Genomic DNA, 57,671 nt, shown 5'->3' on the forward strand with positions numbered 1-57,671 from the left:
TAATCCTGGGATATTCATGTTAAAATTCATTTGCACAGTTCACCTTTCTATTACTTGTTTCTCGACAATTCAAGTATATATAAATCGGTGAATCTGTGCTTTTTTTATGCGTGGAATTGTGTGAATACCCCAACAAATATTATAGAACCGTTTTTATTAGCTAACAAAATATTCATTAACAATGGTTTCTACTGGTAATGGCTTGTTATATAAAAAGCCTTGGCCTTTTTGGCAACAATGGCGTTTTAGGAAATCAACCTGGGATGGTTCCTCGATCCCTTCAGCAATGACCTCTAATCCCAAGTTATGGGACATTGAAATAATGGCCTTAATAATTGCCTCATTTTTATCATCTTTCGTAATATCAGCTATAAATGATTGATCAATTTTTATGATGTCTATCGGATAACGCTTTAAATAGCTTAAAGATGAATAGCCAGTTCCAAAATCATCAACTGAAACATAAACACCTAGTTGCTTCAATTCAGTTAAAATTGAAAATGTTTCATGGACATTAGTCATGGAGCTTTCGGTAATTTCCACCTCTAATAATTCAGGTGGCACATTATACTTTTTCAAGGCAGTTTTAATTTTTCGAGCAAAGTTTTCTTTTCTAAATTGTTTTGGTGATATATTGATAGCAATACGGACTGGTCGATAGCCCTTCATCTGCCACTCTTTTTGATAGCGACACACCTCGTCAATAATCCAATCACCTATTTCAATTATCAAGCCTGATGCCTCCGCAATAGGTATAAACTGTGCAGGAGACACAAAGCCAAATTTCCGATTATTCCATCGTAATAACGCCTCAAAGCTATTGATGCTGTTATTCGTTAAATCCATTTGCGGCTGTAAATGAATACTTAGCTCATTAAATTCGATAGCACGACGTAAATGGGCCTCCATTAGCGCTTCATTTGGAAAAATAGTTGTCATATCTTCACGATAGTAACGGTAGTGTGAACGCCCATGCTCTTTTACAGAAAACAATGCTTTATCTGCTTTACGTACAAGTGTTTCTAAATCCTTGCCATCTGCTGGACTGAGTGAAATACCAATCGACACGCTAATAAAATATTCCTGCCCATCAATCATGAATGGCTGTTTTAATGCGTCTAAAATAGCATTAGCGGTATGTTCAATTTTGTTGATGGTTGCATCTTTTAGAACAAAAATAAATTCATCGCTATTATAACGATAAAGCGAGCATTTGGAGTAACAGAGCTCGCGAAGTCTATGACTAAACATTCGCATAAGTTCATCACCCTTACTTTCACCAAGGGATTCATTAAACTTTTTAAAGCGATCAATATCCACTAAAATAATAGCCGCTTGCTTATTATGCTTTTTACCATTTAAATGCTGAAGCCAATGCTCCTTAAAAGCCTTACGATTCCAAATACCCGTTAATTCATCCATTAATGCTAGGTAATAAAAGGCCTCATTATCATTCATAAATGAAGTGGCATCTTTCACAAATAAATGTACACCTATAATTTCACCATTAAAGTACGTTGGATGCGTTCTTAAATAAAAAGGTTCTTTACTTAGCAATTGACCTTTAAACATACATTGGGGCATACCAAATGCTGAGCCCTCAATAGTTTTTGCGAATAATAATTTAAATTCGTTGATATACTTACTCTCTAATAATGAAAAAATATTTTGACCTATCAAGCTTTGATGTTCTTTTGACAATAGAGAAGTGGCAACAACGTTTTGGTGAATAATGCGACCTTGTAAATCAGTTGTTAGTACCGGACTTACGTGTTGTTCCACAAATTGCAAATACGGTTCTACCTCATTCTGTTTCTCCCGTAGAATAACTGCTATAACTGACTTTTCTAAGGGTTGTACACGAACAACAAATGTTTTTACTGTGTGCTCCGTACTTTCCTTTAAACTTTGGTCTATATTGAATTCCTGTTGTAATATATTTGATAATTGCAGCCAACATTGCTCCGTAAAAAATTGTTCTGCGTTGGTGGCTTTCACATCTTGTAGCTTAATAAATGACGGTAGCTTTTCGTTAAAATGAACGACTTCAATCGATTTTGTATCTACTTTTCTCAAACATACGACAGCATCAAATGGGTTGAGTTGTATGAATTGATGATAGTCTGCAAATTGCGCTACACTCTCTTTATATTTTTTCATTATATCCCTCACTAAGTAGCGTGTTTGCTTTATTCTTCGTCTAGCGTAGGTTTTAGTGCATCCTTTAGGAAAATTTCCTGACTATTAATCGGATCTTCACCACGGTCAAACTCTTTATAATGATATTTTCCATTGGAGTCTTGAATACGAGCTTTTGCTGTATCCTCAAGTTGTGTGTTCATAATGTCAATAATACGAGCTTTTGCTTCGCTTGCATATACAGGGAATAAAATTTCTACGCGTTTAATCATATTACGAGTCATCATATCTGCAGAAGATAAGTATACTTTATTTTCTCCATTATGATGGAACCAATAAATACGAGAATGCTCAAGGAAACGACCAACAATACTTGTTACTGTTATGTTTTCACTAATTCCAGGGATACCTGGTCTAATGCAACAAATACCACGAATGATAAGTTCTACTTTCACACCTGCAATGGACGCCTCGTACAGTTTCATCATTAAGTCTTTGTCCGTTAGTGAATTCATTTTAGCTCGAATAAAACCATTCCCATGCTTCTTATGACAAGCAATTTCCTCATCCATTAATCGGATAAATTCATCTCGAATATCAAACGGCGCCACGACCAAATGATTAAAAGTTGGCTTTTCTGTATAACCGCTTAAATAGTTAAAGAAGTTAGTAGCATCAATGCCAAATTCCTTGTCTGTCGTTATTATACCCATGTCTGTATAAATTTTTGCAGTTGCATCATTATAATTCCCTGTTCCAAGATGTACAAAACGTTCAATTTTTCCATTTCGACGACTTACTACAAGCGTTATTTTCGAGTGTGTTTTTAAGTTATTCATACCGTAAATGACCAGGCAGCCAGCTTGCTCAAGTTGCTTTGCCCAAAGGACATTATTCTCTTCATCAAAACGTGCTTTCAATTCAACTAAAACTGTTACCTGCTTACCATTTTCTGCTGCAAACTTTAATGCTTGTATAATAGGTGAATTACCACTTACACGATATAACGTTTGTTTGATTGCTAAAACATTCGGATTGACCGCCGCTTCTGAGATAAAATCTACGATTGGCGCAAACGACTCATATGGGTGATGGAAAAAAATATCTTGTTGCAAAGCTTTTTCAAAAATATTTTCATCCGATTGCAAATCTAATGGTGGCTGTGGAATAAAGCTTTCATATTCTAAATGTTCTCGACCAACAGATATGCCTTTTACAAATGAGAACATAAATGTTAAATCTAGTGGTCCATCTATATGAAAAACATCTGTTTCTTCAATTTCAAATTCATCTAGTAAGTATGTAAGAACTTCCTCGCTCATCTCGCCCTCACGAACTTCTAGACGGCTGCCTACACCCCATTTACGTTTTTTCAGCTCTTTTTCAATTTCTACAAGTAAATCCCTTGCACCTTCCTCATGAATCGTTAAATCAGCATTACGTGTCAAACGGAAAGCCTGTGCTGATTTGACACTGTACCCATAAAAGAGCTTTTCGATATGCGCTACAATCACGTCTTCTAATAAGACAATAACTGTCTCTCCATCTGCTGATGGTACTTTAATATACCGGCCTAAGACAGATGGAACTTGTACAATGGCTACCTTTTCACGATTTTCTAAGTCGGCTTCATCTTGCTCTAATAAAACAAGTAAGTTTAATGTTTTACCAAGCAAAGTTGGGAAAGGACGATATGCATCTACAGCTACGGGTGTTAAAACAGGGAAAATGGTTTCTGCAAACATTTCATTGACGAATGCTTTCTGTGTACTATTTAAGTCTTTCATGTCTGCAATATGTACATTATGTTGTGGTAATAAATCATATATTAAATGTCTATAAACTTCAGTTTGTCGGCGCACTAATGCCTGAGTTCGCTCTGCAATTTTTGCTAATTGCTCTTTTGGCGTTAAGCCTGACTTATTTTCAGGCTTATGAAAACCTGCACGTACTTGATCCTGTAGACCCGCAACACGCACCATAAAAAATTCATCTAAATTCGAACTAAATATTGCCAAAAATTTCAATCGTTCTAGCAGAGGATTATTGACATCCTCTGCTTCCTCTAAAACTCGTTCATTGAAGGCTAGCCAGCTTAATTCACGATTATTATAGTATTGCGGTTTAGCGATTTCCTCTAGTAAACGACCTTGTGTTTCTGTTAAATCCCCTTCGCTTAACTGATTCTTCGTAACTTCAGTTGTCATAATTGTTCAACCCTTCTTCAATAAAGTTTATTTTAATAGGTATTTTTAGTGCGCGTTCTAGATGTTTTTTATGTCGGTCTGCTTGATATTTTTCAGCGGCCGCATTGTGTCTCACATAGATGTTGAGCTGAACGTAATCCTCTTTTGTTTGCATCTTAATGGTACGTACAATCTTTCTTTTAGATACATTTAACGCATAGACAAATTTTAAAAGTGCGCCAAAGTCTCGTATTTTACGATACTCCTCACGACTCATCCATTCTGTAAAAGGAGCTGCGAATCGCTGATAATAATCTTTATTTTTATATGAGGCCAAGAGTGCTAATTTCACACGTTCCTTATGATTTAGCCCATCGATAGATTGGTTCGCAATTAAATAAAAGGTATGCTGGCTTGCCGAACTTAACTCAATATACTCCCCTATATTAAAAACCTTCGCCGCTTTCGCCAATAAATGCAAATCTTTTGGATTATGTTGTAAATAACCAAGGTGGCAGCATTCACGGTACAATTGATCCGTTAAACGCGTCAAATAGTCCACTTCTTTTTCAGTTCGACCATACTGACGAGCCAATCTTTTAGCGTTTCCCTCAAACACATTGTACTTATCAAACGCACTTTTATCTGTTTGCAAAATACGCTGTATAATAAGTCCTTCGCGCAAACCTTTCTTTGTTATCTGGAACAATTTACTGCCGACAACCTCCATTAACACATTGAAAACCTCTAGTGCAGGAGCGATAATATCCGCACGATCTGCCGAAAGCCCATCTAACTGTTTCAATTCATTAAAACTTAAATTACCTAAAAACACACTGAGCTCATCTAAATTTTCCTTAGTCATTTCGTAGCCATGTACACTTGCTATTGGATATGCATGTTTTTGCTGATGAATTTGGGCAATATTTCGAGCACTACCACCAATGGCGATAATCGGTAAACCGATATCCTGAATCCACGGAAGTGATTTGAACTGTTCTCTAACAAACGCAATAAGTTCCTTTTTTTCACTGCCATTCATAATCTCGCCCTTTACAAAACGTTGCTTTAAAGAAACTGTACCAAAAGGAAAACTGTAAGATTTCTGTAGTTCTTTATTTTCAAAAAGCGTTATTTCCGTACTACCACCACCAATATCGATAGTTACAGCGGACCTCGTGCCTATTGAATGTGCTACAGCAACAAAGCCATAATATGCCTCTTCTTCTTCAGATAAAAGCTCTATTTGAATGCCTGTCTGTTCTTTCATTAAGGTAATAATTTTTGCTCTATTTGTTGCCTGACGGATTGCAGCTGTTGCAGCAGCTTTAACATCAGTCACTTCAAAATCATCGAGCATTGCTTTAAAAGTCAATAATGTTTCTGTTAATACTTGTATACCTTCTTCAGACATTTCACCAGAGGGCAGTAAATATGTACGTAAACGTGCAACCGTTTTAATATTTCCAATCTCACGAAGTCCCTCTTCTTTATCGTATTGATACAATACTAATCGAACAGTGTTGGAGCCAATATCGATGATAGCCGTTTTTAATTCATTCAAATTATCACTTCCTTAACGCGTACATTCATACTATTTACTGATCGTTTAGCCCCCTCGGTTTGTAGGTACAAACCTGTGGGATCTTAGCTTGCCAGTGTCAAGATACTCACGTCAAAGTTGTATAGCACCCCGACAAATTGGCCCTTATTATTTTGTTCCTAGCATCATTTATCTATACAAAAAAGCCGGAGCCTAAAAGCGGCATCCGACTTTCTTTAACTTCTTTCAGCAGGAGCCTCCCACCTCTATAGATGGTGAGATGAATGCGAATTTAAGTTACTTTTCAGTGGGTATCCAAACATCCGCTGAAATTGAGGAACTCAGTCTAAGAACGCCACGTCCTGTGGCAACGACTGAGTGACCAACTTCGTGCTGTGTTGCTGTCGCTTCGATTTCGCACAGACAAAACAAGTTGCTACCGCTGCGTTAGCACTACGCTTTCGCGCAATAAACATCTGTTGCTGCCGCTGACGCTACGCTTTCGCGCAAAAAACATTTGCAGGCCTAAGCACAAAGCCGATTCCGGACGCAATTATGCCGAGGCACAATTGATAGTATTAATATACTTTCAGGATACCCATTATTAATATTGTGAAGTACCTTTATCTCTATTATTAAACCCTGTTAAAGCTTAATTTTATAGGATAAGTTGATCTATTCTTAAAATAAGCTCCGCAATTTCAGGCTTACTAATTTGATCCTCTGCACCTACTTGATCACCTTTATGACGAAGATCATCCGTAATTAAGCTTGAGAAAATAATAACAGGAAGCTTTTGGAGGTCTGGATGCTCTTTTATTTTACGTGTTAAATGATGCCCATCCATTTGTGGCATTTCAATGTCCGTCACAACTAATTGAATATGCTCGGCTACTTCGTTACCACCTTTGACGATAGATTCGAGATATTCATAAGCATCACGGCCATTTTCAAAGAATTCAACATTCGCATAACCTGCCTCATTCATAGTATCGAATAAGAGCTTACGTAGTAATGGTGAATCTTCAGCAATTAAAATTCGTTTTTCAGAGCGCTCACGTTTACCGAGCTTTTTAACGGATTCTACACTAATACCAGAATCTGGATTTATATCCACCATAATTCTTTCGAAATCAAGCAATAAAATCATCTGTTCATTTTGCTTAATAACACCAATTACTTGTGATGTCCCTCCTTGATACATATCAGAAGGTTTCTCGATTTGATTCCATGAAATACGATGGATCTGCGTTACATTATCTACATGGAATACTACGCGCTGTTTATTAAACTCAGCTACAATATATTTTTGCTGAGGACTACGCTCTGCATTTTGAATACCTAATACTCGGAGCATATCAACTACTGGTAAAACCTCACCTCGTAATTGAATGATCCCTTCTACATGCGGGTGCGCGTGTGGAATAAATGTTACTGGAATCGGTTGAATAATTTCCTTTACTTTAATAACGTTAATACCAAATTTATTGTTCGCTACTTCAAATTCAACAATTTCTAGCTCATTTGTGCCACTTTCTAACAATATACCTTTATGTTCCAAAGCAACCCCGCTCCTTTCTCCTCAACTTCGATTTAATTCTATTTATAATTCAATTGTATCATAGGCAATACATTTCTCCTACTTGCTTTTTCCAATTTTATCATGAACATGGCTTGTTATCATAACATTGGGTTGATTTCCATTCCGACAGGGCGCTTGCCTTGGCGTGCATACGTTTTTTCAAATGTCATCTCCAACTTTTGAGCCATTAACTTTCAGATGTACCAATAGGCCAATTATCGTCATCACAATTAATGTCGATAATGCAACACGACTTGCTAGCGTTCCATAATCTTTCATCCATAATGTGACCGTTCCGTAGACTGCCGGCCCAATAATGGAGGATACTTTACCCGAAAATGCAAATAAGCCAAAAAACTGACCCCGTTTTTCTTCTGGAGACAATTCAATAATATATGTTCTAGATGTTACCCACATGGATCCTAGTGATACGCCAAACATACTACCTGCAAGCCAGAACATCCATTGCTCTGTCGCAAAGACAGCAAATGTTAAAGCAACAATCATTAATAGCGCCACCACGGTAATCGCACGTTTGGCTCCAATTGCTTTTGTAATATAACCAAATGCAAAAGAGCCAATAATAGTTGAAACCGTAGACACTAAATAAAGCACGATAAATTGACCCGATGTAAAGCCGACAATCGTCGTTGCATATACAGCCATCATTGCAATGGTTGTTGCAATGGCATCATTTAAAAAGAAATAAGCAATCATAAAGGTGAAAATAGTTTTATATTGCTTCATGTCTTTAAAAGTTTGAACAATTTCCTTATAGCCATCTAGAAATTTAGTAGGCTTGCGCTGAGACCTTGGAATTGGTTTATCTTTATTAATAAAAAATAATGGCAAAGAAAATAACAAATATAAAATTGCAGTTGGAATAAATGCTCGATGGAATCCACTATTTCCCACATACAAATAAACAAGTAGTCCAAGAATTGTACCAAGATAACCAATCGCTACCCCATAGCCAGAAATAAGGGGCATTTCTTCTTTTGTCCCTAAATCACTCATCATTGAATCATAGAACACTAGACTTGAATTAAAGAAAAACTTTGCGACGATAAAACTAACTACAACTAAAAATAAACTAAGTGGCACACCTGAATAATTTGTTGTCGTCTGTAGATTCGCAAAAACACCCATCATAAAGGTGAAGAAGATGGAGATAGTTGCAAACCACACTATAAATCTCTTTTTATAGCCCGTATTATCGATCCATACACCAAAGAGTGGCGAAAAAACGACGAGGAAAAAGCTAGCAATGGCATTCGCATAAGAAATAAACGTGCTTGCCACCTGCTGCATTACCTCATTCGTCCCTAAAACTTCATCCATATAAAACGGGAAAAATATAGTATTAATATTTGAAGAAAATATTGTATTCGCAAAATCATAAAATGCCCACGATAAGATTGGCAGTGATAAATAAAGTGCTAACTGACTCCGATGCTGTGCGTCTACTACAGAATTCTTCTTCATAAAACCCTCCTCCCCATTCTCTATTATATGATCAATTATGCCTCGGCATAATTGCGTCCGGAATCGGCTTTGTGCTCGCACAAAGAACTCTTTTCCGATTCCGTGACATCCGCCGGGGGCTTTAACTTCTTTCAGCGGATGTTTGGACACCCACTGAAAAGTAACTTAAAACTGCATTCATCTCACCACCCATAGAGGTGGGAGACTTCTGCTGAAAGAAGTTAAATAAATTCCCCCATATAATAAAAAATACCTTTTATTTAAAGAAAATTAACACTATTTACAATATACAATTATTTTCATTTAGCTAACACTCTAAAATAATTAGCCTTAGCTGTGCACAACTAAAACTTGATAAGAAAAATCTTCAAAGTAAAAAAAGATATCCAAGCCCCCTCGCTTGGATATCCTTATGTTATTGAAAAAACATTGTCCAAAAATAAAATGTCTATCCATGCTACTCGCTTTCCTGCGAGGAGAGTCGAGCCGTATACTCCACTTTGTGGCTGATATCGCTAAGTTAGCACTGCGCTTTCGCACATAAAAAACATTGCTGAAGTATTGTCTTATCATTATTAATTAGTGTTTATACTAGAGGATACATGCTTCGTGAAGTGGTTGGTTGGAGTGTAGACTGGGCGACTCCTCGGGGATTAGCGTCACAGATGAGACCCTGGAGCGAGCATCGCGAGTGAAGCGGCTCATCGGACGCCCCCAGGAAAGCGACCAGTCGGAACGGAAACCAACCCCTCGTTGTGCAGAAGAGAGCCATACTTTCTTAACGGAAACCTTAACCATTTTTTAACACTCTAAAGATATCCAAGCCCCCTCGCTTGGATATCTTTTTTACTATTCTTCTATATTCACCCACATAGAAGACCATTGTTCAATTGCTTTTAGGACCGGCGCAAGTGCATGTCCTTTTTCTGTCAGCTCGTATTCAATCACTACTGGTGTCGATGGAATAACAGTGCGTTTCACAATGTTCTCAATCTCTAATTCTTTTAATCTCTCTGTTAACACACGACTGCTAATACCCACCTGATTTTTAATTGTTGAGTATCGTTGAGGACCTTCTAATAACTGATAAATAAGCAGGGTGTTCCAGCTATGATTTAATATTTTTAGCGCCTTTTCAAATCGTGGACAAATTTTTTTTTGATCCAATTTACCTGCCTCCTAAGTACTTCGTTCTTATATAAGAGTATATCATTTTTTCGAAAATTAGTTAAAAAAATAAAATTTAGTTACTTGACAAAAGTTGTTTTTAAAAATAAACTAGGTTACGAAATGTAAGTACAAAAACAAAAGGAGTTTATTAAACTATGCAAAATATCGGTTCAACTATTTTACGTGTGGTGCTTGGCTTTATTTTTGCAGCTCACGGATTTCAAAAGTTTCAAGGTGGTATCGGCTTCACAGCTGATTATTTTGATGCCATTGGTATTCCAGGCTTTATGGCTTATATTGTTGCCATTATAGAATTAGTCGGTGGTGTAGCAATTATTCTAGGCTTAGGCACAAGACTTTTTGGCGCTTTATTGACAGTGACAATGATTGTTGCCATTTTTACAGCTAAGCTTAGTGTTGGCTTTATCGGCGAGAACGGCTTAGCTGGATATGAATTCGATTTAGCTTTAGCTGCAATTGCTTTATACTTTGCACTTGCAGGGGCATCTAGTTTTTCTTTAGACGCAAAACTTTTTAATAAAGAGTAATGCTTCCGTAGTTTACAATTTTTCTGTGTGTTAGTGAGCTGCTTTATATATGAAAACCCGAAGTATCATTTTATAAGATGATACTTCGGGCTTCCTAAAATTTTTTCTATAGTCAGTGTTATTTTTACCTTTATTGATAAGCCTTTAAAAGGGCCTGTGTACCGTTATCACCGTAGCCCTCTTCTATTAACTTCTCATACATATCATAAGCAAGTGCTAGACCTGGTAATGTAATCCCCATTTGTTTAGATTCGTCTAATGCAATTTTCATATCCTTCACAAAATGTTTTATATAAAAACCTGGTGCGTAATCTTCTTTGATCATACGGGGTGCTAAATTACTTAACGACCAAGAGCCTGCTGCACCAGACGAAATGGATTGCAATACTGTTGGTAAATAAAGTCCAGCCTTTAAACCGTAAGCAAGTGACTCACACACACCAATCATCCCAGAAGCAATAACGATTTGATTACACATCTTAGCATGCTGTCCTGCACCAGCTTCACCCTGATAAACAATATTTTCACCAAAATGTTTCATGACTGATAAAACTTTATTAAATGTAGCTTGGCTACCTCCAACCATAATTGATAATGTCCCATTTTGAGCACCGATATCTCCTCCAGAAACAGGTGCATCTAGCGCTTCTACTCCAAGCTTTTGGGCATGCTCAAAAATTTTCTTCGCCAATGTTGGCTCGGAAGTGGTCATATCAATAACGATATTGCCGGATTCAGCTGTTTGAAATAACCCGTTATCTCCAAAATAAATTTCCTCTACATCTGCAGGGTATCCAACCATCGTAAAGGCAATTTCCTTATTTTTAAATGCTTCTGCTGGCGTACTTGCCCAAGCTGCACCTAACGCCAAAAGCGGCTCAGCTTTCTCCTTTGTGCGTGTATAAACTGTTACCTCATGACCATTTTTTAATAAATGCTTGATAATACTAGCACCCATAACGCCAGTGCCAATAAATGCAATACTTTCTTTTCCCATATGTACATACTCCTTTGTATCAAGGCTATCGATTATTAATCAACCATTAGCACTTATTTTTATCTTTCAGTGTAGTTGAACAAGTGAGATAATTCAAACTCTTCTTATTTAACTTGTACTAAAAGCCTTATGTGCTGCATATATACGATTAAATCAATTCCGCCTAGAATAAAGATAAAAAAAAAGAGAGCAGGTGATGGGGTATCACTGCTCTAAAGGGGGAAATGAGAATGTTGCTGTGTTCATAATAAGTATTCCCTACCAAATGCTTTTTAAACATTTATTAAAAAAGTTTACACTCTGAATACTGGAACATTCTTTCAATCTTCTTGATCTTCTTCTTCTTCAAATGCTGTCTGTCTATAATAAGTATTCATTAACTGATCTAATCTGCGACTCAGTTGAATGGTTTTCGCATTTTGTAATCCGTTCTCTACACCTGAGCGAATCATCATCTCACGAGTTTGCTCCATTTGTTTCAAGAGTAGATTGACCATTCATACAACCCTCCACACACAAATAATTCATACCATTATTATACATTTATATTTCATTTCTTACAGCATTAACTTACGACAATGTTCGACAAATTAGCTTCTTGCAACTTCTTGATAAGTATAGATTACGCGTCCATTTTGTTTGGCCTCACCTCTAAAATGTTTAAATAAAGGATGTTTTACAAGTACTTCTCGAAACTCATAAAATTGTTCCTTTTCTATCTCTATACTTTTCATTTCCCCATTTTGTAATTGTTTAAGCATATTTTCGTATTTTTCCATTTTTTATTCCTCACTTCTTATATTTTGTGTAATAAATTATGAATTATTCAAAAAGGGCTTTACGTTTCCCATTTTTTCATGCAAACTGTATATTATTAGTCGATGAAGGAGCTGACTGTCTGTGAAAATAGCCGAAGTTGGAAATATTATCGAGTTTAAAGATGGCTTACAAGGTATAGTAGAAAAAGTAAATGAAAATTCGGTGATCGTTGATTTAACATACATGGAGAATTTCGATTCCCTTGAAATTGAAGAGAAAACGGTCGTCAACCATAAACGTTACAAAATTTTATATACAAACGAGGCTTAATAGTCTGAATAGTCCCTATTTGTCTTTATAGATGATAAGGGACTTTTTTTTTGATAAAATTAAAAGCATGGAGGTCGAATAATGCTTACAAATTCGAAACAAACAATAATATTGCTCCTTTCTTTATTATTCGTTTATGGCATGCTTGCTTTTACCTTTGCTAACCAAGCTGTATTTTGGTACCTATATGCATTTACTTTACTTGTATGTATTGCCATTGCAATTTTGGCTGGTAAAATTGAAGATCAGTTACCTACCTGGAAATTTTTACTTTTCGGTATTGGATACGGTACAATAACATACGGTATTATACGCTTTGGCTATTGGCTTGCACCATACATTAATGATTCATTAGTACAATCAGTACAAAAATTTTTAGCAAATTATGGCCCGCAAAATATTTGGCACTATATTTTACTCGTATTCATTGTTGCAATTGGTGAAGAGATCTTTTGGCGTGGCTATGTTCAACAACAGCTGAAACGCTTCATGCGTCCTACTTTTGCTGTTATTGTAACTGCGATTTTATGTGCAATCTCTATTGCATTAAGCGGCTTTATGCTTGGTATGATCGCAGCACTTGTAACCGGCATTATTTGGGGCTTGTTATATGAATGGCGTAAAAGTATGCCACTTGTTATTGTAACTCATGTAGTTTTTGTACTACTATTATTTTTAGTGTTACCATTAACATGATAACACATTAAAATTTGGAAACATTTTATCTTTACCAACGTTTTATTAAGAAAGGGAGGGCTTTTCATGCAAAAAAAATTATTTTCTGTACCCGCATTATTACTAACAGCCGTTTTAGTCGTAGGATGTAATACTTCTGATAAAACAGAGGATTCTGATGCTCAAAAAAATGAGCCATCAAATACACCGACTGAACAGCAGCAACCATCATCTAAGGATACAACTGTAGATGATTCGCAAGAAACGCCTACATCAACTGAAACAAATAAAGACAATACAGACAAAGAAACTAAAAAAGAACAAGAAGTTAAATATGTACAAAAAGGTGTAGACAAAACTGAAAAAGCAACGGAATCTAAAAGTGCTGATCAAGACTATAAAGTGCAACAACTACCTGGATTTACACTTTCTCAAGAAGAACCAGGTAAAGACATGCTAGTTTCTAATGACAATGCTGACGTATTTATGCGTATCGAAAGTATTGATGCATCACAATCAAGCTATGAAGATGTTAAAACATCTATGCAAGATTATATGAATGCTGTTGGTGACACATCATCTTTATCTTCTGAAGATTTAGCTGCATTCAAGGATGTTAAAAACATTGAGGGTTATGTTGTACATTTTGAAGCAGAAAAAGAAAAAGTAATCGGCGTTGTTTTTGAAAAAGACGGTTTAATTACAAAACTAACAATTCACGATAACGACGAATTAGATTTAACAGATGCTATGCTTAAAATGGCAGCAACTATTTCTAAAAAATAATGATTCAAAAAAGACTGTAGACAACTTGTTTGCTCTACAGTCTTTTTTTTATTTTGACATCCGCCGGAGGCTTTAACTTCTTACAGCAGGTGTCCAAACATCCGCTGTAAGAAGTTAAAGGGGTTTATAGCATAATGTGAGGTTGATTTTAATTCCGGCTGGGCGATTGTCCTATGAGCGGCTAAGAGCGGTCACGAGGGCGTTAACACAGTTTAGGATACGTAGTAGCGTAGTCCTTCGACTCCGCTTGCTCCTGCCTTATCAATGACGCTATTGCTTCAGGGGGGCTTTCTAGAATTATTTGTTGGAGTACAATTTAAGATTCATCTTGTTTTTTTGCATTCCATAAAAAAAGTTGCCTCAAAAATCATTGAGACAACTCTTTTTAATAAGACAAATCTTTAATAGACAGGCCTAATTTTTTTAATAAAGTGATCGCTTGGTCTTTTTCTTCAACAGATAACACACTCATTAATTCATGTAAATGTTGTTCATGTTTTGGAAAAAGTTCTCCCATAAATGCTTCACCTTTGTCCGTAATTTCTGCATAGGTAACACGGCGATCTGATGGACAAGAGACACGCAATAAATACCCTCTTTTTTCAAGTTTGTCAATGACATACGTAATAGACCCACTAGCTAGCAAAATTTTATTGCCAATTTGCTGTAATGGCTGTCTTCCTTTATGATAGAGAAGCTCTAATACAGCAAATTCAGTAGGGTTTAATCCATTCTCTTGAAAAAATTGATGGGTCGTCTCATTAATCGCTTTATGGGCACGTGATAATACAATATATAATTTTAAAGATTGCTTTATATCTTCTGACGTCATATCCTTTTCCTCTCAATTCGCTTTTTATACATGCCATTATAGCGATATTAGAAAAGCATTGTCAAAAGCAATATTTGATTTTAAGCCTTTCATGGTAGTTTATGTTACCATTTTGACTCTTTTTATGTTAATAAATAAGCAGGATCTTTCTTGGAAACATCCATTGTATCCATCTGATTAAATGTGTAAATCGGGAATTGTAAGTGGAAGCATGTCCCCTTCTGTAATTCACTATTCACACCTATTACACCTTCATGCTCTTCAATCACCTTTTTCACGAAAGCAAGGCCTAGTCCTGTCCCTGTTGATTTTGTCGTGTAAAAAGGTTGGAATAAGTTTTGAAGGGTAGCACTGTCCATACCAGCACCTTCGTCTTTAATCAGTAATTCTACAATCGCACAGTCAATAACATTCATTTCTACTGTAATCGTTCCACCATTATTCATGGATTCCATCGCATTTTTAATAAGATTCATGAATACTTGCTTTAAGCGATTCTCATTGCCACCAATGTATACTTGTGTAGAAGGAGAAATGTATTGAATCATGATATTTTTCATAAGTGCATCTGGAAGCATAAACTCAATCACTTGCTTCACAATATGATTTAGTTCTAATAATTCCACTTTCATACTTGTTGGCTTGGACAATACTAAAAGCTCGGATAAAATTTGTTCCATCCGTTGGAGTTCACTATCGATGACAGATAAATACATGCGTGACTCTTCATCAGCATTGAGCTTTAACAATTCAGTAAAGCCCTTTAAAGAAGTTAATGGATTTCGAATCTCATGGGCGATACTTGCGGCCATTTGACCGACAACATTTAAAGCTTGCTGATGTTCAACTTTATGTTGAAGTTCCTTCTTTTCTGTTTCATCATTAATGACTGTAACAATAATATTGTTATATTCATCAAAGATACTTGAGATTTCATAATAGCAAGGGGTCATAACTTGCGTTTCATCAATTACATGAATACTTGCATGCTTTTCACCCATCAGTTTAGAAAGGTATGTTGTAATTTGACCTTTCTTTAATGTAAATACATCAAATATGTGCTGATGTGCCTTATGAAGAAGCTGGGATTTTTCTATTTTTAAATACATTTCAGCATACTTATTTAGCCCAAGAATTATCCCGCTAGCGTCACTTATAATAACAGCGTATGGTAAGTGATCATAAGCATTGAAAGATTGTGATCTCTCATGCTCTTGACTAACATATAATTCATGAGCTATGTCATTATTTAACGTTGAAATTTGCGCAACAATTTCTTCTGTGCTTGGATCATAAAAACATTTAAAGGACATCATTTCAAACTCATTACCAGCTGTTTGAATATTGAAGATCTCTTCTGATCTTAAATCGCTTTCTAATTGTTTAACGAACTTCGCCCAATTTAAATTAGATGGCTCGTCCATAGTTAAATAGCCAAAATACGTTGAATTGAGGTTAAAAAGTTTAACAGCAGCCTCATTCACGTTCAAAATTTTTCCTGCTTTATTAAGAATAAGTGTTGGTGACGAAGTACTTGTCATAAGATTTTCAAAACATTGATTAATATCATTTTGCTTCAACTTTCTCACCGAACCTTTCAATAGAGTAAATAACCCCTTATTCGAATTTTGAGCCTTTACTATACTTTATGACTGCACGATTCTATTATTACAAAATTTAGTAAATTTAAGTATTTAAAATTATTTCACGAACTGTTCACAAAATAAATAGGCAAAAAGGATTATATTGTATGACAGCTACTTGACTGTTACAATTAGAAATTGAAAGGAAGATTATTGCATGAATACTATTTTAACTACTTTAAACGCAAAGTATATTCACACAAATTTAGCACTGCGTTATTTAAAAGGTGCTGCTTTACCAGAATTTAATCCAATAATTGCAGAATATACAATTAAAGATCCTGCTTTTAATATTGTATCAGATTTGTTTCAAAAAAAACCTGATATTGTAGGATTTAGTTGCTATATTTGGAATATTGAAGAAACCATTCACGTCATCAAGATGTTAAAAACTGTTTGTCCAAATGTTAAAATTTTGCTCGGGGGACCTGAAGTTTCTTACGATGCTCACCATTGGTTACGTAGAATTGAAGAGGTTGATTTCATTGTTATGGGTGAAGGAGAAACTTCCTTCAAACAGTTACTACGCCATTTACATGGTGAAATCGCATTGGAGGATGTTCCAGGGATTTGCTACTTAGAGGACGGTAAAGTACGGATTCACGCACAAGCACCAAAAATAGATTTACGTGAATTGCCAAGTCCATTTCGTTTTGAGGAGGACCTCCCTCATCTAAGCAAACGAATTCAATATATTGAAACAAGTCGAGGCTGTCCATTTAGCTGTCAATTTTGTTTATCTTCTATTGAAGTAGGGGTTCGATATTTTAACCGAGAAAAAATAAAAGAAGATATTCGATTCTTGATGGACAATGGTGCACGTACTATTAAATTTGTTGACCGCACATTTAATATAAGTCGTAGCTACGCCATGGAAATGTTCCAGTTTTTAATCGATGAACATAAGCCTGGGGTCGTATTCCAATTTGAAATTACCGCAGATATTATGCGTCCTGAGGTTATTCAGTTTTTAAATGATAACGCACCAAAAGGTCTTTTCCGTTTTGAAATTGGTGTTCAGTCAACGAATGATTTAACAAATACTCTTGTGAAGCGCCGTCAAAACTTTGAAAAACTAACGCGCACGGTGACGATGGTCAAAGAAGGTGGAAAGATTGATCAGCATTTAGATTTAATCGCTGGTTTACCAGAGGAGGATTATGCAAGCTTCCGTCAAACCTTTAATGATGTTTTTGCAATGCGACCAGAAGAATTACAGCTAGGATTCCTTAAACTTTTACGCGGTACAGGCCTTCGTCTAGAGGCTGAAAAATTCGGCTATACGTATGTGGACCTATCCCCTTACGAGATTTTCTCAAACAATGTCTTAACATTTGATGATATAGTACGCATTAAACATGCAGAGGATGTACTCGAGAAATATTGGAACGATCACCGTATGGACCATACGATTGAATACTTAGTAACTGAAGTGTTTGAAACACCATTTGATTTCTTCCAAAATTTCGGTACTTATTGGGAAACAAAAGGTTGGTCGCGTATCGGTCATCAGCTCGAGGATTTATTCCGTCGTTTATTGATGTTTTTAGAGACTGTAGAAGGTGCTAATTTAAATATCATTCAAAGCCTAATGCAAATGGATTATTTAATGATACAGCAGTTCCAGCCACGTAAATTATGGTGGAAAGAGCGCCCTACAGAGGAGCAACAAAAAGCACTTTATAATGCTTTACGTGAAAACCCTGCAATTGCAGGTGAAGAATTCGCTAGCTTCAATCTATCTGAAAAAGAGTTGTTTAAACATACGCTCATTATTCCACATCATATAGATTACCAAAATTTCTCAAATGGCAAAATTGTACAAAAAAACAGCTATCTATTAACTTACTTCCGTCACGGTCAAGCACCATACTTTGCAACAATCCATTCTATATAATAAGAAACGCTAGTCCTTTAATAAAATTGAGGACTAGCGTTTTTTTCATACATCAAGAATTCATAAATTTTTCTGTAACCTAAAACAAAACCAAAAAATTACATTTTTAATTGAACCCATTGTCAGTAAAAGCCATAACTTTATAACGATCAACAGATGTTCTATAAGGCATTACAATTATCCCAAAAAAGTTTAGTACGAAATTCTCAATCCACCAACACCCTAATATTGTAAATATTACCTACCAATCAACCGCAATAACCAGGAAAAACAATTTAAAATTTTTTGACAATTGTGTGGCAACACCAGTTTTTTAGTCAATTAATCAAGCCAGGCTCTTTTTTATGGGCAGATTTTCTACTGAGGTAATCTCTAAATCCCTCATTTTTTAACCGGAAAATATAAAGGAAATTAAAAAAGAGCCACATTAGCTCTTTTTTAATCTCCTAGTAATTTACCCAATAATTACACGTTCTTTAGGATAGTGATAATTAGATTTTTTGCCTCTACCTCCACCACCTAAAGTGTAAAGGAAGGAAATTAAACCGACACGACCAACAAACATTAATATCATAATGATAATTTTGCCAACTACTGATAGGTCGGAGGTGATTCCTAAAGACATCCCACACGTTCCGAACGCTGATGTAATTTCAAAGATTATTTGAATCAGTGATGCGTGTGGCTCAGTAATGAGTAAAATAATTGTCGCAACTAATACCATAAAGAATGCCAATAAAATAACAACAAACGAGCGGAATACATCAATTAAATGTATTTCACGTCCGAATACTTGAATATCCTCTCTTCCTCGTGAAAAGGTAATTAGGAATAAAATAGCCATAGCGAATGTTGTTGTACGTATACCACCACCAACTGAACTCGGTGAGGCACCAATAAACATTAAAAAGCTCATAAAAAGATCTGTCGCTTCACTAAAGGTTGTTACATCATACGTCGTAAGTCCAGCTGATCGTGTTGAAACAGAATGGAACATCGCAGAAAACAAAGCCTCATGCCAAGACATTCCCTTAAAGGAATGGAATGATTCAAGCAATAAAATAACGACAGCCCCTACCACAAATAAAATTGCATATGTGGAGGTTGTTATTTTTGTAAATAAACTAAAGCGGAAATTTGTATGGCGATTAAGTAAAAAGGTTTTCACTTCAATTAATACTGGGAAGCCTATCGCACCAAGTACAATTAGCACCATCGTTATCAATTGAACAAAGTAATCTTTATGAAACGGAAGCAAACTCATGCCTGTAATATCAAAGCCACCATTTGTAGTAGCTGAAATGGAGGCAAAGACACCATGAAGTAAGGCTTCTTCAAAAGTGTCGAAATAGTTTGTAAAGTGCAAAGTTAAAATTAACGCACCCATCAATTCGATACCAATTAAGATTTTCAATATTTCCCGAATTAATTGAACTACCCCTGACAAATTGTATTGATTATGATCGATCATAATCAATTGACGCTCACGCATACCTATTTTTTTCCCAACTAGTAACCACACAAAGGTACCAAGTGACATAATGCCAATTGCGCCAAGCTGTAAAATGACAAGTACCATCGCAATCCCAAATGTTGTATAGCTTTCAGATATATTGAATGTTGTTAAACCTGTTACACTAACTGCACTAACTGCAGTAAACAAGCTATCTAATAATGAAACATTAACACCTTCTTGATGAACGCCTGGAAGCCGTAGTAACAGGAAGGAAATCGCTATAGCTATAAAATAATAAGAAACAAGTACCTGAAAAGGTGTTACAAGTCTATTTTTTGATCTTTTCCAGAGCACTTTGACAACCCCTTCCTTATATGATGCCAACTCGATAAATATTAGTATAGAAAAAATACATCAAAAAAGAAAGAGGAATAGATACGACTATTCCTCTAAAAGATCATTAATCATGTTTTTTATGACGAACTCCTACTAAATAGCCTACTAACGCGATGCCCACTAATACAATCCAGAAAGTTAACTCCCACACAGTCGAATGCGGAAACTCTGCAGGTAATATACCCACCTTCTCATGTGACAAAGTCAATACAACAAGCTTCACGCCTACCCAACCTACAATTAAAAATGCAGCTGTCTCAAGTGAGGGATAGTCATTTAATATTTTTACAAACCATTGTGCCGCAAATCGCATCATTATAACTCCGATAAACCCTCCAAGTAACATGACAATAAATTGTCCACCGTTAATGCCGCCTACATCGAAATTCCCTAAATGCGGTAAAGTTACAGCAATAGCAACTGCAGCAAGCATAGAATCAATTGCAAATGCAATATCTGCTGCCTCTACCTTAACCACTGTCATCCAAAAACCAGAGCCCTTTTTCCCCGCTTCATCGTTAGATTCTTCGTTCGAATCCCCTTTATGACGCAAATCATATATATTTTTGGCAGACATGAATAGTAAATAAGCTGCTCCCAACGCTTGAATTTGCCAATAATTCACTAATATTGTAATGACAAAAAGTGCTGAGAATCGGAAAATTAACGCGCCGAATAATCCATAAAATAATGCCTTTTTTTGTTGCTCTCGTGGTAAGTGCTTCACCATCACAGCCATCACAACTGCATTATCTGCTGCTAATAATCCTTCTAATACTATAAGTACAATAAGTACCCAGCCGTATTGTAATAAAATTGATTCCATTCAAGTGCCTCCTCTAAAGCTCTGTATACCCAAAATAGTCATTATTATACGAGTACAAAAGAAAAGACCTCTGCCTTTATAAAAAGGCAAAGGTCTCGCTAAGCAAATAAATTCATTTGCTAGTAGCTAAATACCGCTAGCATAGAGTTATTCGCCTATCACATCCGATGGTAAAAACCATGTCATGACGAATGTGAATCCAGATACATCGCTCGTGTCTGTTAGCTACTCCCCTTTGACAAAACGTCGAAGGATATTCTTCTGTATACTTATTATAGCACTATCATATATGAGTGGCAAAATAATCCCCCTCCTAATCAATTATGCCTCGGCATTATTGATTAGGAGGCTTTGAGCCAACAATAACTTCAATCTGGTAAACGCCGCTTGCTTCAACTCTATATCTACGTGCTTCACTTTATTTGAATTTGATAGCGTTTATCTTCTTTATGCGCTAAATAAAAATCAATCATCCTAGGCATAGTCTGTATAAAATCGGGGCATGCAATACTACCCTTTTTCAAAATAGTAACTGCTTCGGATGTATCGAACTTAGCATTCCAAGTTAAGTAGTCTAAACTTTCTTGCTCAACACCTAGATATTTTCGGATAAGTAGCACTTGTAAAGATAATCTTGCTAGTATTAACGGTAATCGCCCCTTAGGATAATGGTTAGTTAATAATTTTACCATCGTACGATACACTTCTTGCACAGGGTGCGGATGCGGGTCCGTTAGGTGCAAGGTTTTCCCTTCAGCACATTTTTCATCAACGAGATAAGTCGAGGCGTTTATAATATAATCCACTGGCACCACGTTTATTGTTGATGTCGATTGACCAATATACGGGATAAAAGGAAGGCGTTTTAATTTATCCACCATATTTAAAAAGAAATAAGGCCCATCGAATTTAATAGTTTCTCCTGTTTCTGAATGTCCACGTACTATGCCCGGCCGAATAATTGTCAGTGGTATTTCTGATTTCAAATCCTCTACTCGATGCTCAGCTTCATATTTTGTTTCCTCATAATAGTTTTTAAATGCCTGCGGGCGAATTAGTTCATTTTCACGCAAAACACCTTCACGTGTTCCTGCTACATACGCTGTACTAAAATACATATAGCGTCTTAAGTTCGGCAGTGTTCGAACAAAATCATTGACCATAGTCGTACCATGTACATTTACCTTCCATGCTAGATCGCGGGGTACTGCTAAATCATAAATAGCAGCTAAATGCCAGAGCACCTCAATTTGAGGTACAATGTTCTGTACAACTTGGTTTTCTAAACCGAGATTCGGTAATGTTATATCTCCCTCTACAATATGAATAGAACAGTTAGGAAACTCTGCTACTATATTTTCTCTTTCTAAATTTGCTTTTACTAATTCACCAGCTAAAACAATAGCGATGACTTCCTGCAATTGATTTTTTCGAAATAACTCTCGTATTAATTGACTTGAAATAAAACCCGGAAAACCTGTAAAAAAATGAACCCCCATCTCTCATCCCCCCTGAACTTACCGCCTCTTCCTAGTTTCTTTATCCAATCAATTATGCCTCGGCATAATTGCCGCTACACTTTCGCGCAGATAAACAATGCGTCCGGAATCGGCTTTGTGCCTAGGCCTGCAGATGTTTTTTGTGCGAAAGCGAAGCGACAGCAACAGATGTTTTTTGTGCGAAAGCGAAGCGACAGCAACAGATGTTTTTTGTGCGAAAGCGAAGCGACAGCAACACGGTTTTATCTGTGCGAAAGCGAAGCGACAGCAACAACAACACGATGCAGATCAGCTAGCCGTTATCGCATGGATGCGATGATTTTAGGCTAACATCCTTTATAAACTCCTTTCCGATTCCGTGACATCCGCCGGAGGCTTTAACTTCTATCAGTAGAAATTAAGCTATAAACAATCGGAACAATATATAATGTCAACAAAGTTGATGTCACAAGTCCTCCGATGACTACAATCCCCATCGGCTGATTCATCTCTGTTCCTTCACCAATGCCAAGTGCAAGTGGTAGTAATCCTAAGATTGTTGTTAGTGCAGTCATTAATATTGGTCGAAGTCGATCTTGTGTAGCCAGTAAAATCGCATCATACGTCGCCATTCCCCTAGCTTTTTGTTGATTAATGTAATCTACAAGTACAATCCCGTTATTCACGACAATTCCAACTAGTACTAAGATGCCTATAACAGATGTCACACCAACTAGCGTGTTCGTAACAAACATTGCAACTGCAACACCAATAATCATTAATGGTACTGTGAACATGATAACGAACGGATATTTGAATGATTCAAATTGTGCAGCCATTACGATATATACAAGGACTACTGCTAATGCAACGGCTAAAAGCATATCATTAATCGCACTATCATAAAGTTCACGATCTCCACTAAAGACAACTTGAGTTTCAGATGGTAAATCTGCTTTTTCCAATGCTTTGTCCACTTTTGCTGAGATGCCCCCTAGCGATTCCTTCGTTTCATACTCGACAAAAAATGCAACCGCAGCCGCCTGATCAGAACGTCGTATCGATACTGGTCCTTCCTGTACAGAAACAGTCGCAATGTCCTCTAGCTTTACAAACAAACCAGCAGGTGAACGAAGCTGCATCGATTTTAATGATTCGATACTATCATTAAACACTTGTCCAAACCCTGTATAAACAGGCAATACTGCACCATCCTCTGCCATTATTTGCGTAGTTAGCTGCCCCTTCGTCATTTGATTAACCGTTTGAGCAATTTGTGCAGGTACAAATCCGTAGTCCTTCGCCTTTTCTCGGTCTACTTCGACTTGAATTTCTTTGACAGTGATATCTAGATCCGTTGATACCTTTGTGATGGCCTTTACTTTTGATAGCTCCTGCTGCACTTTATCAACAGAGCTATGAAGTCTTTGCTCATCAGAGTCTGTTAACCTAAACGTTAATGTATTTGGTGACGAACCTGTTGTCGTTGAGACATTGAAGTTAATTTCAACTTTCTCACCTAGCTCTGCATGCAAATCTCGCTCAACCTCTTCTACAAACTCAAAAATCGAACGGTCTCTATCCGCTAAAGGGACAAGCTTTACATATAGCTCTGCTTGGTTTGAACTTGTTTGTCCCCGTGCTTGTGCCTGTTGCGTGCCACCGATTAAGCTAACATATACGTCAACATCTTTCTCCTGTTTTAAGCGTTCTTCAATTTTCGCAACAACTTTTTCTGTTTCTGATACCGCTACCCCTTTTTCAAGATTTACACTTATGGATGCAAATCCTTCATCAGTTGGCGGTAAAAACTCTGTGCCAATTTTCATAAGTCCAAACAATGCCAGTCCAAAACAGACAATTGCTGAGATTAGTACAAGCATACGATGACGCAATACCCAAATAATTGATGTTTTGTAGCTTTTGTAAAAAGATGACTCATTACGTTTTTCATAAATATTCGTTGATTTCATTTTTAACAGACGACTTGCAAGCATTGGAACAACTGTTAACGCAACGACTAAAGAAGCAATTAAGCTAAAGGAAATAGTTAATGCAAATTCGGTAAAAATTTGTCCTATTAAACCTTCAATAAACATGACAGGAATGAATACTGCAATAGTTGTAAGCGTGGAAGCAGTAATCGCAAGTGCCACTTCCTTTGTCCCTTCTTTAGCTGCTGTTATCGGGTCCTTACCAAGTCCTAAATGTCGTTCAATGTTTTCAATAACAACGATAGCATTATCAACTAACATACCGATACCAAGTGCTAACGCACCTAATGTCATAATATTGAGCGAGAAATTGGCAAAAAACATTAAAACAAATGTAACAATAACTGAATATGGTATCGCAATGCCAATAATAATAGGGCTTTTCACACTACGTAAAAAGACGAATAATATGAACATTGCGAATAATCCACCTAAAAGTAAAGAAGATCCGATATTACTAATCGCTAAATCCACGTAGTTTCCTTGGTCCACTAACACGTCTGCAACGATTCCTTGATATTGCTTCTTCGTCAATAATTCATTTAAAGCTTCTTTAAAAGCTTTTGATACCTCTGCCGTATTAGCACCTGATTCCTGTAATACAGACATTAATACTGCAGGATGCTCATTTGCTCGTGTTGTAGTTATGGATTTTTGCTCCACACGTTCAACAGTCGCTACTTCTCCTACTGTTAATGCTTTACCATCTAGTGGATTTACTGAAATGATTAAATCAGCAATGCTTTCTGGCGAATTTATAGTGCTTAAAATACGTGTAGTTAACATCTTCCCATCTGCTGTTAACACTGGTTCACCAGGAAGAGAAACATTGTTCGATTGAATAATTTGAACAATATCTGCTTGGGTTAATCCCTTTTCAACTAGCTTCGATTCATCTAAAGTTATTTGAACTTCTTCTACCAGCTTACCGGAAATATTAACACTTGCGACACCAGCTGTCCGACGAAGTTCTTTTTCCAAGGTTTCCGCCAATAAACGCACATCTACATTGTCATTTTCCGCCCGTAGTGAAAGTTGTATTATAGGAAATTGTGATGGATCAAATTTTAAAAAGCTAGGTTTCTCAGCATCATTCGGTAAAGGGGTCATATCGATGCGTTGTAAAATATCGAGCTGTGCATCTTCAATATTGGTTGACCAATCAAACTCGAGAATAATTAAATTGGATCCTTCTTGAGAGGTAGACTGTAGTTTTTTTATCCCTGGTAAAGTGGCGAGTGTTGTTTCTAAGGGCTTCGTTATTTTCTCATTAACCTCTGTTGGACTTGCACCAGGATAATTGGTAACAACGATGCCTATTGGTGGACGTAATTCAGGAATAAGCGTAATCGGTATTTTTAATAATGAAACACCACCTAATATAATGACTAATATCATCGTAACTATTGTAAAAACGGGCCTTTTAATAGAAAAATTAATAATGTTCATTATTACAAGCTCCTTTTAATCTCTTCCTTTCTATAATACCCGAAAAGCAGAATATTTTATAAATTTGGCAACTTCTCCATGTTTTATAGGTTTAAAATATAACTCAACACCAAAATTAGGAGATGCAAATCGATCAATAATGCCTCGGCATTATTGCGTCCAGAATCGACTTTGCACAAAGAACTCCTTGCCGATTCCGTGACATCCTGAAAGATGTTAAAGCCTATGCCATATGTAAGTTGATTGGAGTGGAGACTGGGCGACTCCCTTGGGGATTAGCGTCACAGATGAGACCCTGGAGCGAGCACATAGGGGAACGAAGGCTAAAATCATCACGTCATGTGATAACGCCTTCGTGACCAACATCGTGCTGTTGCCGCTACGCTTTCGCGCAAAAAACATCTGTTGGCCCGAGACCCTGGTGCGAAAGCGTAGCGACAGCAACAACAAATGTTTTCTGTAGCGAAAGCGAAGCGGCAGCTACAAAGCGCCCAGTCGGAACGGAAATCAACCCCACGTTTTGGTGCCGAATTTTATATTTCCCAATACTGTATATATTCTACATATAGCTCCAATTTTCCTTGTAAAAAAACACGAATCGCAACATGTCGATTCGTGTTTTTTATTATAGAAGGCTATACAGTTTAATGTTTTCGTTTTTATCATTGAACCAACGCATAGCAAACTCATTTTCAAATAGGAAAACAAGATTATCAAAACGGTCTTTTACAAGCATTGAACGACCTGAAGACATCGATTCTTTAACATCTTCTTCGTTTTCAATCCATCTTGCAATTTTCGAACCAATTGGCTCCATCCTCACTTCAACATTATATTCGTTTTTCATACGATGCTCAAAAACTTCAAATTGTAATTGACCAACTGCTCCAAGAATAACTTCTTCTGTATGCAACGTTTTATAATATTGAATAGCGCCTTCTTGCACTAATTGTAAAATCCCTTTATGGAATTGCTTAGATTTCATAACATTTTTCGCAGTTACACGAACAAATAACTCTGGCGTAAACTGTGGCAATTTTTCAAATTGGAATGTCTTTTTACCACCTACAACTGTGTCACCAATCTGATAAGTACCTGTGTCATATAAACCGATAATATCACCAGCAACTGCTTCATCTACTGTTTCACGATCATCAGCTAAGAATTGTGTAGATTGTGTCACTTTGAATGATTTACCTGTACGAGATAAAGTCATGTTCATGCCACGTTCAAATTTACCCGATACGATACGCACAAAGGCAATACGGTCACGGTGAGCAGGATTCATGTTTGCTTGGATTTTGAAAATGAAGCCCGAAAACTCATCATGCTCAACTGGATCAATAAATTGTTCATCCTCAGTAATTCGAGGCTGTGGTGTCGGTGCAAATTGTAAATATGTTTCAAGGAATGTTTGTACACCAAAATTTGTTAAGGCTGAACCAAAGAAAACAGGTGTTAATTCACCACGACGAATTTTTTCTTCAGAATACTCATTACCCGCTTCATCAAGCAACATGATGTCGTCCATTGCTTGTGAATAATAAGAAGTCACCTTCATCGGATGCTCGACTGCAAGTTCCCCATTTTCATCAATTGGCAAGAAACGTCCTTCTTCTTCAGTACGGAATTGCTCGATACGTTTATTATAACGATCATAAATACCTAAAAACTCTTTACCCATACCAATCGGCCAGTTCATTGGGTAAGCGTTAATGCCAAGTACCTCCTCAAGCTCTTCAATCAGCTCAAGTGGCTCCTTCCCTTGACGGTCTAGTTTATTGATAAAAGTAAAAATCGGAATACCACGCATTTTACAAACTTTGAACAACTTTAAAGTTTGTGCTTCAATACCTTTGGCAGCATCTACAACCATGACAGCACTATCCACCGCCATTAATGTACGATACGTATCCTCCGAGAAATCTTGGTGACCTGGAGTATCCAAAATATTAACACGTGAGCCGTTATAATCGAATTGCATAACTGAAGAAGTTACAGAAATCCCACGTTGCTTTTCAATTTCCATCCAGTCAGATGTTGCAAACTTACCTGTTTTCTTCCCTTTTACCGTACCAGCATCGCGAATCGCACCACCAAATAGTAAAAGCTTTTCTGTAATCGTCGTTTTACCAGCATCAGGGTGACTGATAATGGCAAAAGTTCGACGTGATAATATATCTTTTTCTAAATTTGAATTCATCTCGTCATTCTCCTTTTTTCATACTTAATAATAATAAAAGAATACTTGCCTTTCTTACAACCTTTTTACATGAATTCCCCAAAAAAGAAGTCTATAGAGGAGGAGACTTCTGTACCTGACGCTACAAAAAATAATTGTAGCTGACGCTTTGCTTTCGCTACAAAAAATAATTGCTGAAAGATGTGTAAAAACCCAAAAAGAAAACCCCTTAGTACTAACTAAAGGGGTTCTCTAAGTAGGGTGAACGTATCGCATTATTGCATGCATTGCGTTCACAAAATCAAGTCCGCTCTAACTTTTTTATTGGAGATCATATATTATACAAATTTTAAGTGACCAGCTTCTATTGCAATATCTGCATCACTATGCGGATATTTAGTATTCTCAATAATTTGATAATCTTCATGGCCTTTACCAGCAAAAATAATCATATCTCCTGGTTCAGCAACTTCAATCGCATGACGCACCGCCTCAGCACGGTCACCTATACATGCATAATTTTCATGAAGCATCCCTTTGGCAAGATCACCTGTAATACTATCGTAGTCCTCATAGCGTGGGTCATCTGTCGTTAAAATAACGTAATCAGCGGCTGATGCCTTTTCTGCCATTGCTGGACGTTTCGATTTATCACGATTGCCCCCTGTGCCAACTAGGAAAATAAGCTTGCCTTTTTTATATGGTTGGGCTGAAGAAATCGCCTTTTCAATTGCATCAGGTGTATGTGCATAATCAACAAAAATCTGCACAGGTAAATCTGAACAAACTTTCTCCATGCGGCCCTTCACAGGTGGTAATTGCTCAATTTGCTCAATGATTGTTTCCATTGAATAACCACGACCATAAAAAGCAACTATAGCTGCAAGCACATTATATATATTAAATTCCCCGAGCAAATGCATTTTTACATGGTATATTCCCTCTGGCATTTCAACGTCAAAAGATGTCATGAAATCATGATACTCACAGTTAATAGCTCGGAAATCAGCTGTTTCATTTTTTAAACCGTATGTCCATACTGGAAATGGTGTCATCGCTGCATAGCGCTCTGACCAAGCATCATCAGCATTTAACACTACAAATTTATTCTTTTCTAAGTCTTGTCCAAGTTGAGAGAATAATAAGCCCTTCGCATGACCATATTCCTCCATCGTACCATGGAAATCAAGATGATCATGTGTAAGATTTGTAAAAATAGCTACATCATATTCTACGCCAGCTAGACGTCCAAGTGCTAAACCGTGTGAAGATACCTCCATAGTCATTAATCGGCAGCCTTCCATTTTTGCACGGAATATCATTTGTTGAGTCGATAATGCATCGCTCGTAGTATTTGCAGATTCATATAAAATGCCATTTAAATTAAAGCCAATTGTTCCTGATAGTGCAGATTTCTCGCCCATCCCATGCATTATATTTTGAATAATACCCGTTACTGATGTTTTTCCATTTGTCCCTGTTACGCCAATCATAGCCATATCTTTCGACGGATAGTCAAAAAACTTTGCAGCTAACAAGCCAACTGCACGATCCGTATCTTTCACAATGACCTGTGCAATATTTTCTCCTAATGGCAATTTTCGTTCTGTTACAACAATTGTTGCGCCACCTTCAACAGCTTTCTGTGCATAGTCATGACCATCTACTGTATAACCGTTTATACAAACAAACATACTATTTGGTTGCACACTTCGTGAATCAATTACAATATCACTTACTTGGTCAGGTAGCACTCCAATTATTTTTTTCAAAGGTAATGCATTCAACAATTCCTCTGCATACATTTCATAGTCCTCCAATCAATCTCTACATCCATTTTATCATTTATTGTTTATTCGACAAGAAATGACAAAACGAATACCCCCACATTCTATTGAATTTATTTTACTACTTATTCGCTCATAAATAAAATGTCTCTTAAGACGTTTTTTCAATGAAAACGCTATCATTTTAATATATCTTTAATATTTCAATAAAATTTGGCTCATCACTACATCGTGGGGGTGATTTCCGTTCCAATTATTGGCGTCCGATGAGCCGCTACGTTAGCACTACGCTTTCGCACAGAAAACATCAGCTTGTGCTCCAGAGTCGTTGATTCCCAAGGAGTTGCCCATTTTCCACTCCAATCATCCTTTTACAAATGGTAGATGTTTTAACAAATGGCATCTCCTACTTGTAGTCTAAGAACCTACAGTTTACCTAACTTATCAAAAATCAACATTTATCGACAATCTAAATCCATGTATGTTAGAAAATATACTTTGGAGAGCTGGTAAAAAAGTGAGGTGTCACTAATCTGACACCTCACTTTAACTATTTCATAATAGTTCTAACAAGCTTAACCTTTTGTTTATATGGTGGAAAGAGAACATTCGTCTCTAACTTCGACGATTTTTTTAAGATAGATTTTGGATGGGTAAAGTTTTCAAAACTTGCCTTCCCATGGTATGCTTTTACCCCCGATGGTCCGACACCGCCAAATGGCAAATGTAAATTTCCTACATGTGTAATCGTATCATTTATACATCCGCCACCGAATGGTAATTCCTCTAAAAAGTACTGGGTAGCCTTTTCATGCTCTGAGAAAAAATAAGCCGCTAAAGGTTTTGGTAACTGACGAATCTGGTGAATGGCCAGCGGTAAATCATCGTACATCATCACAGGTAAAATCGGACCGAATAGTTCATCCTGCATCGAAGGACTTGACCATTTCACATATCCAATAATTGTAGGCTCAATATACAAATCATCACGATCTGTTCTACCACCAAGTGTAATTGCATCACGTTCTTCCACGATAATTTGCTGTAAACGATCAAATTGTCTTAAATTCACAATACGGCCGTAGTCAGGGCTTTTTAATGCATTTTTACCATAGAAGGAACGAATCGTTGCTTTCAATATTTTCATAAATCGGTCATAGACATCTTTATGGACAAGGACATAATCTGGTGCCACACAGGTTTGTCCAGTATTTGTGAATTTACCCCAAGCGATTCTTTTCGCCGCTACTTCTAAATTGGCCGTTTGATCGACAATTGCGGGACTTTTCCCACCAAGTTCTAGGGCAATAGGTGTTAAGCGTTCCGCCGCTGCCTTCGCAACAACTTTTCCAACTGCCACACTCCCTGTAAAAAATATATAGTCAAAGGACGCATGAATAAGTGCCGTCACTTCTTCTTTTTCTCCCTCTACAACCCGAACATAGGAAGGATTAAACGTTTCTTCAATTATTTTTTTAACGATTGCTGCTGTATGAACAGATGTTTCTGATGGTTTTACAATAGCCGTATTACCACCAACAATTGCACCAATTAATGGCTCCATTACAAGCTGAAATGGATAATTGAATGGACCAATGATTAATGTTACTCCATATGGCTCTCTTACAATAAAGCTTTTTCCCATCTGGTATTGAATCGGTGTTTTTACAGCTTCAGGTTTCATCCATTCTTCCACATGCTTTACCATATAAGAAATACTGTCTAGAACAATGCCAATTTCTGTTGCATATGCCTCAAACTCACTCTTTCGTAAATCTAAATATAGAGCATTCAAAACTTCTTTTTCATATTTTAAAATCGTTTTCTTCAGTTTTATTAATTGCTCTTTTCGAAATTTTGTACTCTTCGTCGCTCGTGAAAAATAAAATTGACGCTGTTCTGTAATCATATTTTCTACATCTTGTGTCGTAAAATTCATAATAAAAGCACCCCTTTTTTTTAAATGGCATACATAGTTTTTTCATTTCGAAACAAACTATCTTTGTCTTTACGATACAACATTAATAACCAAAATTCCTCTTTCTTGAATGGATGGAATGTGTAGATGGTTTTGGATTTCGAGTAATTTACAACTACATATTGAAAAATTGAAACGGGGGCGTAGATAAATGACAACAACAACAGGAACTTGGTGGGAGTCAATTTTTTCTGGACCATTAGCACACGGTATTTGTGAAGAAAAATTATTGCTATTGCAAGATGAGGCTTTCTTATATCTCACTACAACACCGAGTGAGAAAAAAGAAGAACCTGAAGTTAATTAAAAATAGCGCGTTATAGGAGGTCATTTCCTATAATGCGCTATTTTGTACTTCACCAAATAGGTATAAATTAGAAAAACTCAAAGAAACATGTTAATCAACAGGCGTGGTCTTAAACAGACTCTAATACTCTTTTTACAACGGAAACTTCCCCTACAAAAAATAAAAAAGGCTTCTCTGCGCGACCATCAAGTATAACGTAAGTAAAATGACCACCATGGCCAAAAAGCCGATCGGGATTGAAATTTTGCTCCATTTCCAATAATCGCTCGGCACCTCGCGCCACTTGTTTTCTTCCGAATGCAAGGCGATGCGGTGCAACCGTCGCTCGTACCGCAAACCGATCCCAAATAGTGCGAACAAAGCCATAAGCATAATCACGGATTGAAAAATCCACCCTTCCAACAAAGAACGATGAAGGATGGTGGTTAACCCGATGCCGCTGATCGCTAAAACAACTAAAGAGGGAAACATGAGAATTTTATTAAAATACATGGTGAACGTCATGGCTGAAGCGATTCGATGTACATTTCCGGTGCGATCCGATAACATTTTGGCCAGACCATTGGTTATCGTCGTACCAACCATGATGATTGCAGCCATGATATGGATATATTTAAACCAAACATATATGCTCATTTTTCTTCCTCCCTACCGGCTCTTGCTCCCACCATTTATGCTTAAACAGGAAGTCGAGCTGTTTATATATGCTATGAGAAACTTCATCACCGTAACGTGGTCGTTAAAAACAAATTGAATAAATTCAACCATAAATAATCCGTACAAAAAAACAAGTTATCTGTTGCGTTAAATCTTATTGTTTGGCTTTCATAGGTAATCTGCCAATTAGTTGAAATAACCTTGTTTTCTTCGAGAGTAAATAAATAGTTTTTTAAGCGTGTAATCATAATGCTGTTTCCAATTGTGAAATATTTTAGTAACGATATCCGCTTGTAGCGTCTGTGCAAGCAGGCTTTAGAAGTCCAATTTCATCATAGTGGCGAAGCGTTTTCAGAGTGAGATGTGATATTTAGAGAACTCACCAATTGAAAGCATAACAATCGCCTCCTGTTGTGAAGTACTTTAAATATAAAGGTTCCTGTAAGGGTAAGGTCAATCAATACAGATAAATTTTACTATTCCGGAAATGAGATAATAAAGATATTGGTAATTCTTCTCCTTCGTTACAAATCAGTTCTTTTTTTGAAAAGAATGAACTTCTGTATATGGAAAAATATCAAAGGAAAAGAGCGTTTGAAAGTTGAAGAGCTATACATAAATGTAAATTTCATTTCGTTTTTATTCGATTTTCATTTTTTCACCTCTCATTTAGTATGAGATATCTCCTATTCTTTTTAGAAGAAGAAGTGATACGATTTATTTGAGAACAAAAGAAAAAGCATATTTTTATAGAGGAAAGGGAGAGCAACAACATGAAGAAATATCAAACATTACTATTTGATGTAGACGATACATTATTAGATTTTAAAGCAGCTGAGAGAACGGCGTTACATTTACTCTTTGAGGAACAAAAAATCCCTTTAACTGATGAAATTACAGCACATTATAAAACAATAAATCAAGGCCTGTGGAAATCCTTTGAAGAAGGAAAAATAGACCGAGATGAAGTATTGAATACTCGATTTTCAATTTTATTTAAGGAGTACGGCCAAGAAGTTGATGGATCTTTGTTTGAACAAAATTATCGTAGTTATTTAGAAGAAGGGAATCAGCTTATTCGCGGAGCCTTTGAACTAATACAAGATCTCCAAACCGAATATGATTTATATATTGTTACAAACGGTGTTTCCAAAACGCAAGATAAACGCCTGCGTAATTCGGGGTTACATTCATTCTTTAAGGATATTTTTGTTTCAGAAGACACAGGCTATCAAAAACCAATGAAGGAATACTTCGATTATGTTTTTGCACGAATTTCTAATTTTTCTGTGGAGAAAGGCTTAATTATCGGTGATTCCTTAAGTGCAGATATTAAAGGAGGACAGTTAGCAGGATTAGATACATGTTGGTTTAATCCTGCAAAGAAACCGAACCCTACTGGAATTGTTCCGACTTATGAAATACAAAGTCTTAATGAGCTGTATCAAATTTTACGCTAATTACTATCTTATTAGATTAAAACATGGCACTAGCTCTTTAAAGGTGGAAGAGTGTCTTATGCTTAGTGAAAACTCGCGTTATGTACGTGAGTTTTTTTCATATGAATCCTTGCCTAAAAAAAAAATTAAGTATATCCCTGCCAATACGGCAAAGATATACTTAAAATCACAAAAACATTTGTTGCTGTCGCTTCGCTTTCGCACGTTTTGCCCCAGGAAAGCGCCTAGTCAGAACGGAAATCAACCACACGCTATAGTGATGAGCTAACTTCATACTTTTCAGTTTACTAATACAATTTGTTGTAATTGTTTTAATTCCACATCAAGTCGGTTGATAGCTTCTTCCTCGATGGCAAAGCTTCCATCTTCAAGCCGAATAATTTGTTTATCAACAATATATACAGAATGTGCAATAGTTGTAGCTCCTAATACAGCTAAAACTGGTTTTAATGCATATTCTAATGCGAGTAAATGTCCAATAGAGCCACCTACAGCAATTGGTAAGATGATCTTTCCAAGCAATGCTTTTTGCGGTAATAAATCTAAATAAGTTTTCAATATTCCTGTATATGAAGCTTTATAAATTGGCGTCAAAAGTACGATAATATCTGCTTCTTCAACTTGTTTATTTTCTGAAACGATGGCCTCGCTTGCAAAATTAGCCTTAATTAAGTCCTCAGCTGGCAGTTCATGTACATAATTAGTGTGTACTGCTATTTCTTGTGCCTTTAAATAGTTTTCCACCTTTTCATGAATCGCCGTCACGCGTGAATTTCTCGAATTACTGCCATTAATAATAACTGCTTTTGTCATATTAGCCACTCCTTATTAACAAAGATAAATGTCCTTACACCAAATGCAATGTCTTTTCATATTGACGTAATGTAGCACCTAAGTAATTAGCAACAGCTAACATGCCATATTTCCCTACTGCCTTTTCAGCTTCTGCATTATAGTTTGTATTGGTATTCACGTCATATGTGAAAATATTACCTTCTTTATCGATAATCGACTCAATCCCTGCGACACTTACCTTATTTTGCGCTAAAAATTCTTCATAACGCTCGATAAGCTCCAGTGAAAAACTGTCTATAATTTGAAATTTTGATTTATTAGTTGTTGTTTCACCTACTGGGCAAAATTTATCCTCTATTTGGCAGCTATCAGCAGGACAGAGTTCAAAGCCCTCAGATGTATCAACTCGAACTGCATATAAAAATTTGCCACCTACAAATTCACATCGCGTTATATAAGAATCAGGTGATTTTATATATTGCTGAACAAGCGTAATACCATCTATAGGTGACTCAAAAGTATCACTATTTGCATATGCTTCTAGTGCTTCAACTGAATGAAATAGTTGTACGCCAAGCCCTTTCCCTGCTCGATTATGCTTCGTTATAAAAGGTGTTGTACCAATTGTTCTTGCTGCTTCTATTAGCTGCGATTTACCAACTGTCGCTATCGTTTTAGGTGTGTGAATGCCAACAGCTTCAAGTGCAAAATATTGATTGACCTTACTTACTTCTAATCGTAAGGCACGGCTTCCATTAATAACAGGACGGCCATGATACTCTAGCCATGCGAGCACTGCCTTTGTTAGTTCAGGTGCAAATACATGCCCTCGCGTATGTGATGAAGCACTCATACGACTATAAAAAATTCCTTGTGGTGGCTCTTTTGATAGGTCAATCAACCCCTCTGCCAAATGCCAAACCTCATATGGTAGGTTTTGTTCCTCTAAACGCTTTGTTAAATGAATTGTCCATTCATCATTTTCATGAATAATATAAATTTTCGCAGTCATGTAGTCGCTCCTTACTGTATGATGGCTGATTTTCTTTTCACTAAAGGCATAACCTCACTTGCAAAACGTTCCATTTCCTCTAGATGTGGGGAGAATTGAAGAAGTAAGAGATTTACGCCAACCGCTTCATAAGCTAAAATGCGCTCTGCCACTTGTTGAGGTGTACCGACTAAATTTGGTCGTAGCCCTCTGTTTGAAACTGAATAATCCTGTAGTGTAATTTGTTGTTCTAGCTTTGATTTACCTGTAAAGTCATTAAAGCCTACGTACCCTGCTGTATCCTGTACATTGGTAATTCGGGCTAGTTCAGCAAGTGCTTCTTCTTCTGAATCACGCACAATGACATATGCAGCCATCCCAAAAGTTTCAAATGGGCCTTTTCCAATTGCTTCTCGACGTGCAAGCATTTCCTTGATTTTGGCCCCTACTTCCTCCACTGTTCCTCCATGCATCACATAAGCGTCACATGACTTTGTAATGGTCTCTTTACCGCGCTCACTTTCTCCACCTGCGTATAGTGTTGGATATGGTTTTCGAACTGGCTTAGGAGATAAATATGCATTTTCTATTTCGTAATATTTCCCATGATAGCTGAACGTTTCTTCTGTCCATAAACCTTTTAAAATATCAATAAATTCCTCAGTGCGGTCATAACTTTCTCCATGCTCCGTAAAATAACCACCGTATTGCTTTGCTTCTTCTTCCCACCAAGCAGAAACTACATTTAATGTAAAACGACCATTAGCGATATGATCAATATTTGCAGCTACTTTTGCCATTACCGCTGGATTATGATAGCCAGGCCGAACTGCAGCCAATATTTCAATCTTTTCTGTAACTGCTGCTAAAGCTGCTGCGGTTGACCACGCCTCAAGTGCGTCAGCATCAATGCCTTTAATATCATTTAAATATAGCTCGGCAATAAGTGTCGCATCAAAGCCAAGTTTTTCTCCTGTTTGAATAACCTGTTTTACATAATCAAATGTTGCAGGCATATTTTCATTTTCTACATTACGTAACCACCCGCCAAAAATCGGTAGCCAAAATCCTAATTTCATATTCCATCCTCCTCAAGTCCAATAGAAATTCACAAAATATAGATAAAAAAAGGCTCCTATATTTACGTTCGGAGTATATCCGTTACGTAAAATAGAAGCCTCTAGATGTCTAGTCAACTCAATTATTCAAATACCCAGTATTCTTATAAACTTAATTTAACATAATAACATTCAAAGTCAATAGGCTTTTTTATTTAATGGGTGTTAAAGGTAAATCTTAGTATTTGAAGCCCGTATGAATACTATTTATAATCAGTAGGTATTCGAGAGGCTATAAAAGTGAACAAAGCGTTTAGCAGCTTTAATCCCCATTTAAAAGGAAAAACTACATTCTATTAACGAGAAGGTTAACCTTCCGCTGAAGAATGTAGTTTTTGAGGCCATTAATGGTGAATGGCTTTGTCAAAAATAGCTTTGGCAGCATCCCCAATATGCTCTGATACTGTAGGATGTGGAAAAATCATATTTGCAAGAGTGTGGGCAGTGCCACCAGCATTTTTAGTAGCTAAAATAGCATTTAACATTTCTGTTGCCCCATCAGCAACAACACAAGCTCCTAAAATACGTCCTTCTTTTTCCGTCGCAATAAGCTTAATAAAGCCCACAGTATTTCCTTCCATCAATGCCTTAGGGTTTGTATGTAAAGGCATTTGAGTCACCGTATAAGGTTCGTTAATCTGCTCTTCTAGTAAACCAAAAGTCGCAATTTCAGGATGTGTATAAACACAGCGAGGAATCGATGTTTGATCAATTAGTGCCGGTTTATTCCCCAAAATATGCTCCACAACATGAATTCCCTCTGCACTAGCTGAATGAGCTAGCTGGTAACCACCAACTAAGTCACCTATAGCATAAATATGTGGCTGACTTGTTTCAAGATGCTCATTTACAGCAATCAACCGACCATCGAAGGCTAGACCAAGCTGCTGAGCTATTTCTGTATTCGGGCGTCGCCCCGTTGCAAACAAAAGATTTTCATATGTATAAATGCCTTTTGATGTATGAATTTCATTGCCATTAAAATGTTCAAATTGAAAATCTGCCACAAGTTTAATACCGAGTTTTTCCATCTTTTCTCGAATAAGTGGTCTTGCTTCTGGCTCTTCTGTCTGTAAAATATCTTCACTATGATTGAGCATCGTCACCTTTGTTCCGAGTGGCGCTAAACTAAATGCCATCTCTACTGCAATTACGCCTCCGCCTATAATTGTTAACTGCTCTGGCAGCTCCCTCATATCAAAAAATGTATCCGTTGTATAATAGGAAGACGTCTCTAACCCTTTAAAAGGTGGAACAAATGGTTTACTTCCGGTTGCTAAAATGATATCCATTGCTGTAAAGATCTCACTACCAACTGTTACAGTTAAATCATTAGATACTGCCGCTTCTCCTCGGTAGAAGGTAATTTGATTGCTCAAAATATAGCCTTCAATATTCGTTAAAAGCTCGTCTATAATAGCATCCTTACGTTTCATCAATCGTGGAAAATTCACATTTACTGTAGGAGTTTCAATACCCCAATCATTACCACGTTTTATTTCTTGAATGAGCTTACTATGCTCCAACAAAATTTTCGAAGGAATGCAGCCAACGTTATAGCAGGCCCCTCCCACTTTATCACGCTCTACTAAAGCGACCTTCTTGCCACTTTTTGCTGCATGAATGGCTGCTACATAGCCCCCAGGACCTGCGCCAATAATTGCAATATCAAATTTTTCCACAAAATTCACCTCATTAACCACCATAGCATTTACAAAAATTGAATGCAATGCCATGTAATTTATAGTAAATTCAGAAACATTTTGTCTGCCCAACAAACCGCTTCTCCCCAATAGTGGACTTTCTTTCTTTATGAACTCTCGGTCTCAAAACCCACCAAGGGGCCAATAAAGATAACCGCATAACTCACATATATCAGGACAGCACAAACCGTAACTAGAATGCATTTTGAGGTAGTTGTCTTACTGCCCATTAATGCAGGATAAAAAATCTCTCACTATTCTTTAAGAACAATGAGAGACTTAAATTATAAACATTTTTACCATGATAGCTGAAATATTTCATAGAAAATCTAATACAAATTGTCGCTAGAAAGTATCGCTTCTTTTTCCGTGAGTATTTGCTCGGCTTCTGCGGGGATTCTCTATGCTTCCGCGAGGATTCGCTCTGCTTTCGCGAGTATTCTCTCCCCTTCCGCGAGTATTCTCTCCTCTTCCGCGAGTATTCTCTATGCTTTCGCGAGTATTCTCTCCGCTCCCGCGAGGATTCTCTCCGCTCCCGCGAGTATTCTCTCCGCTTCCGCGAGTATTCTCTCTGCTCCCGCGAGGATTCGCTCCGCTTCCGCGAGTATTCTCTATGCACGCGCGAGGATTCGCTCCGCTTCCGCGAGTAGTCTCTATGCTTTCGCGAGTATTCGCTCCGCTTCCGCGAGTATTCTCTCCGCTTCCGCGAGTATTCTCTATGCTCCCGCGAGTAGTCTCTCGGCACGCGGGGATTCGCTCCGCTTCCGCGAGTATTCTCTCCGCTCCCGCGAGTATTCTCTCTGCTTCCGCGAGTATTCTCTCCGCTCCCGCGAGTATTCTCTCCGCTTCCGCGAGTATTCTCTCTGCTTCCGCGAGTATTCTCTCCGCTTCCGCGAAGATTCGCTATGCTTTCGCGAGTATTCTCTCCGCTTCCGCGAGTATTCTCTCCGCTTCCGCGAGTATTCTCTCCGCTTCCGCGAGTATTCTCTCCGCTTCCGCGAGTATTCGCTCCGCTTCCGTGAGTATTCTCTATGCTCCCGCGAGTATTCTCTCTCCCTCCGCGAGGATTCTCTCTCCCTTCGCGAGGATTCTCTCCGCTTCCGCGAGTATTCTCTCCGCTTCCGCGAGTATTCGCTCCGCTTCCGCGAGTATTCTCTCTGCTTCCGCGAGTATTCTCTCCGCTTCCGCGAGTATTCGCTCCGCTTCCGCGAGTATTCTCTCCGCTTCCGCGAGTATTCTCTCCGCTTCCGCGAGTATTCTCTCGGCACGCGGGGATTCGCTCCGCTCCCGCGAGTATTCTCTCCGCTTTCGCGAGTATTCGCTCTCCCTCCGCGAGTATTCTCTCTCCCTTCGCGAGTATTCTCTCTCCCTTCGCGAATATTCTCTCTTCTCCCGCGAATATCCGCTCTGCTTCCGCGAGTATTCGCTCTCCCTTCGCGAGGATATTCGTCATGCCCCGCGAGGATTCGCTCGGCCCCTCTGATATTCGACATTCCCCGCGGGTATTCCTCGGCAAGCAGATATTCTGCTACTCGCGGAAACGACGTTATTTAATAAATATTCCGCTGCCAAAAGCGTTGTTGCGCTATGGCATTGACAAATTTTTTAGCGAAGTCTTTGTCGCCAGTTGCCAATACAATTCCTGGCCCTACATTGGCATTAGACATATTAAAAAATGTCGTTCCGGATGTAGCTATACCAATAGGTTTGTAATGTCTATACGCTTCATTGATATAATTTACAATATGTGAATTAAACTTTGCCTGATTTTTTGCTCTTACGCCTACAACATATAACGAGTCAAATAGTACCGCATCGGTAGTAATAAATGTGTCAGTTGCTGTTAGCTGTACACCATCACTACTAGTAACAACCCCTAATCTGTCAGAAATAATACTGTATCGAACACCCTTTCTTGTTAAATATTTCAGTATTTCTCCAACTTCATTTGCGTCAAATCCATCACCTATTAGCACGCCTACTTTAAGTGTTTGTGGCATTTTTATAGTATTAGCTTGACTAAGTGCAGGTGATGATAACGTGACATTTATTTGCTCACCTTTTGGACGATTTACACCAACATTATCGGCCACAGTCGTTGCCATTGTTTTATCAACACGGACAAACATGTCGACAACCTGTTGGCGAACGGACTTACTTTTCACCTTCCCTACCTCAAAACTAAAGGCATCAATGATATGTTGTTTTTCAGGAGAGGACATACTATTCCAAAACAGCCTTGCCTGTGAGAAATGATCATCAAACGATTTACTACGTGCTCGTGTGATACGTCCTTCAACCTTTTCTTCATAATGGACAAAGCCACCTTCCTTTGCCGTTGATGTTGATGGTGAATTATTGGCCAAAGAATTTTTATGATAGCTCACTTTTCCTACATTAATAGTTTGTCGACTAAAGCCATTGCGCTGATTGTTATGAAATGGACAAACGGGTCGGTTAATCGGTATTTCTGCAAAGTTTGGTCCCCCTAGACGTATTAGCTGTGTATCTAAATAAGAAAATAGCCGCCCCTGCAAGAGTGGATCATTAGTAAAATCTATGCCTGGTACAACATTTCCAGGGTGGAAGGCGACTTGCTCTGTTTCAGCGAAAACATTATCCACATTACGATTCAAGGTCATTTTCCCAATCTTTTTAACTGGCACTATCTCTTCAGGCCACAGCTTTGTTGCATCCAAAATATCAAAATCAAATTTAAATTCGTCCTCTGGCTCAAGCATTTGTACACCAAGCTCATATTCTGGATAATCACCTATCTCAATTGATTCCCATAAATCACGTCGCTGAAAATCTGGATCCTTTCCAGCAATAATTTGCGCTTCATCCCAAATGAGTGAATGTACACCTAGCACAGGCTTCCAATGAAATTTTACAAACCTCGATTTCCCTTTATCATTGACGAAACGAAAAGCATGAACACCGAAGCCTTCCATCATTCGAAAACTTCTAGGTATTGCACGATCAGACATATGCCACATAATCATATGCGCAATTTCCTGATTGTTCGCTACAAAATCCCAAAACGTATCGTGAGCTGAGGCTGCTTGTGGCATTTCATTGTGAGGTTCAGGCTTTACCGCGTGAATTAAATCAGGAAACTTTATCGCATCCTGAATAAAAAAGACCGGTATATTATTACCAACTAAATCATAATTGCCCTCATCTGTGTAAAATTTCGTCGCAAAACCACGAACATCACGTGCAGTATCCATCGAACCTAAGCTTCCAACTACAGTTGAAAATCTGACAAATACAGGTGTTTTCTTATTAGGGTCCTGTAAAAAGCTTGCTTTAGTATATTCCCCCATCGATTCATACAGCTCAAATTCTCCATGTGCTGCAAAGCCCCTCGCATGCACAACACGCTCTGGAATACGTTCATGATCAAAATGCGTTATTTTCTCTCGAAAGTGAAAATCCTCCATAATACTTGGCCCACGAACTCCAGCCTTCAACGAATTCTCATCATTCGAAACTTTTAGCCCCTGATTCGTCGTCATCTTTTTTCCTTCATTATCGACACGAAACGGTTCTAGCTGCTGATCCTTCGCATTCTCGTCTAAACTTTTGCGCTGATTCGACTTAGAGTTATCCACGCAATCCCCTTTCGTTCCAATACTCATAATTCTCAATATACACTATATGTTTGTTCGGAATAAACATGATTCGAGGCATTGATGTAGGACGTAATCCAATATCAATTTTTTTCAATAGACAACGAAAAGTGGCGTAAAGTCTGTATTGTAATAACAGGCAAATAAATAATTCATTTACTCAAAACAAAACCTTGATCGGCAAGCGAAGCGATCCCAGTTAGATTTTTGTCTAACAACAGGATCCGCTTCAAATTTGCCAATCAAGGTTTTTTCATCACTATCTTTTTATTTAAATGCTTGAGCAGCTGCTACAGCTTTTTTCCATCCTGCATAGATTTCTTCACGATGTGAGTCATCCATATTAGGTGTGAATTGACGATCTAAATTCCAATACTCACTAATTTCATCTGGTGATTTCCAGAAGCCAACTGCTAAGCCTGCTAAATACGCAGCACCTAAAGCTGTTGTTTCGTTAATGACCGGACGATCAACAGGAACGTTTAATAAATCTGATTGGAATTGCATTAAGAAATTGTTTGCAACTGCACCACCATCTACACGTAATTTCGTTAGTGGAATATTAGCATCCGCTTCCATTGCACCAAGTACGTCTTTTGTTTGATACGCTAACGATTCTAATGTTGCACGTACAAAATGTTCTTTAGAAGTACCACGAGTTAAACCGAAGACTGCACCTCGTACATCTGAATCCCAATAAGGTGTACCTAGACCAACGAATGCAGGAACTACATAAACGCCGTCAGCCGACTCTACACGTGCAGCATATTGCTCAGATTCTGAAGCTGAGCGGAACATTCGTAAGCCGTCGCGTAACCATTGGATAGCAGAGCCCGCTACAAAAATACTTCCTTCTAAAGCGTAAGTAACCTTGCCATCTAAACCCCAAGCAAGCGTAGTTAATAAGCCATTCTCTGATTTTACTGCCTTTTCACCAGTATTCATCAACATGAAGCAGCCCGTACCGTAAGTGTTTTTAACCATACCTTCCTCGAAGCAAGCCTGACCGAATAGAGCAGCTTGTTGATCACCCGCAGCCCCTGCAATTGGAACAGCAGAACCAAAGAACAGAGCTTCTTCCGTATATCCATACACTTCTGAAGAAGGACGAACCTCAGGAAGCATAGAAGCAGGAACGCCTAAAATGTCTAATATTTCTTCATCCCATTTTAAATCATAAATGTTGTACATTAATGTACGAGAAGCATTTGAATAATCCGTAACATGGACTTTACCACCTGTTAACTTCCATATTAACCACGTATCAATTGTACCGAATAATAAATCGCCTGCTTCTGCTTTTTCACGAGCACCTTCAACATTGTCTAAAATCCATTTTACTTTTGTACCTGAGAAGTATGCATCGATTAATAAACCAGTTTTATCACGGAATAAATCATTGTAACCGTTTTCTTTCAATTCCTCACAAATAGCGTTCGTTTGGCGTGATTGCCATACAATCGCATTATAGATTGGTTTTCCTGAATGTTTATCCCAAACAACAGTTGTTTCGCGTTGGTTTGTAATACCGATCCCAGCAATTTGATTTGATTCAATATTTTTTGCAGAAAGTACTGTAGCGATACAAGAAAGAATAGAAGACCAAATTTCTTCTGCGTGATGTTCAACCCATCCTGATTGTGGAAAATATTGCGGGAATTCTTGTTGTGCAACGTGGAGAATGCTCCCTTTTTCATCAAACAAAATAGCACGTGAGCTTGTTGTACCTTGGTCCAAAGCTAAAATATATTTTTTTTCTGACATCGGTCATACCTCCAAATATTTTTTTATTTTCTTTCAGCAATTATTTTCTGTAGCGAAAGCGAAGCGTCAGCTACAAAAGTCCCCTACCTCTATAGGTGGTGAGATCAATGCGGATTTAAGCTCTTTTCAGCGAGTGTCCAAACAACTGTACCTGTCGCTACGCTTTCGGTACAAAGACGCAATTATGCCGAGGCATAATTGATTTACTCTTCACTTTTAACATTTTTCACTGTCATTTGAGCACTGATAAAAATAATAATTACAATAATAGCAAACACCCAAAATGCGATACTATTTTTCCCCTCAAAAATTTGTTGGAAAAATAGGGCACCAAATGTACCACCGATAATTGGACCTACAACTGGTATCCATGCATAAGACCATCCTGAGTCACGTTTACCTGGTATTGGTAAGAAAAAGTGAGCTATACGTGGACCTAAGTCACGTGCAGGGTTAATTGCATAACCAGTAGGGCCCCCTAAAGCCATCCCGATGACTACAATTAACATACCAACTAGAAATGGATTTAAGCCATCCGTAATTGTATTTGTTCCTAATGCTAGAATACCTAAAACAAGTATAAATGTACCAATCATTTCTGAAATTAAATTTGATAATGGATGTTTAATAGCAGGCATTGTAGAAAATACAGCAAGTTTCGCTTCCGGATCTTTCGTACCTTTCCAATGTGGTAAATACATAAAATAAACGAGTACCCCACCTAAAAATGCACCAATCAATTGTGCAGCAATGTAAGTAGGTACGTCTTCCCATGGGAAATTACCGATTGTAGCAAGCGCGATCGTTAAAGCAGGATTTAAATGAGCCCCACTAATACCACCAACAGCATATGCAGCCATAGCCACACCTAGACCCCAAGCGAATGTAATCACTACCCATCCACCGCCAAAACCTTTCGATTTGTGCAGTGATACACCTGCAACAACGCCACCACCGAATAAAATAAGAATCATCGTGCCGACAAGTTCAGCTGTAAATGTTGACATACAAGAAGCCCCCCTTTGTAATAGTGCACTTAGTAAAAAAATAAACCCACACTTAAACAAACTGCACGTTGAAATGCAGATGAATAAATGTGGGTTCCTTTTCCTAACCACGCGCTTTTTAACTTATGTACATTGTAGAGAAAATAATATACATAGTCAACGATATTTTTGGAAATTTTCCCACAAATTCTTATTTGATGTTGTAATCGCTACTGCTCCAGCCGATAACGCTTCCTCTATGCTTTCAACAGTGCGAACTAGTCCTCCTGTAATAACAGGAATTTTTGTTCGCTGGTGTACTTCTGAAATCATTGAAGGAATGATACCTGGTAATAATTCAATATAATCAGGCTTCGCTAATTCAATCATTGAAAAGCTTTTTTCTAGTGCAATCGTATCAATTAAAAAGACGCGCTGAATTGCAATAATCCCACGAGATTTTGCTTTTATTAACATATTAGATCGAGTGGAAATTATACCTGCTGGACGGATATCATTACATAAAAAATCTGCTGCAAAGTTATCTGTTTTTAAGCCATGAATTAAATCTGCATGAATAATTAATTTTTTTCCGTTACGATCTGCTTCTCGTTTTATGGACATGAGCAAACTAATATGCACTTCTAATAGAACAATGTATTCGAATCGGCTATTTAATATTTCATCAAATTGCTTTACTGTTCGTGCAGCGGGAATAATTTGTTGATTATTGAAATTCATTTGATTTCCCCTTTATATCAATTATGCCTCGGCATAATTGCGTCCGGAATCGGCTTTGTGCTTGCACAAAGCACTCCTTTCCGATTTCCGTGACATCCGCCGGAGGCTTTAACTTCTTTCAGCGGATGTTTTTTGTACCGAAAGCGTAGCGACAGGTACAGATGTTTGAACATCTGCTGAAAGAAGTTAAAAAGTGAGGTCGCCATTAAGACGACCTTCCTTTTTATTATAATGCAGTTGTAGCTCTTGTTATTTCTAAATTTAAATCTTTTTCATATTGCGTACGTTGTTCAGTAGACCAATGTAATTGTTTTGCCATTTCATCTAATATCGCGTCTTTATATTGTTTCACAAGAGCGATATTAAAGAACATATACGCTGTACGACGAATCATAAAGTCGTTTGGATGAGCAACCATTTCCTGATGGATACCATACAATAACTGCGCATATAGCCCTTGTGGTAAAACAGGATGTTTTTCTTTAGCATATTCAAAAACAGTATCCACATTAGAACCATAATGATGTGCTAAATGTTTCGCTTCCTCTTCTGATAATCCGATATCAATACCCATTTTTGTTCGTTTTGACACGAAGGCATGTAAGTTTTGGGAGCCCCCAACATCTCCACCAGAAATATGAATATTCTTTGTATGACATGGTTTAGATGCAATGCTAAATTGTTGTTCTAAATCTTGTGCAATCTTATTTAAAACTGTTTCAGCCATTTTACGATAACCTGTTAATTTACCGCCAGCAATTGTCACAAGACCCGAAGAAGATTCCCATACTTCATCCTTACGAGAAATTTCAGATGGATTTTTACCTTCCTCATGAATTAATGGACGAACGCCTGCCCAGCTTGATTCTATATCTGCATCAGTGACGTTAACTTTTGGAAACATGTAATGAATTGCCTTCATAATATAATCACGATCTTCTTGTTGGATATTCATTTCTTTGGCATCGCCTTCGTAAAATGTATCTGTCGTTCCAACATATGCTTTCCCATTTCGAGGAATCGCAAACACCATACGGCCATCAGGTGTATCAAAATAGACAGCTTGACGTAATGGAAATTTAGATTCATCAAAAACGATGTGCACACCTTTTGATAAAATTAAGTGCTTGCCATTTTGTTCCCCTTCAATATTACGAACCTCATCTACCCATGGACCTGCAGCATTCACAACTTTTTTTGCACGAATAGTAAACGTGTTATGGGCAATCAAATCTTGTGCTACAATACCATTAATTTTCTTTTGGTCATTGTATAAAAAGTTTTCTGCCTTTGTATAATTAATGAGCGTAGCGCCTTTTTCGATGGCAGCTTTGGCAACTTCGACTGTCAGACGTGCATCATCTGTACGATATTCTACATATACACCACCGCCGCGTAAGTCCTCACCTTTAACCAAAGGTTCTTTTTCCATTGTTTTTGCAGCATTTAACATATATCGACGCTCAGAACGTTTAACCCCTGCTAAAAAATCATAGACACGTAAGCCAATATTCGTTGAGAATTTACCGAATGTGCCACCTTTATGAAATGGCAGTAGCATCCAAACAGGAGTTGTTACATGTGGACCATTTTCATAAACGATCGCACGCTCTTTTCCTAAATCTGCAACCTCTTTTATTTCAAATTGTTTTAAATAACGAAGTCCACCATGCACTAATTTTGTCGAACGACTAGATGTACCAGCGGCGAAGTCTTGCATTTCAACTAACGCTACAGATAGACCACGAGCAATTGCATCAAGTGCGATACCACAACCTGTAATCCCACCACCGATAACCAATAAATCGTATTCTTTACTTTCTAATTCTACAATCGTTTGTTGACGTTGTATTGCTGAAGCTGTGCTCATAATGAAATTCCTCCTTATTTAAAGCGAAAAAAAGAGACCATTAAAAGCACATGTACAAATGTACATATGTTTTTAATGGTCTCTCAATCGCTCAAACCTAGTATATTAACTTAATTTCATTGTAGTCTTTTTAGAAAGAAAAGGCAAGGTAGATCGTCTGGAAAAATTACGAATACAACATACACTTTTCAATCATTTATAGGTTTAAGGTCGCGTCATATGTACAGTTCAATTGTCATGGCTTCTGATATTATTCCCAAATACAATTAATTTATTTATTTACATATTGAGTGTAAGATAAATAAATTTTAGTTGTACTCGTCGCTTTGAAAAAGTGCCACTCCAATCAACTTAATATATGTCATACTTTTAAAAATTGTTATCCCCATCTTTAGTACTGAGATATAAAAATAGCAGGCTATCCATTAAGTGACGGAAAACCTGCTGATTGGCAATTAATTATGCCTCGGCATAATTGTAGCTGACGCTTTGCTTTCGCTACAGATAAACAATGCGTCCGGAATCGACTTTGTGCTTCACAAAGAACTCTTTTTTTGCCGAAGGAAGTTAAAATATGTATTGTATCATTTCATGTATGTTGCAATAAGGATTGTCACGACTTTCCGTCTTGCGGAGTGCCATCATATCTGTGCAATTTTTAATAGCGACCTCATGTCGAAGTGCGATAGGTGCAATGACTGATTCATCCGCTTTATGACGAAAATAACGTGTTACCCCTAGATGCTGCTCCATCTTGTCATTTAATACAGCACGAGGATACTTTTCAGATAGATCGACTTCTTCAAAATGCAACAATAGCCATAATTCGAATGCTTCATTTGAATAGGCAATATGAATATTATTCTCCTCACAAAAGTCATTAACTTCCTCTAATTGCCTTTCAGTTAAATCATCTTTATCAAAAACAATCCAAACCTCATCAAAATATTGGTAGCTTGAATCTCGAAAAGCATGCTGGGCTAGCTTAATAGCCGAACGCTTGACGTTTTTTATTTTAACACTTACCAATTTTGAGCGCTTTAAAATACGCATTTGCTCAAAATAAATGCGTTCGGTTTCACCTTCACAATAAATTAAAACTGTTTTACGGAGTGTTCGATTCCCTTGTTGACGCACTCTCACTACTCAGATACCTCCACTTCCTATCAATTATGTCTCGGTATATTGTAGCTGTCGCTTTGCTGTCGCTACGCTTTCGCACAGATAAATTGCCACAGGACGTGGCGTTCTTAGACTGAGTTCCTCTATTTCAGCGGTTTGGATTTCCGCTGAAAGAAGTTAAATATTGATTTGATAAATATTCATTAATAACCGGTGTAGCCCCAAATTCTCCTTTTAAGTAACGCTTGGAATAGGAAATATCCCCACGTTTCTTCTGTAAATCTGCAAAATCAAATAAGGAGTATAATTCGGATTCATTTTTAAAGCTTTTATTTACAAACCATATTTGATCGGAACGTAGTGGCTGATCTAATAAATCAATTTCATGACTTGTGACGACAAATTGATTCGTAACGTTACGCTTGCTGTTCATAATGGCCATTAAAAATTCGCAGATGGACACATGAAATGCTGTATCAAACTCATCTATAAAGATCGTCTTCCCTTTATTGTATGCATCGATTATGACACATGCTAGATGCAGCATACGGACTGTCCCCTTTGAATCCATCGTCCAATTGATCGTTTCCGTCCCGATTGGCGCACCTGCTTCATCGAACGATAAATAGTGCAAATCGATATCCACCTCTTGAATAACCTCTGGAGTGTCAAAATCATAGCCAATAGAATTTTTCTCTCTTCGCTCAACGCGTCTTGCTGTCACATCTTGAATAGAAAAATCCGCAATCTTTAGTAGCTTTATGACCTCTTTCTTAAAAGGCTCCTCTTCAAGTTTACGAATAAGTGGATGACTTGATAACCGATTTGCTTCATCTAAAAACAGTATTTTATGTAAAAACCAATCAAATATTTTCGTAGCATCTGGGTCATTAAAGACATTTAATACCGATAAGAAAGCTGTATTATTACGCGTATATTTTGTCAATTCTAGCGCAGGACCGTGGGCAGTTTCATACAAATATTCTGTCCCATCCCATTGTCTATTAAAGAGCTGCTCTTTCATGGACTTTGTCGTTTTAGTTAGGCCTTCGTAAAGAACCTGCGATGCATTATACTGTACCTCATAATCGTACAGCGCCCCATCTAGTAATAACGAAATCATAAATTCTGTCGGTTGTTCTTGCCGGCCACCTAACTTAAACGGCTGGTAGGGCAAGCGTAGTTGTTTAACATTATTAAGATTTTCAAAGTTAAACAATAAAGAACGTAAAATTTTAATAGCAGTGAATAAGTTTGATTTCCCACTTCCATTTGGTCCGAAAATAAAGGCACTTTTCACAAGGCGAAATGAGTCAAATTCCATCGTATGTGTGTCCTTTAATTTTCGTATACGGCTTCCCGCTACCATTGAAAATAGTGTTTCATCTTTATAACTCAGGCAATTTTTCACTCTAAAATCTACTAGCATATTTGCAAGCCCCCGTTCAATTCCGCAGTATTCCTTTAAACAATTATTATACTATAGTCGCGAAAAAAGACATATTACTCAGAATAATACTAATTAAATTCAGAGTGAATCTATAAATTTCGCCTTGGCGTAATTGTAGCTGACGCTTTGCTTTCGCTACAGATAAACAATGCGTCCGAAGGCTTTGGGCCAACAAATGTTTTTTGCGCGAAAGCGTAGTGCTAACGTAGCGTCAGCAACGTATTTTGTCTGAGTTCCTTCTATTTCAGTAGGTGTTCGGACACCTACTGAAAAGTAACCACATCTACATTCATCTCACCACCTATGAGGTGGGAGACTTCTGTACCTGTCGCACGCTTTCGGTCATAAGACATTTGTAACTGCCGTTTCACTTACGCTATAAAAGACATTTGCTGAAGGAAGTTAAAGTTTCTCGTTTTTCTGGAACAGACAACACATTTAATTTGATGGCGATGGAATACTAGAGTTGAAAAGTTTTATTTTTATTAATATCAATACTAAAGAAAGTAGTGAAAAAATAAAGCCACTCCAAATAAGTTGTTGAATTCCTAATTGAGAAATAATCCAACCCCCAAAGGATGTTCCTAAAGTAATTCCAAGATTTGAAAATGAAACAAATAAGCTATTACCAAATTCAGGGGCTTCTTTAGCTTCACTTATTAACCATGCCTGACTAACGATTAAACCGCCAGAATGTACGATTCCCCAAATGAATACCATAAAAATCATTGGAACGAAATAAGAACCTAAATAATAAACGAATAAGTAAACGAATAAATATAATACCGGAAATAAAATTACAGTTTTCAACATGTTTCTTTGCAAAAGAAATCCAAATAAAAAATTACCTAAAATCATAATTACACCAAATATTAGCAACATAATACTAATCAATGAGCCATTCATGTGAGTGACTTTTGCAAGGTATTCAGCAAAATAACTGTATACCGAAAACATAGCTGCAAAAATAAATATAACAGTTCCTATATTTAACCATAATTCAGTTTTTCGTAATATACCGACTTGCTTGCCAAAAGACATTTTTTCTTTAACAGGCATAGAAGGAAGCAAAATTAATATTCCTATAAAGGCTACAGAATTTACAATCGCTCCAAACAAGAAAGCAATTTCTAATGAAAACTGTTCTGCAAGATAAGAAGTTAATGGTACACCTAAAGCAAAGCCAACCGTAACTCCCAAGAAAACTTTAGAAACTGCTCGACCGCTTTTTTCTGGAGGAACAAGATTAGCTGCAGTTACAAGAGCTATTGAAAAGAATAGAGGGTGAAGTGCAGCAGGTATAATACGAAAAATAAGCATAACTTCAAAATGTGTCGTATAAGCATAAAAAATATTAGAAATAGCAAATATAAATACTGTTGTTAATAAAAGTAGCTTACGATTAATCCCCGACACAAGTAATATTAAAAATGGCCCAGAGATAGCAACAACTAGAGCAAATATACTCACTAATAAACCTGATTGTGCGGTTGAAATCCCAAATTTCCGAGCGATTTGTGGTAATACTCCGACAATACTCATCTCTGTTGTAATAATTCCAAATACACCTATTGCTAGTATAAAAATAAGTAAAGTATTTACTTTTCGCATTAATAAAAATCTCCAATCTTAAATTGATTTAATTGTTGAGCATTGTGACAAATATTGATAGATGTGAAATCATAACTACCCAATATATATATATAATTCTATATATCTGTATAATTAGATGTATTGAACCAAAAAAAAGAAATCCTCCCTTCTATTTATAATTCTTTTTGAACGTACTCTCGAAATTCTTGTATTGTTTTCTCATTCCGACGATAATAAGTCCACTTTCCAATACGTTCGGATTGTAATAATCCAGCTTGTTGCATAGTTAATAAATAATTTGAGATAACCGATTGAGCTAGTCCTGCTTTCGATTGAATATCTCTTACACATACTCCAACTTGAAAACTAATTCCTTGTTGTAAATAAAGTTTTTCATCAAAAAATTCCTCTGGGCTCTTTAACCATAATAATATTTGACGTCTTGTATCGTTTGATAATGCTTTATAGATTTGTGAAGGTTCCATAAAATTCATTATATCTATTTTTATAGATTTGTAAACGGGGCTTTCAAGAAATTTCAAATAAAGAATCCGATTTGTAATTAAAAATTCAACGCCAAGGTTCCTAATCTCCTTGGCGTTGTTATGTTAAATCTCCACTATCTTTTCATCTTGTAACGCTTGCAATGTACGTTCTATGCCTTCCGCAAAAGTAGTTTTTGGTCTCCATCCTATTGCCTTCGCCAACTTAGCGTTATTTAAAAATGAATGCTCAATATCTCCCTCTCTCGCAGGAGCATATTGAATTTCTAAAGGATGATTTAAATGTTGTAATAATAAAATGACTTGATGAATCGACCATGCCTCATTGGTTGCTACATTATAAATGCCCTGTAATCTTGCCTGCACACCAGCATAAATAGCATCCGCAATGTCATCTACATATATGAAATCTCGTGTTTGTTCTCCATCTCCATAAATCGTAAAGGGCTTTCCTTCAATGCTGCTTCTTAGCATGCTAGGGATAACCGCCGCTTCCCCGCGCATATATTGCCTTGGACCGAATACATTAGCAAATCTATAAATCAATGTTGGTAGACGATAATCTTTTTGCCATTTTTCACAGTATGTCTCACCAATACTTTTGTTTAATCCATACATCGAAATCGGTTCACTAACATCTGTTTCTTCTAATGGAGGATAGTGACTATCTCCATAAACAGCTGCTGACGAGGCAAAAACGAAATGCTTTACCTTATATTTTGACGATAAGAAGAGCATCTGACTAAGCCCTACAATATTCGTTAAAACATCCTTTACTGGCTCCTGCATCGATTTTTGAACACTCGTTTGCGCTGCACAATGGATGACCACATCAAATGATGTTTCTTTAAAGAGATGCTCACAAACTTCATCTTCTATATTCAAAAGATAAGATTTATGCTCAAAGTCGACATTGCGTAAATGACCGGTACTTAAATTATCAATAATATAAACATTTGCACCCTCTTTAAAGAAACGTCTCGCCACTGCACTACCAATAAAACCATAACCACCTGTCACTAATACATTCATCCCATCGCCCCCAAAAACAATATGATGTTTTATATGCAGTAATTACTAAAATTATGCAAGTAACTTATTTATTGTGTTATTTTTTGGCAATGTTTTTAGTTTATAAAAAAAAAATGTGCCCGATATGAATCGAGCACATTTTACAAAAATCAATTATGCCTCGGCATAATTGTGTCCGGAATCGGCTTTGTGCTAGCACAAAGAACTCCAACGTGATGTTGGTCACTCAGTCGTGTGTTGTCGTTGCTGTCGCTTCGCTTTCGCACAGATAAATTGCCACAGGACGTGGTGTTCTTAGACTGAGTTCCTCTATTTCAACTGAAAGAAGTTAAGCTGGGTTTACTTCCAGTTCAACTGTAATTTTAATGTCTTTCCCAACTAGAACACCGCCAGTTTCCAATGCAGCATTCCAAGTTAAGCCAAAATCTTCACGATTGATTGATGTTGTAGATTCAAAGCCATAAACTTCTTGGCCCCATGGATTTGTACCTTTACCATTAAATTCAGTATCAAATGTTACTGATTTCGTTACGTCTTTAATTGTTAAATCACCTGTAACCGCATATTCATCATCTGATTTTTTTGCAATGTTTGTAGACTTGAATGTAATTGTCGGATATTTTTCAGCATCGAAAAAATCTGCTGCTTTTAAGTGATTATCACGATCTTCACTACGTGTATTAATGCTAGCTGGATCAATTGTAAAGCTAATGTTTGCTGTTGTTAAATCTGCAAGATCTGCCGCTTCAATATCTGCTGAATAAGTATCGAAAACACCTTTTACTTTTGATACCATCATGTGTTTCACTTGAAAGTTAATTGCTGAGTGCCCTAAATCAATGTTCCATTTTGCCATTATAAATTCCTCCAATTAAGTTGATTTTATCTCGATTTCGAGATATATTTTATAATATGAAGCAACTACATTAATTATGTTCCCTAATTTTTTAAGGGTTAAACATTTGTAGTTACTTCTTTGTACATCCTAGTTAAAAGTAGTTACTAAAAGTAATTGATTACTTTATGTAACTTACTATATATTAATAATTTACTTACGTCAAGTTATTTTTAAATTTTTTTAAAATGTATATTTAAGAAACTATTTCAATGATCCCTATAAGAATTAGTAACCACCCAGAAATAGCGGTTGAGTGTTTTCCAATAAAAGTCTTGGTAAGTAAGACTCCAAAATGAACACCGGCGCCTACTGTTATGAACGAAAAAATACCGATAGAAATAACTGTCCAGATCGCAGAAATACCATTAGCTCCAAGTGCTATTCCTCCTGCTAAACAGTTGGCTGATAAGACAAAGCCGAGCGTCATTGCTTCTCGAATCGAAATTATATAATTTTTATCCTCATCGAATACTTCCGGATTTCCCAATATTCCTTGTTTAGAAAAGCGACTAGATAATAAAGTCCATATCCCAATAGCACAAAGTAAAAGACTTCCTATTAAATTTGCGAAATCTGGAGAGATAAAATTAATAACTACGCTTCCAGCTGTTACTGCAGCGTATGTGACGATCATTGAAATTAGAGCAATTACCGCATTGGATAATACGGGTATCTTCACTCGCTTAATACCATAGGCGAGACCAATCCCTAAATTATCTAAGTTGGCAGCTATCCCAATAAGAATGATGGCTATCCAATGCATTCTTTTCCTCCTCAATAACGTAAAATCCATTCTCACATAGGATATGAAGGGAAAAAATTTTTGTTCATCTATGTTTTGAACGGATTTACTGAGAGATTGGGATTGCCCTTGATTCAATGACTATTTCACATAATGACATAAGCTCTACATAAACGCCAATACCCGCGGAAGACTCGAAATTACTTAAATTTTTTCATCTTTTATTCGCGGGTACTGTTATCTTATAACTTGAAATTATTCAATTGTTTGGAAATCTTCTCAGCAATATTTGCGGTTTCAACGGATGACTCTGCCACATGCTGTATTGCTTGTAATGTTTCTGAAATACTCTTTGCTATATCATTTGACTGATCAGATGACTCTATAGCGACATTTGATACATTTTCGATCGCTTTTTGTATTTCTAGCATAGAATACTTCATCGTTCCAACAAATGTTGTCACTTCAGTTATTAATTTATTAAAGTACATAGCATCTTCTTCATATTGAATTCCACTGTTTTGGAAAAGCTCATAATCAGGTGTTACTTTATTGTCTATAAAGTGTAAAAGCTCTTGCGCATTGATAGACACATTCGTAAATGCTTGTTCTACTTCACTAGTAATAATTTGTATTTTTTGAACGGTTTCAGATGATTGTTCGGCTAATTTCCGGACTTCATCAGCTACAACAGCAAAACCTTTACCTTGCTCGCCTGCTCTTGCGGCCTCGATAGCTGCATTTAAGGCTAATAAATTAGTTTGATCTGCAATATCTGCTATTGTATCGGACATTACTTTTACTTCGGATACGATTTTTCCGGCTTGAATCGCTTCTAAAACTAGCTTTTGTTTATCGTCATATAGATTACGAGCTGTACTGTATGCTTGAACAGCTGTTTCCTTAATATTAATTGCTCTATCTTTTACTTTTCGGGAGAACTCAAGACTATATTCTGTTTTCTCATTTAATTTTTCCGTACTATCAAGCACTTCATTTGCAGTCGCATTTAATTGTTCGGTTGTTGCACTTAGTGTGGTACTCCCCATAGCAACATCCTTTGTAGTTGTATCAATTTCATCCATTGAAGCAGTGATTTCCTCAATAGTGGCAGTTAAATCTTCACTTAAAATACTCATTTGTGCTGATGTGCTACTAACATTAGAAACAAGTTCCTGAATATGTGAAACCGAATTGTTCAACCCTTTAGTGATTTTTCCAAGGTCATCCGAGTATATCACCGGGGCATTTCGCGTTAAATCACCATTTTCAAGTGCAGACATAACATCCTTAATATTGGAGATTGCCTTTTTAACATATCTGCTTAAATAAATTAAAACACCTACACTAATTATATAAACTATTACCACAATAACGATGTTTCTATATAGAGTTTTAGTATATGCTATATTATTTTCTTCGCTTTTTATTTCAGCACTTTTAATATTTATTTTTTCTATTTGTTCCATAAGATCATCTCTTTGCTTCTCTATTTCTAACAGAGGTTTTAGTAATGCATCTGCATTTTCTATATCTGCATCAGAGATAACTTGTTGAAAAATGGATTCTAATGTACTTTTATAACTTTCAAGTACTTGTTCTAAATTCTTACTTAACTTTTCTTCCTCGCTGCTCATTTTTGTATTCTTTAAATCTTGAAAAGAACGACTGTTTTCTTCTTCTAAAGCCGCTATTTTTTCGTAATATTCGATTTTCTCATCATTATTTTGTGAGTTATAAAAAATTTTGAACTTTAAATTAGTTATTTTTTGCTGGTTAATTGAAATATTGCTTAATAAATAGACAGATGTTAAATTATCTTCGTAAATATGCTTTGCATTATCATTCATTTCTTTAACGCCATATATTCCAGTAAACCCTATCATGACAATTGCTATCAACATAAATGTATTCAATATTCCGAATTTTCCAACCAATGATGTATTTTTTAAAAACTTCATATGATCCTCCGTTATATCTATTATTATTTTGACTCATCACCAAAAGTTGTAAGATGACACATTTGTTAAAACGTATACCATATAAGTGATTTGAGTGGAGACTGGACTCCTTCGGGATTAGCAATAGAGGAACGAAGGCTTAAAGCATCACATCCTGTGATAACGCCTTCGTGACTAACATCGTGCCGCTGACGCTACGTTAGCACTACGCTTTCACGCAGAAAA

Annotated in this window: 51 protein-coding genes and 1 pseudogene (1 of these 52 running past the window's edge); 10 read left to right on the forward strand and 42 right to left on the reverse strand. The window is 37.0% G+C overall.

All coding sequences use genetic code 11. From position 1 onward, the window contains the following. Window positions 1–156 precede the first annotated feature (156 nt). The 6 genes from AC1DCY_RS09815 to AC1DCY_RS09840 all read right to left on the reverse strand — a co-directional run bounded on the left by AC1DCY_RS09815 (window position 157) and on the right by AC1DCY_RS09840 (window position 8,935). Complete coding sequence (locus tag AC1DCY_RS09815; RefSeq protein WP_477349638.1) at window positions 157–2,160, reverse strand: EAL domain-containing protein; 2,004 nt, start codon at window positions 2,158–2,160, stop codon at window positions 157–159. 29 nt (window positions 2,161–2,189) lie between these two features. Further along, window positions 2,190–4,346 carry an RNA degradosome polyphosphate kinase gene (locus tag AC1DCY_RS09820; protein ID WP_477349640.1) on the reverse strand — a complete coding sequence of 719 codons (2,157 nt, stop codon included), beginning with the start codon at window positions 4,344–4,346 and terminating at the stop codon, window positions 2,190–2,192. Then, window positions 4,336–5,889: a Ppx/GppA phosphatase family protein gene (locus tag AC1DCY_RS09825; RefSeq protein ID WP_477349642.1), complete on the reverse strand. Its 1,554-nt coding sequence runs from the start codon at window positions 5,887–5,889 to the stop codon at window positions 4,336–4,338. Before AC1DCY_RS09825 ends, AC1DCY_RS09820 begins: the two co-directional genes overlap by 11 nt. A gap of 320 nt (window positions 5,890–6,209) precedes the next feature. Continuing rightward, window positions 6,210–6,344, reverse strand: coding sequence for a hypothetical protein (locus tag AC1DCY_RS09830; RefSeq protein ID WP_477349644.1), 135 nt, complete (start codon window positions 6,342–6,344; stop codon window positions 6,210–6,212). Between the two features lie 182 nt (window positions 6,345–6,526). Next, a complete protein-coding gene (locus AC1DCY_RS09835) occupies window positions 6,527–7,429 on the reverse strand; it encodes a chemotaxis protein (protein ID WP_370076896.1) in 903 nt (300 codons plus the stop codon). Between the two features lie 180 nt (window positions 7,430–7,609). Beyond that, a complete protein-coding gene (locus AC1DCY_RS09840; protein ID WP_477349646.1) occupies window positions 7,610–8,935 on the reverse strand; it encodes an MFS transporter in 1,326 nt (441 codons plus the stop codon). Between the two features lie 622 nt (window positions 8,936–9,557). On the opposite strand from AC1DCY_RS09840, the gene AC1DCY_RS09845 reads away from it, so the two are divergent. Then, window positions 9,558–9,740 carry a hypothetical protein gene (locus AC1DCY_RS09845; RefSeq protein ID WP_477349648.1) on the forward strand — a complete coding sequence of 61 codons (183 nt, stop codon included), beginning with the start codon at window positions 9,558–9,560 and terminating at the stop codon, window positions 9,738–9,740. 44 nt (window positions 9,741–9,784) lie between these two features. On the opposite strand, the gene AC1DCY_RS09850 is transcribed toward AC1DCY_RS09845, so the two are convergent. Further along, complete coding sequence (locus tag AC1DCY_RS09850; protein WP_477349650.1) at window positions 9,785–10,102, reverse strand: winged helix-turn-helix transcriptional regulator; 318 nt, start codon at window positions 10,100–10,102, stop codon at window positions 9,785–9,787. Between the two features lie 158 nt (window positions 10,103–10,260). Between AC1DCY_RS09850 and AC1DCY_RS09855 the strand changes: the two genes are divergently transcribed. Next, the gene (locus AC1DCY_RS09855) at window positions 10,261–10,653 is read left to right on the forward strand and encodes a DoxX family protein (protein ID WP_477349652.1); all 393 of its coding nucleotides are present in this window, start codon (window positions 10,261–10,263) and stop codon (window positions 10,651–10,653) included. Window positions 10,654–10,783: 130 nt separating this feature from the next. Here the strand turns inward: AC1DCY_RS09855 and AC1DCY_RS09860 are convergent, their stop codons facing one another. The 3 genes from AC1DCY_RS09860 to AC1DCY_RS09870 all read right to left on the reverse strand — a co-directional run bounded on the left by AC1DCY_RS09860 (window position 10,784) and on the right by AC1DCY_RS09870 (window position 12,429). Continuing rightward, window positions 10,784–11,650, reverse strand: coding sequence for an NAD(P)-dependent oxidoreductase (locus AC1DCY_RS09860; RefSeq protein ID WP_477349654.1), 867 nt, complete (start codon window positions 11,648–11,650; stop codon window positions 10,784–10,786). Window positions 11,651–11,970: 320 nt separating this feature from the next. After that, entirely contained in the window at window positions 11,971–12,147 is a 177-nt protein-coding gene (locus AC1DCY_RS09865) for an aspartyl-phosphate phosphatase Spo0E family protein (protein ID WP_132357797.1), read from the reverse strand. 93 nt (window positions 12,148–12,240) lie between these two features. Continuing rightward, window positions 12,241–12,429 (reverse strand): hypothetical protein, encoded by a 189-nt coding sequence (locus AC1DCY_RS09870; protein ID WP_477349657.1) that lies wholly within the window; start codon window positions 12,427–12,429, stop codon window positions 12,241–12,243. Between the two features lie 121 nt (window positions 12,430–12,550). Here AC1DCY_RS09870 and AC1DCY_RS09875 point away from each other — a divergent pair, with 121 nt between their 5' ends. From AC1DCY_RS09875 to AC1DCY_RS09885, 3 genes are all read left to right on the forward strand, one after another. Beyond that, complete coding sequence (locus AC1DCY_RS09875; RefSeq protein ID WP_053483503.1) at window positions 12,551–12,739, forward strand: YkvS family protein; 189 nt, start codon at window positions 12,551–12,553, stop codon at window positions 12,737–12,739. Window positions 12,740–12,820: 81 nt separating this feature from the next. Next, window positions 12,821–13,435, forward strand: a complete 615-nt coding sequence (locus AC1DCY_RS09880) for a lysostaphin resistance A-like protein (protein WP_477349659.1) — start codon at window positions 12,821–12,823, stop codon at window positions 13,433–13,435. Window positions 13,436–13,501: 66 nt separating this feature from the next. Continuing rightward, entirely contained in the window at window positions 13,502–14,200 is a 699-nt protein-coding gene (locus tag AC1DCY_RS09885; protein ID WP_477349661.1) for a hypothetical protein, read from the forward strand. A 385-nt stretch (window positions 14,201–14,585) separates the two neighbouring features. Here the strand turns inward: AC1DCY_RS09885 and AC1DCY_RS09890 are convergent, their stop codons facing one another. Together AC1DCY_RS09890 and AC1DCY_RS09895 are read right to left on the reverse strand one after the other, a co-directional pair. Continuing rightward, the gene (locus tag AC1DCY_RS09890) at window positions 14,586–15,032 is read right to left on the reverse strand and encodes a MarR family winged helix-turn-helix transcriptional regulator (protein WP_100544210.1); all 447 of its coding nucleotides are present in this window, start codon (window positions 15,030–15,032) and stop codon (window positions 14,586–14,588) included. 122 nt (window positions 15,033–15,154) lie between these two features. Then, window positions 15,155–16,633, reverse strand: a complete 1,479-nt coding sequence (locus tag AC1DCY_RS09895) for a PAS domain-containing sensor histidine kinase (RefSeq protein WP_477349663.1) — start codon at window positions 16,631–16,633, stop codon at window positions 15,155–15,157. 199 nt (window positions 16,634–16,832) lie between these two features. Here AC1DCY_RS09895 and AC1DCY_RS09900 point away from each other — a divergent pair, with 199 nt between their 5' ends. Continuing rightward, entirely contained in the window at window positions 16,833–18,572 is a 1,740-nt protein-coding gene (locus tag AC1DCY_RS09900) for a B12-binding domain-containing radical SAM protein (RefSeq protein WP_477349665.1), read from the forward strand. 454 nt (window positions 18,573–19,026) lie between these two features. Here the strand turns inward: AC1DCY_RS09900 and AC1DCY_RS09905 are convergent, their stop codons facing one another. The 3 genes from AC1DCY_RS09905 to AC1DCY_RS09915 all read right to left on the reverse strand — a co-directional run bounded on the left by AC1DCY_RS09905 (window position 19,027) and on the right by AC1DCY_RS09915 (window position 22,749). Next, window positions 19,027–20,382 (reverse strand): TrkH family potassium uptake protein, encoded by a 1,356-nt coding sequence (locus AC1DCY_RS09905; protein WP_477349667.1) that lies wholly within the window; start codon window positions 20,380–20,382, stop codon window positions 19,027–19,029. A gap of 106 nt (window positions 20,383–20,488) precedes the next feature. Continuing rightward, entirely contained in the window at window positions 20,489–21,250 is a 762-nt protein-coding gene (locus AC1DCY_RS09910; RefSeq protein ID WP_477349669.1) for a TerC family protein, read from the reverse strand. A gap of 413 nt (window positions 21,251–21,663) precedes the next feature. Then, window positions 21,664–22,749, reverse strand: coding sequence for an SDR family oxidoreductase (locus AC1DCY_RS09915; protein WP_477349671.1), 1,086 nt, complete (start codon window positions 22,747–22,749; stop codon window positions 21,664–21,666). Between the two features lie 97 nt (window positions 22,750–22,846). Between AC1DCY_RS09915 and AC1DCY_RS09920 the strand changes: the two genes are divergently transcribed. Continuing rightward, window positions 22,847–23,068 carry a hypothetical protein gene (locus AC1DCY_RS09920; RefSeq protein WP_477349673.1) on the forward strand — a complete coding sequence of 74 codons (222 nt, stop codon included), beginning with the start codon at window positions 22,847–22,849 and terminating at the stop codon, window positions 23,066–23,068. Between the two features lie 58 nt (window positions 23,069–23,126). Here AC1DCY_RS09920 and AC1DCY_RS09925 read toward each other — a convergent pair whose 3' ends face one another. Beyond that, window positions 23,127–26,171: an efflux RND transporter permease subunit gene (locus AC1DCY_RS09925; protein WP_477349675.1), complete on the reverse strand. Its 3,045-nt coding sequence runs from the start codon at window positions 26,169–26,171 to the stop codon at window positions 23,127–23,129. A gap of 268 nt (window positions 26,172–26,439) precedes the next feature. Between AC1DCY_RS09925 and AC1DCY_RS09930 the strand changes: the two genes are divergently transcribed. Beyond that, complete coding sequence (locus tag AC1DCY_RS09930; protein WP_477349677.1) at window positions 26,440–26,634, forward strand: hypothetical protein; 195 nt, start codon at window positions 26,440–26,442, stop codon at window positions 26,632–26,634. Between the two features lie 162 nt (window positions 26,635–26,796). Here AC1DCY_RS09930 and AC1DCY_RS09935 read toward each other — a convergent pair whose 3' ends face one another. From AC1DCY_RS09935 to AC1DCY_RS09945, 3 genes are all read right to left on the reverse strand, one after another. Continuing rightward, window positions 26,797–28,374, reverse strand: a complete 1,578-nt coding sequence (locus AC1DCY_RS09935; protein ID WP_477349679.1) for a peptide chain release factor 3 — start codon at window positions 28,372–28,374, stop codon at window positions 26,797–26,799. Between the two features lie 317 nt (window positions 28,375–28,691). Further along, window positions 28,692–30,158: a UDP-N-acetylmuramoyl-L-alanyl-D-glutamate--2,6-diaminopimelate ligase gene (locus AC1DCY_RS09940; protein ID WP_477349681.1), complete on the reverse strand. Its 1,467-nt coding sequence runs from the start codon at window positions 30,156–30,158 to the stop codon at window positions 28,692–28,694. 532 nt (window positions 30,159–30,690) lie between these two features. Continuing rightward, window positions 30,691–32,079 carry an aldehyde dehydrogenase gene (locus AC1DCY_RS09945; protein ID WP_477349683.1) on the reverse strand — a complete coding sequence of 463 codons (1,389 nt, stop codon included), beginning with the start codon at window positions 32,077–32,079 and terminating at the stop codon, window positions 30,691–30,693. Between the two features lie 190 nt (window positions 32,080–32,269). On the opposite strand from AC1DCY_RS09945, the gene AC1DCY_RS09950 reads away from it, so the two are divergent. Then, window positions 32,270–32,425: a hypothetical protein gene (locus tag AC1DCY_RS09950; protein ID WP_460011401.1), complete on the forward strand. Its 156-nt coding sequence runs from the start codon at window positions 32,270–32,272 to the stop codon at window positions 32,423–32,425. A gap of 150 nt (window positions 32,426–32,575) precedes the next feature. Here the strand turns inward: AC1DCY_RS09950 and AC1DCY_RS09955 are convergent, their stop codons facing one another. The 3 genes and pseudogenes from AC1DCY_RS09955 to AC1DCY_RS09965 all read right to left on the reverse strand — a co-directional run. Then, window positions 32,576–33,061: a DUF2269 family protein gene (locus AC1DCY_RS09955; protein WP_477349685.1), complete on the reverse strand. Its 486-nt coding sequence runs from the start codon at window positions 33,059–33,061 to the stop codon at window positions 32,576–32,578. A 295-nt stretch (window positions 33,062–33,356) separates the two neighbouring features. Beyond that, window positions 33,357–33,452 carry a MerR family DNA-binding transcriptional regulator gene (locus tag AC1DCY_RS09960; protein ID WP_477349844.1) on the reverse strand — a complete coding sequence of 32 codons (96 nt, stop codon included), beginning with the start codon at window positions 33,450–33,452 and terminating at the stop codon, window positions 33,357–33,359. A gap of 101 nt (window positions 33,453–33,553) precedes the next feature. Continuing rightward, window positions 33,554–33,709, reverse strand: a pseudogene (locus AC1DCY_RS09965) (transcriptional regulator YeiL); the annotation flags it as partial. 146 nt (window positions 33,710–33,855) lie between these two features. On the opposite strand from AC1DCY_RS09965, the gene AC1DCY_RS09970 reads away from it, so the two are divergent. After that, on the forward strand, window positions 33,856–34,542 hold the full coding sequence (locus AC1DCY_RS09970) for a YjjG family noncanonical pyrimidine nucleotidase (RefSeq protein WP_477349687.1): 687 nt from the start codon (window positions 33,856–33,858) through the stop codon (window positions 34,540–34,542). Between the two features lie 279 nt (window positions 34,543–34,821). Here AC1DCY_RS09970 and ssuE read toward each other — a convergent pair whose 3' ends face one another. The 20 genes from ssuE to AC1DCY_RS10070 all read right to left on the reverse strand — a co-directional run. Then, window positions 34,822–35,355: an NADPH-dependent FMN reductase gene (ssuE, locus tag AC1DCY_RS09975; protein WP_477349689.1), complete on the reverse strand. Its 534-nt coding sequence runs from the start codon at window positions 35,353–35,355 to the stop codon at window positions 34,822–34,824. Between the two features lie 34 nt (window positions 35,356–35,389). Further along, entirely contained in the window at window positions 35,390–36,349 is a 960-nt protein-coding gene (locus AC1DCY_RS09980; protein WP_477349691.1) for an ATP-grasp domain-containing protein, read from the reverse strand. A gap of 11 nt (window positions 36,350–36,360) precedes the next feature. Then, window positions 36,361–37,407: an LLM class flavin-dependent oxidoreductase gene (locus tag AC1DCY_RS09985; protein ID WP_477349692.1), complete on the reverse strand. Its 1,047-nt coding sequence runs from the start codon at window positions 37,405–37,407 to the stop codon at window positions 36,361–36,363. 383 nt (window positions 37,408–37,790) lie between these two features. After that, the gene (lpdA, locus tag AC1DCY_RS09990) at window positions 37,791–39,128 is read right to left on the reverse strand and encodes a dihydrolipoyl dehydrogenase (RefSeq protein WP_477349694.1); all 1,338 of its coding nucleotides are present in this window, start codon (window positions 39,126–39,128) and stop codon (window positions 37,791–37,793) included. 250 nt (window positions 39,129–39,378) lie between these two features. Beyond that, window positions 39,379–39,894: a hypothetical protein gene (locus AC1DCY_RS09995; RefSeq protein ID WP_477349696.1), complete on the reverse strand. Its 516-nt coding sequence runs from the start codon at window positions 39,892–39,894 to the stop codon at window positions 39,379–39,381. Continuing rightward, entirely contained in the window at window positions 39,866–40,642 is a 777-nt protein-coding gene (locus AC1DCY_RS10000; protein WP_477349698.1) for a hypothetical protein, read from the reverse strand. Before AC1DCY_RS10000 ends, AC1DCY_RS09995 begins: the two co-directional genes overlap by 29 nt. A 57-nt stretch (window positions 40,643–40,699) precedes the next feature. After that, a complete protein-coding gene (locus AC1DCY_RS10005) occupies window positions 40,700–42,793 on the reverse strand; it encodes a catalase (RefSeq protein WP_477349699.1) in 2,094 nt (697 codons plus the stop codon). A gap of 258 nt (window positions 42,794–43,051) precedes the next feature. After that, the gene (glpK, locus tag AC1DCY_RS10010) at window positions 43,052–44,548 is read right to left on the reverse strand and encodes a glycerol kinase GlpK (protein WP_477349701.1); all 1,497 of its coding nucleotides are present in this window, start codon (window positions 44,546–44,548) and stop codon (window positions 43,052–43,054) included. 203 nt (window positions 44,549–44,751) lie between these two features. Then, window positions 44,752–45,555, reverse strand: a complete 804-nt coding sequence (locus AC1DCY_RS10015; protein ID WP_477349703.1) for an MIP/aquaporin family protein — start codon at window positions 45,553–45,555, stop codon at window positions 44,752–44,754. Window positions 45,556–45,711: 156 nt separating this feature from the next. Next, window positions 45,712–46,275 carry a glycerol-3-phosphate responsive antiterminator gene (locus tag AC1DCY_RS10020; protein ID WP_477349704.1) on the reverse strand — a complete coding sequence of 188 codons (564 nt, stop codon included), beginning with the start codon at window positions 46,273–46,275 and terminating at the stop codon, window positions 45,712–45,714. A 226-nt stretch (window positions 46,276–46,501) separates the two neighbouring features. After that, window positions 46,502–48,145: a glycerol-3-phosphate dehydrogenase/oxidase gene (locus AC1DCY_RS10025; RefSeq protein ID WP_477349706.1), complete on the reverse strand. Its 1,644-nt coding sequence runs from the start codon at window positions 48,143–48,145 to the stop codon at window positions 46,502–46,504. A gap of 567 nt (window positions 48,146–48,712) precedes the next feature. After that, window positions 48,713–49,288 carry an RloB family protein gene (locus tag AC1DCY_RS10030; protein ID WP_477349708.1) on the reverse strand — a complete coding sequence of 192 codons (576 nt, stop codon included), beginning with the start codon at window positions 49,286–49,288 and terminating at the stop codon, window positions 48,713–48,715. Between the two features lie 127 nt (window positions 49,289–49,415). After that, window positions 49,416–50,696, reverse strand: a complete 1,281-nt coding sequence (locus AC1DCY_RS10035) for an AAA family ATPase (protein WP_477349710.1) — start codon at window positions 50,694–50,696, stop codon at window positions 49,416–49,418. A 459-nt stretch (window positions 50,697–51,155) separates the two neighbouring features. After that, window positions 51,156–52,328 (reverse strand): MFS transporter, encoded by a 1,173-nt coding sequence (locus AC1DCY_RS10040; protein ID WP_477349712.1) that lies wholly within the window; start codon window positions 52,326–52,328, stop codon window positions 51,156–51,158. A 155-nt stretch (window positions 52,329–52,483) separates the two neighbouring features. Further along, window positions 52,484–52,795 (reverse strand): ArsR/SmtB family transcription factor, encoded by a 312-nt coding sequence (locus AC1DCY_RS10045; protein ID WP_477349714.1) that lies wholly within the window; start codon window positions 52,793–52,795, stop codon window positions 52,484–52,486. Window positions 52,796–52,918: 123 nt separating this feature from the next. After that, window positions 52,919–53,845 carry an NAD-dependent epimerase/dehydratase family protein gene (locus AC1DCY_RS10050; RefSeq protein WP_477349716.1) on the reverse strand — a complete coding sequence of 309 codons (927 nt, stop codon included), beginning with the start codon at window positions 53,843–53,845 and terminating at the stop codon, window positions 52,919–52,921. A 328-nt stretch (window positions 53,846–54,173) separates the two neighbouring features. After that, a complete protein-coding gene (locus AC1DCY_RS10055; RefSeq protein ID WP_460011419.1) occupies window positions 54,174–54,701 on the reverse strand; it encodes a YceI family protein in 528 nt (175 codons plus the stop codon). A gap of 235 nt (window positions 54,702–54,936) precedes the next feature. Next, window positions 54,937–55,506 (reverse strand): manganese efflux pump, encoded by a 570-nt coding sequence (locus AC1DCY_RS10060; protein ID WP_477349718.1) that lies wholly within the window; start codon window positions 55,504–55,506, stop codon window positions 54,937–54,939. A 221-nt stretch (window positions 55,507–55,727) separates the two neighbouring features. After that, window positions 55,728–57,446 (reverse strand): methyl-accepting chemotaxis protein, encoded by a 1,719-nt coding sequence (locus tag AC1DCY_RS10065; RefSeq protein WP_477349720.1) that lies wholly within the window; start codon window positions 57,444–57,446, stop codon window positions 55,728–55,730. A gap of 205 nt (window positions 57,447–57,651) precedes the next feature. Beyond that, window positions 57,652–57,671 carry the final stretch of a hypothetical protein gene (locus AC1DCY_RS10070; RefSeq protein WP_477349722.1) on the reverse strand. It continues 163 nt past the right edge of the window, so 20 of the gene's 183 nt are visible here — the last part of the coding sequence; its start codon lies beyond the right edge, outside the window; its stop codon occupies window positions 57,652–57,654.

Source organism: Lysinibacillus sp. 10T31 (genome assembly GCF_056394365.1).

What these genes read in the sequence shown, in the direction of transcription:
- AC1DCY_RS10020 (WP_477349704.1), bottom strand. Translation starts at nt 46,275, where the DNA reads ATGAATTTCAATAATCAACAAATTATTCCCGCTGCACGAACAGTAAAG.
- AC1DCY_RS09830 (WP_477349644.1), bottom strand. Translation starts at nt 6,344, where the DNA reads ATGTTTATTGCGCGAAAGCGTAGTGCTAACGCAGCGGTAGCAACTTGT.
- AC1DCY_RS09935 (WP_477349679.1), bottom strand. Translation starts at nt 28,374, where the DNA reads ATGAATTCAAATTTAGAAAAAGATATATTATCACGTCGAACTTTTGCC.
- AC1DCY_RS09980 (WP_477349691.1), bottom strand. Translation starts at nt 36,349, where the DNA reads ATGACTGCGAAAATTTATATTATTCATGAAAATGATGAATGGACAATT.
- AC1DCY_RS09840 (WP_477349646.1), bottom strand. Translation starts at nt 8,935, where the DNA reads ATGAAGAAGAATTCTGTAGTAGACGCACAGCATCGGAGTCAGTTAGCA.
- AC1DCY_RS09940 (WP_477349681.1), bottom strand. Translation starts at nt 30,158, where the DNA reads ATGTATGCAGAGGAATTGTTGAATGCATTACCTTTGAAAAAAATAATT.
- AC1DCY_RS09820 (WP_477349640.1), bottom strand. Translation starts at nt 4,346, where the DNA reads ATGACAACTGAAGTTACGAAGAATCAGTTAAGCGAAGGGGATTTAACA.
- AC1DCY_RS09865 (WP_132357797.1), bottom strand. Translation starts at nt 12,147, where the DNA reads ATGGTCAATCTACTCTTGAAACAAATGGAGCAAACTCGTGAGATGATG.
- ssuE (WP_477349689.1), bottom strand. Translation starts at nt 35,355, where the DNA reads ATGACAAAAGCAGTTATTATTAATGGCAGTAATTCGAGAAATTCACGC.
- AC1DCY_RS10025 (WP_477349706.1), bottom strand. Translation starts at nt 48,145, where the DNA reads ATGAGCACAGCTTCAGCAATACAACGTCAACAAACGATTGTAGAATTA.
- AC1DCY_RS09985 (WP_477349692.1), bottom strand. Translation starts at nt 37,407, where the DNA reads ATGAAATTAGGATTTTGGCTACCGATTTTTGGCGGGTGGTTACGTAAT.
- AC1DCY_RS09910 (WP_477349669.1), bottom strand. Translation starts at nt 21,250, where the DNA reads ATGGAATCAATTTTATTACAATACGGCTGGGTACTTATTGTACTTATA.
- AC1DCY_RS10005 (WP_477349699.1), bottom strand. Translation starts at nt 42,793, where the DNA reads ATGAGTATTGGAACGAAAGGGGATTGCGTGGATAACTCTAAGTCGAAT.
- AC1DCY_RS09870 (WP_477349657.1), bottom strand. Translation starts at nt 12,429, where the DNA reads ATGGAAAAATACGAAAATATGCTTAAACAATTACAAAATGGGGAAATG.
- AC1DCY_RS09855 (WP_477349652.1), top strand. Translation starts at nt 10,261, where the DNA reads ATGCAAAATATCGGTTCAACTATTTTACGTGTGGTGCTTGGCTTTATT.
- AC1DCY_RS09890 (WP_100544210.1), bottom strand. Translation starts at nt 15,032, where the DNA reads ATGACGTCAGAAGATATAAAGCAATCTTTAAAATTATATATTGTATTA.
- AC1DCY_RS10040 (WP_477349712.1), bottom strand. Translation starts at nt 52,328, where the DNA reads ATGCGAAAAGTAAATACTTTACTTATTTTTATACTAGCAATAGGTGTA.
- AC1DCY_RS10035 (WP_477349710.1), bottom strand. Translation starts at nt 50,696, where the DNA reads ATGCTAGTAGATTTTAGAGTGAAAAATTGCCTGAGTTATAAAGATGAA.
- AC1DCY_RS09880 (WP_477349659.1), top strand. Translation starts at nt 12,821, where the DNA reads ATGCTTACAAATTCGAAACAAACAATAATATTGCTCCTTTCTTTATTA.
- AC1DCY_RS09915 (WP_477349671.1), bottom strand. Translation starts at nt 22,749, where the DNA reads ATGGGGGTTCATTTTTTTACAGGTTTTCCGGGTTTTATTTCAAGTCAA.
- AC1DCY_RS09955 (WP_477349685.1), bottom strand. Translation starts at nt 33,061, where the DNA reads ATGAGCATATATGTTTGGTTTAAATATATCCATATCATGGCTGCAATC.
- AC1DCY_RS10015 (WP_477349703.1), bottom strand. Translation starts at nt 45,555, where the DNA reads ATGTCAACATTTACAGCTGAACTTGTCGGCACGATGATTCTTATTTTA.
- AC1DCY_RS09920 (WP_477349673.1), top strand. Translation starts at nt 22,847, where the DNA reads ATGCGTCCGGAATCGGCTTTGTGCCTAGGCCTGCAGATGTTTTTTGTG.
- AC1DCY_RS09815 (WP_477349638.1), bottom strand. Translation starts at nt 2,160, where the DNA reads ATGAAAAAATATAAAGAGAGTGTAGCGCAATTTGCAGACTATCATCAA.
- AC1DCY_RS09950 (WP_460011401.1), top strand. Translation starts at nt 32,270, where the DNA reads ATGACAACAACAACAGGAACTTGGTGGGAGTCAATTTTTTCTGGACCA.
- AC1DCY_RS10000 (WP_477349698.1), bottom strand. Translation starts at nt 40,642, where the DNA reads ATGTCGAATATCAGAGGGGCCGAGCGAATCCTCGCGGGGCATGACGAA.
- AC1DCY_RS09860 (WP_477349654.1), bottom strand. Translation starts at nt 11,650, where the DNA reads ATGGGAAAAGAAAGTATTGCATTTATTGGCACTGGCGTTATGGGTGCT.
- AC1DCY_RS10055 (WP_460011419.1), bottom strand. Translation starts at nt 54,701, where the DNA reads ATGGCAAAATGGAACATTGATTTAGGGCACTCAGCAATTAACTTTCAA.
- AC1DCY_RS09900 (WP_477349665.1), top strand. Translation starts at nt 16,833, where the DNA reads ATGAATACTATTTTAACTACTTTAAACGCAAAGTATATTCACACAAAT.
- AC1DCY_RS09970 (WP_477349687.1), top strand. Translation starts at nt 33,856, where the DNA reads ATGAAGAAATATCAAACATTACTATTTGATGTAGACGATACATTATTA.
- AC1DCY_RS10050 (WP_477349716.1), bottom strand. Translation starts at nt 53,845, where the DNA reads ATGAATGTATTAGTGACAGGTGGTTATGGTTTTATTGGTAGTGCAGTG.
- AC1DCY_RS10065 (WP_477349720.1), bottom strand. Translation starts at nt 57,446, where the DNA reads ATGAAGTTTTTAAAAAATACATCATTGGTTGGAAAATTCGGAATATTG.
- AC1DCY_RS09885 (WP_477349661.1), top strand. Translation starts at nt 13,502, where the DNA reads ATGCAAAAAAAATTATTTTCTGTACCCGCATTATTACTAACAGCCGTT.
- AC1DCY_RS09945 (WP_477349683.1), bottom strand. Translation starts at nt 32,079, where the DNA reads ATGAATTTTACGACACAAGATGTAGAAAATATGATTACAGAACAGCGT.
- AC1DCY_RS10060 (WP_477349718.1), bottom strand. Translation starts at nt 55,506, where the DNA reads ATGCATTGGATAGCCATCATTCTTATTGGGATAGCTGCCAACTTAGAT.
- AC1DCY_RS09925 (WP_477349675.1), bottom strand. Translation starts at nt 26,171, where the DNA reads ATGAACATTATTAATTTTTCTATTAAAAGGCCCGTTTTTACAATAGTT.
- glpK (WP_477349701.1), bottom strand. Translation starts at nt 44,548, where the DNA reads ATGTCAGAAAAAAAATATATTTTAGCTTTGGACCAAGGTACAACAAGC.
- AC1DCY_RS10045 (WP_477349714.1), bottom strand. Translation starts at nt 52,795, where the DNA reads ATGGAACCTTCACAAATCTATAAAGCATTATCAAACGATACAAGACGT.